We start from the raw sequence: 57427 nt of genomic DNA, 5'->3' as shown, positions 1-57427 counted from the left end.
CTTTCCATCGAACCGAGCCGGAAGCTGCGCGCGACCGGCGTCTCGCGCACCACCTGCGTCGCTTCGTCGACGAGGCGCAGGATGCGGTCGCAATACGGAATCAGCCGGCGCCCCGCGTCGTTCAGCACCAGCCGCTTGCCGTGCCGGTCGAACAGCGGCGCGTCGAGCGACTCCTCGAGCTGGCGCAGGCGCGCGGTGACGTTCGACTGCGTGCAGCCGAGCCGTTCGGCCGCGCGCAGCGCGCTGCCTTCCTGAACGACGGCCCGGAAGGTTTCGAGCAGAGGAATGTTCATATCACTATCTCTTGTTACCGATGCAGTTTATATCATTTTACTTCGCCAATAATCAGGAATAGCCTGACGGATATCCCGTACCGGCCCGCCCCCTTTCGAGGAAACTGCATGCCATCCGCCGCCTGCCCCGGCTTCGCCGCCGTTCACCACCGGCCCGAGGCGCCCCCGTGCGCACGCTGATTGCCGCGCTGGTGCGGCGCGGCCCGACGGTGCTCGCGGGCGGCGTCGGCCTCGGGCTGCTGGTGCCGCCGCTCGCGGACCTCGCGCGGCCGCTGATGCCCGTCACCGTGTTCCTGTTCGTGCTCGGCACGCTGCTGCGCGTCGAGCCGAGCGCCGTGCGCGCGGTCGCGCGGCGGCCGGCCGTGTCGCTGCTGCTGCCCGCCGCGACGATGATCCTGTGCCCGGTCGCACTCGGCATCGCCGCGCGGCTCGCCGGCATGCCGTACGACTGGGTCGTCGCGCTCGTGATCGCGTACTGCGCGCCGCCGTCGAGCGGCACGTCGACGATCGCGCGGATGCTGTCGCTCAACGCCAGCGTCGCGCTCGTCGCGACCCTCGCGTCGATGGTGTTCGTCCCGCTCACCGCGCCGCTGCTGACGGCCTGGTTCAGCCACGATGCGGCCGTGTCGATCTCGCCGTTGAATCTCGCGTTGCGGCTCGCGCTGCTGATCGGCAGCGCCGAGGGCGTTGCGCTGCTCGTGCGGCGGTTCGCGGGGTCCCGGCTCGACCGCTATGCGACGCCGATCGATGCGACCGTCGTCGCCGCGCTGCTGGTGTTCGCGCTCGGCACGATGGCCGGCATGCAGCAATCGATCATCGACGCGCCGCACCGCGCGTTGACCGCGATCGCACTCGCGTTCGCCGTCAACGCGGGCTTCCAGATCATCGCGTACGGGCTCACGCCCGGCGACGTCCGCACACGGCTCAATGTCGCGCTGATCGTCGCCAATCGCAACGTCGGCCTGATGTGGGCCGCGCTCGGGCTCGCCGCGACGCCCACCATGGCGCTCGTGTTCACGTGCGCGCAGTTGCCGATCTACACGCTCCCGCGCGTCGTCCAGCATCTGCTGCCGCGCCTCGAGGCACAGCGCCTGCGCCGGCGCGCACGTTGACCGGCACGCGACGCCCCCTTCTTCACCGATCAAGGATCCAGCATGAAGCGACTCATCGTGATCGGCGCACGCGCCACCGGCAGCAGCCTCGCGCTCGTGCGCGGCGCGCTCGCCCGCCAGGCGGCCGTGACCGTCATCACCGCGCCCGGTCACAGTCTGGACGGCGTCTTTCCGGACGGCGTCGAGACGATCCATCTCGAACCCGATGCCGCACTGCTCGCCGGCTGGCTGCGCGCGCGCTATCCGGACGAGATCGACACGTTGCGCGTGACGACTGCGCACGACACCTATGCGCGCACCGCCGCATCGGTCGCCTACGCGCTCGGCCTGCCCGGCCCCGATGCGCGCCACGTCGCGCACGCGGTGTCGAAGTCGAACCAGAAGGCACTGCTCGCCGCGCACGGCATCCCGGCCGCGCAATTCGTCACGGGCACGCTGGCCGCGCCGGCGGCACTCGCAGCCGCGGCCGCTCCGCTGCGTTTCCCGGTCGTCGTCAAGCCGTCGGAAGGCTCGGCGAGCGACGGCGTGCGGCGCTGCGAGGACATCGCCGACGTGCGCGCTCAACTCGACGCGCTCGCCGCCGCTCGAGTCGATGCACAGGCGCTTGCGACCGAGCGCATCGTGATCGAGGAATTCCTGGGCGGCAGCGAATACTGCGTCGAGTATTTCGACGGGCGCTATGTCGGCGCGATGCGCAAGCTGAAGCGGCATGGCGCCGGCTTTCTCGAACGCGGCTATACGTCCGAACTCGATCTCGACACGCCGACGCTGCGCGCGCTGATCGACGTCGGTACGCGCGCAACGGCGGCCGCCGGGCTGACATGGGGGCCGGTGCACCTCGACTGCATCGTGCACGACGGCGTGCCGCACGTGATCGAACTGAATCCGCGCATCGCCGGCAGCTTCATCTGCGACATCGTGCGCGACGGCTACGGCTTCGACGTGGCCGAAGCGTTGCTCGACAAGCTCGACGGGCGCCCGGTCGCGATTCCCGAGCGGTTCGAACCGCTCGCGTATGCGCGCGCCGAATTCCTGCTCGACAGCGACCCCGGCGCCTGGCGTTTCGCGCAGGCGGGCGAGATCCGCGACGGCACGGTCACGATCAGCTACGGGCCGCAGGTGTTGCCCGATCGCGAGCGGCGTGCGTTTCTTTATGTGCGGGTTGCGCTGCCGGTTGCGCACGATGTGCACGAGACGCCCGCGCATCCCGGCTCGTCGGCCCACCGGGCGTCTGTCGCACCACCGGCCGTTTCCGGCTGACGGAACGGTTGGGACAAGCGCCCGACTCGACAGGCGCCGTGCCGGCCTGCCCGGCTGACCGGCACGCGCGTTCAAACCGTCATCACACTGGAAACCGGGAGCGGCAAAGCGGAATCGGCCACCCGTCCACATCACGCCGCGCGGAAACGGGCGAATACCACGTGGCGGATTCGGCAAAGCTACACTGCCGACCGGTACCGCAGCCTTTTCACGGGCGGCGCATCGAGCGTCGGCTGATGCGTCGCATGCGAAGCGGCTGACCCGCACCGTTACAGATTGCGCCCCAACAACTGCCCCGGCCACCCGTCCACGTCGAAGGTCGACATTCGCTCATACCCGCAGGACTCGTAGAAGCGCACCAGCGCGCCGGTCCCGCCCCCATAACAATCCACCCGCAAGCGCTGCACCCCGGCAGCCCGGGCGCGCTCATCCGCAAAGGCCATGAGCCGCCGGCCGACACCACGCGCCCGCGCATCGCGCGACGCAACCAGCACCCTCACGTAGATTTCCGGCTCGGTCGCGGGCGGCACGTAGGGCATCGATTCGCCCAGGATCAAGGCGCCCAGGATGCGGCCGTCGGGCGATTCCGCCACCCACGCGTCGGGCAGCGCACAGGCTTCCGTCACGAGCGCAATCCGCTTCGGTTGCGTCGACCAGGGCTCGCGCCCCCATTGCCCGTCGTTGCCGATGTCGACGAACCACGCAATCACTTCATCGAAGATCTCCAGCACGGCCGGCGCATCCAGCGCGCTGGCACGTCGGATCACCCGCTCGTCCGTTCCTGTCACCGTCACGTTCAACACTCCTTCGCCGGCATCGACGACCGGCGCATGGTTGGATGTCACGCCGGGCTACCCGGGGAGGCGCGATGAGAGCCTGGCGATCAAGCCTGCTACGGTACTGAAATTCCACCCTGTTGATCAAGGCGTGACGGCCCACGATCCAACGTGACGGGTTGGCTTCGTCGCACGCCCCGGAGGTCGGCGTCAGGCGAGGTGTCGAGCGACGATGACGCGCATGGAGGTTGCCGACGGACTGCAACGCGTCGCGGCGTTGCAGACGGATCGATACCGAAAAAGCGTTTCGATTCCGTGGCGAGGGTGCCGAAAGATCATGCTGCGGCGCATTACACCTGGCCATCACGTGATGACGGCAGGCCGACGCGCCGCCTGCTACACACCGCGCCGCATCGAAACGAAAGGAAACGAAACGATTCCCGCGCGCATGTCGCCCTTCGCGCCAAAAATATACAATCGTCGCGACGCATCGAAGGCATGAAGCGCCGGCCGCCCACTCTCGCTCGCCACCATGAACGCACCCGCTGACCCCACTCCCTCCGCCCCGTCGGTACTCGGCGTCTATCGGCAACTGGCGGACCCGTCCGCCGGGCAATGGATCGTCAGCCGCTCCGAACGCGCGCACATGTACCGCATCCAGCATCATCGTCCCGACGGCAGCACGTCGGTCGATACGGTCGTCGACGCGGACAACCTCGATGCGAAGCTGCACAAGTGGATCCAGGAAGGTTTCGTCCGGCGCGAAACGGGCGACCATGCGGCCCCCGCGCATCGCGACCGGTTCATGCAGGACCTCCGACACGCGCACGCATCGCGGCCGGCGGCCACCGGCGATGCGGCGCACGTCGTGCAGGTGGGCGGCGTGCCGATGCCGCGCGGCCCGGGCGGGCCGCTCGTGCCGCCCCGGAACCCCGCCTACCTGTTCACCGCGCGCGCGACGGACGTGCTGGAAGACATCGTCGAGAACCGGCGCATCCTGTTGATCGGCCACACCGGCACCGGCAAGACGAGCCTGATCGAGCAGGCCGCCGCGCTGGGCGGCCACGGTGTGCTGCGCTCGAACATGAACGGGCAGACGACGGTCGGCGACTTCGTCGGGTTCTGGACCGTCAAGGGCGGCGAGACCCGCTGGGTCGACGGCGTGCTGCCGACCGCGATGCGCGAAGGGCTGTGGCTCATCGTCGACGAGATCGACTTCGCGGAACCGGCCATCCTCGCGGTGCTCACCGCCGTGCTCGAACCGGCCGGACGCCTGCTGCTCAAGGAGAAAGGCAACGAGATCGTCGTCCCGCATCCGTCGTTCCGGCTGTTCGCGACCGCCAACGCGGCGGGCGCGATGGGGCAGTTCCGCCACCTGTACCAGGGCGCCAACGTGATGAACGAGGCGTTTCTCGACCGCTGGCGCGTGTACCGCCTCGACTACCTGCCGCCGTCCGACGAGGCGCGCGTGCTGCAGCGCACGTTCGGCGCGGCCATGACCGAGGCGATGGCCGGCACGCTCGCGGCGATCGCGGCGGACTGCCGCGCCGCGTTCGTCCGCGAGGATCTGGCCAGCGCGTTCTCGACGCGGCGCCTGATCGACTGGGCCGACCTGATGCTGCGCACCGGCGATCCCGAAGCGGCCGCCGGCCCGACGATCTATGCGAAGGTCGGCGCGGAAGACGCCGACCTGATCCGCAGCATCATTCGCCACTACATCGACGTCGGGGCCTGACGCGATGGACCGGGACGACGATGCGCGCGCGCTCCACCTGACCCGGCTGGCCCGCACGCTCGCGCAACGACACGGCATCGAGGTACGGTTCGCGCGCCACGGCCCGCTCGCGCAGCGCGACCTGCTGGTGCTGCCCGACACGCTGCTCGCGGGCGACGTCGACGACGACGCGATCGTCGGCCTCGTCGATCTCCACGCGGCGCGTGTCCGCTTCGGCGCGATCGATGCCGTTGCCGAGCTGGCGTCGCCCGCGGTGCGCGCGATTGCGCAGGCGATCGACGACCGGCGCGCGGCCGGCCACCTCGTTGCGCGCTATCCCGGCGCGATGACGTTCCTGCGGCAAATGCGGGTGGCGTCGGCCGCCGATACGCTTCGACGTTGGCCACGGATGGCGTGGCGCGACAGGCTCGTATGGCGCATCGAGCGTGCGCTGTGGGACGAACCGCCAGCCACGATCGAGCGCATCCCGTCGCTCGACGCGACGCTCGCCGCGTCGGACGATCTCGTCGACGAAGCGCGTGCCGCGACTTCGACGGCCGACAGCATCCGTACCGCGCACCGGATCGTCGAGCGCGTCCGCGCGCTGGCCTCGGCCGGTGCGAACAACATGATGTTCACGGCCGATCCGGGCAGCACGATCGACAGCGACAGCGTCGCCGCCGAATTCGAATCGGACGGACCGGGCGCGCCGGACGATGCACGTGCGCCGGTTTCGGCCGAATCGGGCGCGGGCGCGATCGCCGACACGGAATCGTCCACGGCATCACCGACGCCGGGCGATGCGGCACCCGGCACGATCCGCCTGTCCGCGGACCATCGGCCGCTGCTGTCGGTCCCGCTGACTACCGCATTCGACACGGTGACGGACTTCACCGGCAAGGGCGACGCGGCGCGCTGGCACCGCCAGCGAAGCGCGGCCCGCGCGCAGACCGAGCCGCTCAAGCTGCGACTCGAACGCGCGTTGAAAGTGGACGAACAGACGCGCTGGAAGCGCGAACAGGAGCGCGGCGAACTCGACCGGATGGCGCTCGCCCGCCTCGTCACGTCGCCCGGCTACCGCACGCCGTTCCGTGTCCGGCGCGCCGCGCCCGGGCGCGACGCGGCCGTCAGCCTGCTGATCGATTGCAGCGGGTCGATGGCCGGCAGGAAGATCGAGCTCGCCCGGCTGTGCGCGGCGGCGCTGTGCGATGCGCTGATGCAGCTCGGCTTCGCGTGCGAGGCGCTCGGCTACAGCTCCGTCGAAGACGCCGCGATGCGCGCGCATTACCAGCGCTGGATCGACGCCGGCCGCGACACGTTCGGCTATAACCGCTTCGTCGAACGGCTCGACCTGCGCGTCTACAAGCGCTTCGATTCCGACAACCCGAGCGGCCTCGCGTGCATCGAATGCGGCCACGAGAATCCCGACGGCGAGGCGTTGATCTGGGCCGCCGAACGGCTGCTGGCGCAGCGTGCGCGGCGGCGGATCCTGATGGTGCTGTCGGACGGCTATCCGGCAACCGGCGACGGCAACCCGGCGATCCTGCGCACCGACCTGCGCGCACGCGTCGATGCGCTGCGCGAGCGGCGCGTCGAACTGATCGGCGTCGGGATTCTCGACGATTCGGTCGAAGCGTTCTATCCGGTCAGCAGCGTGGTGGAGCATCTGCACGAGCTGCCGGCCGCGGCGTTCAGTGTCCTGAGCGATACGCTGCTGGACCGGCGCTAACCTCCGCCACGGCCGCAGTCTCGTTCGCGCTTTCGTTCGCGTTTCCGCCGGCCCGCCGGATCGGCAGCCGAACGCAGAAGGTCGTGCCGCGCCCGGGTTCGCTCGTCACGTCGATGGTGCCGCGATGGCGCTCGACGATCCCGTGCGACACCGACAAGCCGAGCCCCGTGCCCTGCCCGACCGGCTTCGTCGTGAAGAACGGATCGAAGATCCGCCGGACGACATCGGGCGTCATGCCCGTGCCGGTATCGCTGATCGCGATCGACACCTGCTCGCCGTCGCTCGACGTGCGGATCGTGATCACGCCGCGCTCGGGAATCGCTTGCGCCGCGTTCACCAGCAAGTTCATGAAGACCTGGTTCAACTGCGACGGCAGGCATTCGACCTGCGGCACGTCGCCGTAGTCGCGCACGATCTCGGCCTTGTACTTGAGTTCGTTGTGGACGACGTTGAGCGTGCTTTCCAGCCCTGCACGAAGATCGACCACGCTCCACTCGTCGCTGGCCGGGCGCGAGAAATCGCGCAGGTCCTGCACGATGCGCCGCACGCGCAACGCGCCGTCGATCGACTCGTCGATCAGCGTCGCGATCTCGCCGCGCACGTAGTCGAGGTCGGCCGCGCGGCCCAGTGCCGTCAGCGCATCACGCGCGGCCGGGTCGAGCTGCGGCAGCGCGGCTTCATGCGCGGCGATCACGTCGAGCAGGCTGCGCACCCACGTCTTCAACGTATTGAGGTTCGCGCTGACGAACCCGATCGGATTGTTGATCTCGTGCGCGACACCGGCCGCGAGCTGACCGATCGACGCGAGCTTTTCCGACTGCAGCAGCTGCACGTGGGTTTCCTCGAGCGCATGCAACAGGCGCCGCTGCTCCTCCTTCTCCTGTTCGAGCCGCGCCTGCGCGGCCTTGCGTTCGTCGATCTCGGTCGCCATGTTCTCGCGTGTCCGTTGCAGCATCGCCGTCGTCTGTTCGTAGCGGTGCAGCGCGCGTTCCAGTTCGACGGTGCGCAAGCGCACGAGCCGCTCGAGCGTATCGGTCATCCCGCGCAGGAAGGTTGTGCGCGCATCGAATCGGCTGAGCAACAGCGTGACGACCAGGGTTCCCGTCGTAAACAGCGCGACGGTCGTCGCGAGCCACGGCGTGTCGACCCCGTTCGCGGCCCCGCATCGCGCGTCCGGCGCGAAATGCGCGGCCGCCATCGCCGTGTAGTGCATGCCGGTAATCGCGACGCCCATGACGACGGCCGCGCCGACGCGCTGGGCGGTCGCATGGCGCGCCTGCCGCGCGCGCAGCGCCTGCGCGATCCACAGCGCGGCGGTCGACGCGATCACCGCGATGCCGATCGACGCGGCGAACAGCACGGCATCGTAGCGAATGCCGGGCGCCATGCGCATCGCGGCCATCCCCGCGTAATGCATGCCGGCGATCCCGCCGCCCATCAGCACGCCGCCCGCGAGCAGCCGCCGCCAGCCCAGCCGCGCGCGCGTGACGACATACAGCGCGAAGTACGACACGAGCACGGCAATCGCCAGCGACGCGCCCGTATCCGGCAACGCGTAGCCGAGCGGAATCGGCAGTGAGAACGCGAGCATGCCGACGAAATGCATCGACCAGATGCCCGTCCCCATCGCCGCCGCGCCGCCGCCCAGCCACATGCGCCTGAGCTTCGGGTTGTCGAGCAGCGAAATGAAGGCGGCGAGGTCGAGTGTCGTATAGGAGGCCAGCGTCGCGATCGCGACCGACAGCAGGACGAGCGGAAGATTGTAGGTGCCGTGCATGATCGAGCGCTCGAATCGAGGTGAGTGCATTGCCGCGGCGCGCGTGCGCACCGCGGCCGTCAGGCCGCGCGTCCGGGCTCAGGCAGGCGCCGCGCCGGCATTCGGCACGCCCTGCGCCGGCTTCGCCGCCTGGCCGGCCAGCACGAGGATGTCGAACGCCGTCCCCTCGCGTGTCTCGAAGCGGCGCACGAGCTCGATCTGGTGTGCGGACATCACGCTGCCCTTGGTCATCAGCAGCACGCCTCGATGCGTGCGCAGATCGTCGGCGAGCTGCATCCCCTCGCGCAGCTGCGCGGACTTGATCTCCGCGACGGACGCCGCGATGCCGAGGCTTGCCGGGTCCCGCATCAGTTCGGCCAGGTTTTCGACGATGCGCGGGTCGTAACGCACGCCGGCCTGCGAACGCATTGCGTCGAGCGCCTGCTCGACCGAATGCGGCGCACCGATGTCGCCATTGCGCAGCCCCTCGAAATCGCGCGCGATCGCGACGATCCGCGAGCCGGGCGGGATCGAGTCGCCGGCCAGCCCGTCCGGCGTACCGCGCCCGTTGAAGCGCTCGTACTGGTGCAGCACGATCGACGCGACCTTGTGCAATTGCGCGACCGGCGTCAGCACCATCTGCGCGCGCAGCGGATGCTGCTGGAACAGGCCGTGCTCTTCCGCCGTCATCCGCGTGAGCGGCTTGTGCAGCAATTCGTCCGGCAGCGACAGCTTGCCGATGCCATGCAGCAGCCCCGCGAAGTAGACGTCCTGCGCATGCAGCTCGCTCATCCCGGAGGCCAGCGCGAGCCGTCGCGCAATCTCGCCGACCCGCATCGCGTGACCGCTGGCCGACCCGCAGCGCATCTCGATCATGCTCGCGCACACCTGGACCATCGCGGTGAAACTGCTTTTCAGGTCGCGCTGCGCGGCTTCGAGGAACATCACGGTCTGCCCGAGTTCCTCGGTGCGCGCGCGAACCTGCGTTTCGAGTTCCGTGTTGAAACGGCGCAGCGCTTCGTTCTGCGCTTCCGTCAGCGCGGCGAGCCGCGCCGCCTCGTGCCGCAAACGGCGCTGCTCCAACGCCTGTTCGATGGTCAGCAGCAGGTCGTGATCGTCCCACGGCTTGTTCAGGTAGCGATAGACGCCGCCCTCGTTGACGGCCTGCATGACCGACGCGATCTCCGCATAACCGGTCAGCAGGATACGCATCGTGTCCGGGTAGAGCGCCCGGGCACGGGCCAGGAACTCCGCGCCGCTCATGCCGGGCATCCGCATGTCGGACACGATCAGGTCGACTTCGGTCGACGCCAGTACCTCGAGGGCGGCCTCGCCGCTTTCCGCGGTCAGGATCTCGTAGCCGGCGGGCCGGAACACGCGCCGGAGCGCCGACAGCACGCTCGGCTCGTCGTCGACCAGCAGGATCGACGGCACGCCATCCGCGTCGTCGGATGTCGCTGCCGCCCCGGTCGTTTCAGGCGATACCGCATTCGGTCCGTTTGTTGCAGATGTCGTCATGATTGGCCTCGGATCATGTAGTTATATTCTCTCTGCATCATCGGCATGCGCCGCGCATTCGATATCCGGGAAAACGCTGATGCGCTCACCCGGATCACACCCCGCATGCGTCGTCACGACGCGCGGGCATGTGCGATCTACGCCGTCGCCGAACCCGGTTCGCGCACGTAGTAGATGTCCCACTCCGCTTCGTCGGCCTGCATGAAGCCGTGCCGCGCATAGAAGCGGTTCGAATCGCTGCCGCGCAGCGCGCCGACACGCACGGGCACGCGCTGCGCGTCCGCCTCGGCAAAGATCCGCTGCAGCACGGCCGCGCCGATGCCCTTTCCCTGGTGCGCGGGCACGATGTACAGATGGTCGAGCAACCAGTGGTCTTCCTGCGGCCGAACCACGAAGAAACCCGCGTTCACGCCATCGGCTTCGATGAAGCGGCATAACGCCGGGTCGAACGACGCGAGAAAGCGCTCGCGCGCACGCCGCGGATCGAAGCGGCCGATGCGCTCGAGGCTGTCGCGCATCGCGGCGATGCGAATGGCGACCAGTGTTTCGGCATCGGATTGGGCGGCGAGGGGAAAGGTCAGGCTCATGAGCAGGTCGTGCACACGTGGAGAAAACGCCAGGCATCGCGGCGCGGCGCGGCGCGGCGCGGCCGCCAAAGCCTGCTCGCGATTCCGGCCGCCAGCCGGCACCCACAGCGCGCGTCAGGGCGTCTCGATGCCTTCCGCACGCGTGGCAAGGAATCGCAAGTACCTGGCATCCTCGTCCTCGAACAGCTCCGGCCCGCCCGCCATGTATGCGCGCATCAGTTCGTCGGCCGCGCGGTCGAGATTGCCCAGTTCGAACTGGCACTGGCCGAGCCGCAGGTGCAGGAACGGGTTGCCGATCGCGTTGGGGAAGTGCATCGCCTGGCCGAGATTCTCGCACCCGGCCGCGTAGTCCGCTTGAAGGAAATTCGCGTCGCCGATCGCGGCCATCAACCACGTTCCGGCCTCCCAGTTGGTCTTCGGTTCGGGAAGCAGGTCGAATCCCGCCCGGAATTTCTCCAGTGCGCCTTCGTAGTCGCCGTCTTCCATCAACGCATCGCCCGCGTCGCTCAGCGCGCCGATGCGCTCATACAGCTCGTTGTCCAGTTCCGCCATGTCGAATCCCTGTTCCTGAGTTGAAATCGGCCCGGTGCGGCCGGTGGTTGCGATGCGATCGCGTGTGGTGTGGTGTGGCGTGCCGTGTTGCGGTCCTGCCCGTTCATCCGCCCGGCATTCGTCCAGCATACCCGAGCCGTATGACGCACGTGTCTCGACTTGCCGCGCACCTGTCCCGCATCTGCCGAACGATTCGCGTCGGCGTCGTGCGCATGAATCCGCTACGCTGACGGATGCCTCGTGCCACCGTGCCCCGCCCGCCGACGCGGCGATTCGCAGCATCGGTTTCTCATGCGGCACGGTGATCTCGTGCGTGTCGCCCCGGCCGCCAAAGGCGGGGATGGTTGTGCGGCGACGACCACCGTGGCAGGATGCCGGGTTCGTTTGCTCGGTGAAAGGGAGCTGGAAGCGATGTTGTCTTGCCGACTGAGGTGGTACGCACTCGCGACGTCAAACCTGCTGCGCAGGCATTGGCAGGCGCTGCTCCTGCTGGCCATGCTGTTGCTGCCGGCGATGCCGGTGTTTTCGCAGACGCGCATTCTGGGTGCGCCGGTACTCGCGGCGCTGGCACCGTCGCATGGCATCGAATGGCGGTTCGCGTGGGTGCACCTGCTCGAAGCCGTGGGCATCCTGTGGGTGCTGGCGCAGCGTCGTGCCATCACCGGGGGGCCGTTCGTCACCTTCCTCGCGTCCTTGCCCGTCTCCAGCGGCCGCCGTCGCGCCATCGACACGATCGTCGTGATCGTCGCGAGTACGCCGCTGCTGCTGCCCGTGCTTGCCGCCGCCATCGCGCTCGCCTTCCTGCCGCAAAAGGCGATCAACTACCTGTTCGTTCTCGACCTGTTCCTGATCACGCTCGGATGGCAATTGACCGCGCTGTCGCGCAACCTGCGCAATGCAATCGCGTTGATCGTTGCGAATGTCTTCCTGATCGGCGGCTTTCACGCCGAGGGGGCGTTACGTCCCGCGTGGCTGACCGTGGCATTGTTGCTCGCTGCTTTCACGATTACGCATACGGCCCCTGCACGGGCCGCCCGTTCGGAAATGCCGGGGGCGTTCTCGCGTCGCATCGCGGATACGATCCGCGTCCGTGTCCGGAACGGGCTGCCGCCCATCGCGAGGCTGCAGATCGGCATCCTGCGGGATCGCGCCGCGAGCACCGCCGGGCACTGCCTGATGATGGGTGCGGTCACCGCTTCGACATGCTTCCTGCTTGCGCTCTGGGGGTTCGACCAGCGCGCCGTTCCGCTGACGCTGATCGCGCAGGCCGTCATCGCGCTGATCGCGGAGACGACGTATCGCGATTTGCAGGCGGCGCACCTGCATGCATCGCACTTCATGCAGTCGTTGCCGCTGTCGACCTTCGAGAAGCGCCGGGCCGACTGTCTGACCGTTGCCGCGCTGGCGCTGCCGTTCGCCGCCGTCGCCCCGCTGTTGCTGGTGACGCACGGCGTGCTGTCATCGCAGATGGCGGCGGCGCTCGTGTGCTCGGGCGCACCGCTCGTCGCATTACACTATCTGCCGCAACGCTACGCGTCCCGACAATCCGTGTTGCTGGGCATCGCGCTGACCGTAGTCTGGGTCACGCTGGCCTGGCAAGTTTTCGTTTGATTACCCGATCCATGCTCCGCTTCGACAATCTCGGCAAGCGCTTCGACAAGCGCGTCATCTTCCAAGGGCTCAACTTCGCATCCGGCGCCGGGTGCGTGGCGCTGTGCGACGAAAACGGCAGCGGCAAATCGACGTTGCTCGGCATTCTCGCGGGCACGATCGATGCGGACGAAGGCGAAGTCTGGCTCGGCGGCCATTCCCTGCGCACCGCGCCGCTCGCGGCGAAATCCGCGCTGGCCTATGTACCCGACGATTGCCTGACGTATCCGTTCCAGACCGGACGCGCGTTTCTCGATCTCGTGGCGGCCGCCAAGAAAACCGTCGTCGACACCCGCACGCTCGAGCTGGCCGATCGATTCGGGCTCGCCCCGCATATGGACAAGCGCTTCGAGCAGATGTCGCTCGGCACGCGCAAGAAACTGTTCCTGACGGCGACGACACTCGGCGCGCCCACCGTCGTGATCGCCGACGAACCGGGCAACGGGCTCGACGCCGCATCGCGAGCGGTGCTCGTCGACCTGTTCAGGACGTTGGCGGCAGACCGTGCCGTCTTTTTTTCGAGTCACGACCTGGCGCTGGCGCGCGCATGCGACGCAAGGATCACCGGTTTCGCGGAACTGGGAGCGGCTGGATAGACGACATCGTCACACGCAGTCGTGTGGGAACCACCGGCGCGGCTGCGTGACATGCGGAACGGAGAGGAGAGGCGCCGGTACCGTTTGCGGCAAGCTGCGGTATCGGCGGCAGGCAAGGAGCTGGTGCCTGATTCGTGCGGATAGGCGTGATAGCACGTTCACACGGGACAGCGGTCGACCAGCACCATTCCGGCGGCCGGCCAGGCTTCGGCAATCGTCACGCCGATGATGGAGCCGCCGCCCGCTCCAACGCCATCATTGGCATCGTTCGTCGATCCGCGCACCGACGATCGATCGCGCTCTTTTCCCGGAAGTGCGAAACATCCGATCCCGTCTCGCACTTCCGTGATCTTCCTGATACGCATGGCGGGCGTGCCGGGCCCCGATCAACCCGCCGTTCGACTCCACGGCCGCTGACCGTTCGACCCGCGCACCCATACGCCCACGCCCGTGCGCCTCGTCAGGCCTTCAACGCACCGAAGACTTCGTCCAGCATCTTCTTGGCATCGCCGAACAGCATCCGGTTGTTGTCCTTGTAGAACAGCGGATTGTCGACGCCCGCATAACCTGACGCCATGCTGCGCTTCATCACGATCGACGTCTTCGCCTTCCACACCTCGAGCACCGGCATGCCGGCGATCGGGCTGGCCGGATCTTCCTGCGCGGCCGGGTTCACGATGTCGTTCGCGCCGATCACCATCGACACGTCGGCTTCCGGGAAATCGCCGTTGATCTCGTCCATCTCCATCACGATGTCGTAAGGCACCTTCGCCTCGGCGAGCAGCACGTTCATGTGCCCCGGCATGCGGCCGGCCACCGGATGGATCGCGAAACGCACGTCGACGCCCTTCTCGCGCAGCACCTTCGTGAGTTCATGCACCGTGTGCTGGGCTTGCGCCACCGCCATCCCGTAGCCGGGCACGATGATCACGCTCTTGGCATCGCGCAGCAGTTCGGCCGTCTCCAGCGCGCTCACCGCCACCACTTCGCCGGCCGGCTGCGCGCCGGCGCCTGCCGCCGCGGGCGCACCGCTGCCGGTGCCGAAGCCGCCCGCGATCACGCTGATGAAGTTGCGGTTCATCGCGCGGCACATGATGTACGACAGGATCGCACCCGACGAGCCCACCAGCGCGCCGATCACGATCAGCAGGTCGTTGCCGAGCATGAAGCCGGTGGCCGCCGCCGCCCAGCCCGAGTAGCTGTTGAGCATCGACACCACGACGGGCATGTCCGCGCCGCCGATCGCCATCACCATGTGCACGCCGAACAGCAGCGACACCACCGTCATCACGATGAGCGGCGTCATGCCGTCCTGGATCGTCTCCGCATGCAGGAACGCACGACCGTAATAGATCACGATCAGCAGCGCGGCGAGGTTGAGCCAGTGCCGTGCCGGCAGCAGCAGCGGCTTGCCGCCGATCTTGCCGGAGAGCTTGCCGAACGCGATGACCGAGCCCGCGAAGGTCACCGCGCCGATCAGGATGCCGACGTAGATCTCCACTTCGTGGATGGCCTTCTCCGCGCCGCTGAACTGCACCGACGTATCGATGTAGCTGGCGAAGCCCACCAGGCAGGCCGCGAGACCGACCAGGCTGTGCATCAGCGCAACCAGCTCGGGCATCTGCGTCATCTGCACCTTCTTCGCGGCGACGAGGCCGACGGCGCCGCCGACGACCAGCGCGGCCACGACATACGGAATGCCTTCGGCCGACACGCGCGGGCCGAGTACGGTGGCGAGCACGGCGATCAGCATGCCGATCATGCCGAGCAGGTTGCCGCGGCGCGCGGTCTCGGGGTTCGCCAGCCCGCCGAGGCTGAGGATGAAGAGGATGGCCGCGCCGATGTAGGAGACGGTAGTCAGGTTGGAAGTCATTGTTGTCGTCTCCTTACTTGCGGAACATCGCCAGCATGCGGCGCGTCACCGCAAAGCCGCCGAACATGTTGACGGCCGTGAGCGTCAGCGCACCCACCGCCAGGCCGAGGATCAGCCCCGACGGCCGGTCGCCGGCCGCGGCCTCGCCCAGCGGCGGCGCGACCTGCACCAGCGCGCCGATCGCGATGATCGACGAGATCGCGTTGGTGACGCTCATCAGCGGCGTATGCAGCGACGGCGTGACGTTCCAGATCACCATGTAGCCGACGAAGCAGGCCAGCACGAACACCGTGAAGTGCGCCAGGAACGTGGCCGGCGCGAACTGGCCGACCAGCAGGAACGCCAGTGCGCCGACGGCGAACACGATCGCGAGCGACTTCGCCGACATCGGCTCGCCGCTGCCGTGCCCGTGCCCCTTGGACGCGGTTGCCGCGACTGGCGGCGTGGCGGGTTTCGGTGCCGCGACCGGCTGCTGGATCGGCGGCGGCGGCCAGGTCACGTTGCCTTCCTTGATGACCGTGAGGCCGCGGATCGCGTCGTCATTGAAGTCGACGTTGATCGTGCCGTCCTTCGCCTTGCACAGCTCCTCGATCACGCGCAGCAGGTTGGTCGCATACAGCGTCGACGACTGTCGCGCCAGGCGCGACGCGAGATCCGTGTAGCCGACGATGGTCACGCCATGGCGGACCACCGCCTCGCCCGGCACCGTCAGCTCGCAGTTGCCGCCCTGCTCGCCGGCCATGTCGACGATCACGCTGCCCGGCTTCATCGACTGCACCATCTCGGCCGTGATGAGCTTCGGTGCCGGCTTGCCGGGAATCAGCGCGGTGGTGATGATGATGTCCGCATCCTTGGCCTGCTGCGCGTACATCGCGCGCTGCGCCTGCTGGAAGCCTTCGCTCATCACCTTCGCGTAACCGCCGCCGCCCGAGCCCTCTTCCTCGTAGTCGACCTTGACGAATTCGCCGCCGAGCGACTTGACCTGGTCGGCCACTTCCGCGCGCGTGTCGTTGGCGCGCACGATCGCGCCGAGGCCGGCGGCCGTGCCGATGGCCGCGAGGCCGGCGACGCCCGCGCCGGCGACGAACACCTTGGCCGGCGGCACCTTGCCCGCGGCCGTGATCTGCCCGTTGAAGTAACGGCCGAACGCATGGGCCGCCTCGATGACGGCGCGGTAGCCGCTCACGCCGGCCATCGACGTGAGCGCATCCATCTTCTGCGCGCGCGACAGCGTGCGCGGCAGGGAATCGATCGCCAGCACCGTGGCCCGCTTCGCGGCCAGCTGCTGCATCAGTTCAGGGTTCTGCGCCGGCCAGACGAAGCCGACCAGCGTGCTGCCTTCACGCAACAGCGCGACTTCCTCGCTGCTCGGCGGGCGCACCTTGAGGACGATATCGCTGCGGCCCCACAGATCGGCGGCCGTCGCCACGACTTCGGCCCCGGCCGTGCGGTAGTCGTCGTCGCTGAAGTTCGCGCCGGTGCCGGCACCGCTTTGCACGGCCACCGAGAACCCGAGCTTGATCAGCTTTTCGACCACGTCGGGAACCGTCGCTACGCGCCGTTCCTCGTTGGCCGTCTCCAGAGGGACCCCAATCAGTAATGTCATATCCTGAACTGTCAGTAGTGGCCGTCGCTAGGAGTTACGGCCTGCGTTTCAAGTCACCCAACTCAATCCGTGTACGACGCTGTTCCGCGGGCAGCTTCGCACTGCCGCGCAGAATTCACAAACTGTTCATCCTCTAAACAATCGGCTTGTCAGATCCGGGCGGTTCATGCTCCAGCCTGATTTTTCCGACGAATAGCCGGCGCATGATCCATTCGGATAAGAACTGCGAAGCATATCCCGTGCCAAAGTCTTTCCGAAATTTATATTTTGAATCGGCGCGCATTCAATCCATGAATCCCCTGTCTGGACACGACGGGCCTATAACCTGGCGTTTACCCGCTGGAACCGCTTCGCACGGCCTGTCGGCGCGTGAATCCGCTTGAAATTCGCTTTCAATTCGTTCGAAACATGAAAAACCGGTTATCGGCACAAACGCTTCGGAATCGGTTTCATCGCGAATTTCCCGCTTGTCGGCACAATGCGATTTGTCGCGTGCGAACGACATCATCCGCGTGGCCGATGACATTCGGTGCCGGCGAGTTTAAGGGAGAACGCAGCCTGTCAGGATCAAGCGCGACGACGATCACTCGCGCAGCGCGTCGACGTGGGCACGGATGCGGCGCGCGCCCTCTTCCGGCGTGCATGTCGACGTGTCGATGCGCAGCGCGTAAGGCCGCGAATAAGCCGGATGCCCGAACTGGGAGCGGGCCATGCCCTCGCCGCGATCCGGCCTCGCGCGTTCGCGCTGTTCGAGGATATCCAGCGGGCACGTCACGCCGATGACGAAGGTCTGACGCGGCGACAGCGCGGCAATGCATGCGTCGAGCGCGGCCGGATCCCGGAGTACGAGATCCAGCACGATCTCGAAATGGCTGGCCGCGATCCGCGCGAGCGTCGACTGCAGGTTGAGCTGGTGGAGTCTCAGCGCCTGATTCAGCTCCTCGTCCGATCGCATGTCACGTCGGCGCGACATCTCGACGAACGCGTCGAGCGAGACGTGAAACGTCGGCACGTCCGACCCTTGCTGGAGCGCCCTGGCCAGGCTGCTCTTCCCTGCACTGGTCGGGCCGTGCAATACGACGGCAACGGGTTTCATGGCGATGGTCGATGGGCGAGGTGCCCGGTTGCCGCGATGGATCAGGATGCTAGCCCAATTTTCGCCGCCCATCGACACGCCCGGTCGGCGCTTCGGCGAGCCCGCGCAACGCCGCCGCGTGCTCGGCGCCGTCCGCGATCTCGTCCAGCGCCCGGTTGTTGGTACGCGGCCCGAACACGCCGATCGACACCATCACGATCAGCATGCTGCCGCCGATCAGCACGAACACGGCCGACACCCCCGCGCGTTCGAGCAGCAGCGCGACGATGAAACTGCTCGCGATCCCCGTCAGGCGGCCGATCGAATGCACGAAGCCGAGCGCGCGCCCGCGGATCTCGGTCGGAAACACTTCCGACTGGTACGCGGTGCCGTTGCTCGCGAGCACCGTGTTGGACAGCGTGACGAGCAAGCCGAATGCGATCACGAACGGCGCCTGCGCCGACATCGCGAACGCGGTGCCGAACAGTGCGACGCCGAACGCCGACGCGACGATCAGCCATTTGCGCTCGATCCGGTCGGCGAGCAGGCCGGCGACGAACGGCGACACCGGATACGCGAACGCGATCACGAACGCATACCAGAGGCTCTTCGTGACGCTCGCGCCCTGCGCGGCGAGCAGCGTCGGCAGCCACTGGCTGAAGCCGAAGAAACCGATGCTCAGGAATGCATTGAACGCAATCAGCATCGTCGTGCGGCCGCGATGCCGCGCATCCCACATCGACGGCGCGCGCCGCACGGCCGTGGCCGTGGCCGTGGCCGCTGCGACCGGCGTCGGGACTGCGGGCAGCGGCCGGCCGGATTCCCGCTCGACGGCCTGCTCGAGCCGCCGCAGCACGGCTTCGGCCTCGGCCTCGCGCCCCGTGTGGGCGAGCCAGCGCGGCGACTCCGGCAACCGCGACTGCAGCCACCAGACGAAAACCGCGCCGCTGCCGCCGAGCAGCACGACCCAGCGCCATCCGGACATGCCGAGCGGATCGTGCGGCACCCATAACCACGACACCAGCGCCAGCACGGGCATCGCGAGATAGCCGACCGCGAAGCACAGCGCGAACGCGCGGCCGCGCACCGCCTTCGGCACCAGCTCGGTCAGGAACGCGCCGATCGTGATCAGCTCCGCGCCGATGCCGCAGCCCGCGATGAAACGGCACACGAGGATGCCGAGCGCATGCGTCTGCACGCACATCGCCAGGCTCGCCGCCGTGTAGAGCAGCAGCGCGCCGGTGAACAACGCGCGCCGCCCGAAGCGGTCCGCGAGACGCGACACGAACATCTCGCCGACGAACAGCCCGGCGAACGTCGCCGCACCGAGCGCGCCCTGGTCCGACATGCCGAGCACGCCGTGCGAGCCCGCGTGAAAGATGCCGTCGCGGATCAACCCGGGCGGCAGGTAGGTCATCTGGAACAGGTCGTAGACCTCGAAAAACCCGCCGACGCTCAGGAACAGCACGAGCGTCCAGATGCTGGCCGTCGCGGGCAGGCGGTCGATGCGGGCGGCGATCGACGCCGCATGGGAATGGGACATGGCGATTCCTCGATGATCCGCCCGCGCGGCCTGCGCGAAGCGGCGAAGCGGCAGACCCGGCGCCGGCGCGACATGCGCGCGGCGCCGGCGTTCATACGGTGGCGACCGGATTGACCGGCGACCCGACGAGCCCGCGCAGGTGCAGCGGCGGCGCGGTCAGCAGGAAGCGGTTGCGCCGGTGCGCGTGCAGCCAGTCGGCGAGCGGCGTCAGGTGCCACAGCTCGCCGAGGTGGATGCCGAGCTTGAACAGGCACAGCTCGTGCAGCGGCATCAGCGCGCCGGGCCGCTCGCGCGCCCGCGCATCGCGCGGTCGCTCCTCGACCGCGTGGTTGTCCGCCGCGAGCGCGGCGAGCCCCGACGCGTCGATCCATTCGAGCAGGCGCGGGTCGTTGCCGTCGAGCACGCAGCACACGTCCGGCGCGGCGGGTTCGCCGCGCGCGTCGGCGTCGAGCAGGCGATCGGCAAAGCCCGTATGCACACACACGATGTCGCCGCGCTCGACGATCACGTTGTCCGCGCGCAGCACCGCCATCCACTCCGCGTAGCCGATCTTGCGCCGCTCGTCGCCGAAGTGGCGCCGCAGGTCGACCAGCACGCCGCGCCCCTGCACGCCCGTCTGCGCCATCACCTCGATGCCGAGCGCACGCGCGCCGCCGCGCGGTGCCCCCGCTTCGGGCACCTGGATGTGCTCGTCCATCCGGTAGCCGTTGTAGAACATGCGGGCCCGCTCGCCGTCGCCCGCCGGATCGAACAGCGAGCCGACGTGCGACAGCGCATCCCACTGCGTCGAGAACTGCGAGTGCATGCAGAACGAATCGTCGCAGACCACATCGGTTGCGTTCGCAACCTGTTCATCCGCCCGATAGCCGAAGTAAGGTTTGTCGCCGAGCAGCGCCGGCATGATCGCCGGCGGCCGGCGCCGCGCGTTCAACCCGCCGCCGCGCGGCACGTCGAGCGGCAGGCTCAGCGAAAACACGCGGCCTTCGCGCACCTCCGCGACGCCGCGCAGCACCGCGTCGGCGGTCAGCCAGTTCAGGCGCCCTTTCTGATCGTCCGGGCCGAAATCCCCCCAGTTCGAGCCGGGCGGCCGATGGGTCCAGCGTAGCTTCATGGTTGTCTCCTCCATGCAATGTCCAGGGTGCGGCGGCCGTCCTTCGCGGCCGCGTCGCACGTCGTGCCTACCGCGTGCGGATCACGCCCAGCCCCGCGAGCCGCTCGTATTCGCGTTCGCCGAGCAGCGGCAGCAGGATCTCGCGATTGTTCTCGCCGAGCGCGGGCGCGGGCCGGCGGAACGTGCCGGGCGTGGCCGACAGGCGCGGCGTGATGTTGTGCATCGGCAGGCTGCCGACGTCGTCGTCCGGCAGCTCGACGAGCGCCTCGCGCTCGATCACATAGCGATCCTGAACGATCTGCGCGATATCCTGGATCGGCCCGACCGTCACGCCCGCTTCTTCGAAGAACGCGAGATTGGCATCGAGATCGCGCGCGGCGATGAATTCGCCGACGATCGCATCGAGCGCTTCCGCGTGCTGCACGCGCTGCACGTTGGTCGCGTAGCGCGGATCGTCGATCAGCTCCGCGCGGCCGATCGCGCGGAACAGCCGCTCGGCCATCGCCTGCGTCGAACTCGACAGGCACAGCCACTTGCCGTCGCGGGTCCGATACGCGTTGCGCGGCGCGGTGTTCGACGAGCGGCTGCCGGTGCGTTCCTTGATCTTGCCGGTCATCACGTAGTTCGCGGCGGCCGGGCCGAGGATCGACAGCAGCGGCTCGAACAGCGACACGTCGATCACCTGCCCCGCCGCGCCGTGCGCGTCGCGCGCATGCAGCGCGACCAGCACGGCGATCGCGCCGGACAGCCCGGCCGTCATGTCGCCGAGGAACATCGGCGGCAGCACCGGCTCGCGATCGGCGAAGCCGTTGATCGCCGCGAACCCCGCATATCCTTCCGCGAGCGTGCCGAAGCCCGGCTTGTGGCGGTACGGCCCGGTCTGCCCCCAGCCGGAGATCCGCGCGATCACCAGCTCGGGGCGGATCGCGAGCAGGTCGTCCGGGCCGAGCCCCATCTTCTCGGCGACGCCGGGCTTGAAGCTTTCGACGAACACGTCCGCGTCGCGCACCAGCCGGCGGACGATGTCGATGCCCTCGGGCGCGCGCAGGTCGACGCACACGCTGCGCTTGTTGCGCCCGTATACCTTCCAGTTCGTGCTGATCCCGCCCGCGCCGACCGCGCGCAGCGTATCGCCGCGCTCGCTCTCGACCTTCACGACGTCCGCGCCGAAATCGGCGAGCTGCACGCTCAGCATGTTGCCGGCCATCAGGCGCGACAGGTCGACGACGCGCACGCCCGCGAGCGGCCCCTGCGCGTCGGCGTCGAACGGTTTCGGATGAATCGGGCCGGTGGACGCGCGACGGTGCGCGCCGGCCGCGTGAGCGGCCTGCGGGTCGGGAACGAACATGCTTGTCTCCTGGTTGGTGTATGCGTCGTGCAAGGCGGACTTCGAGGCGCGCTCAGCCGCGCGCGGCGCTACTCGAGCAGCGCGCCGAGCTGGTCGGCCGCGCGAAATGCCGCGCCTGCGGCGGGCAGATCGCCGCCGAGCGCATGCGTCAGCTCGACGGCGGCCGCCTGCACGCGCGGCAGGTAGTCGGCCAGCACCTTCTTGTTGAAGCGATACCGCGGCACGCCGAGCGAGATCGCGCCGCTGAGCACGCGGCCGACGCCGAATGCCGGGCACGCGATCGCCGCGCTTTCCGGATCGCGCTCGGCGATCGATACCGCGTAGCCCTGTTCGGCCGTCTTCTCGTAGTCGCCGCCGCGCGTGCCGCTGAACGCAAGCAGCACACGCCCGGCCGCGCCGACATCGAGCGGGAAGCGGTCGCCCTCGCGCAGGTGCGTGCGCACCGAGCGCTGCGCCTGGATGCGGAACAGGCACACGCGCTGGTCGCCTTCACGCACGTAGAACGCGGCTGTCTCGCCGGTTTCCGCCGACAGTCTCGACAGGATCGGCATCACGTACTCGCGCAGCTGGAACGACTCGCGATACATCATCCCGAGCTGGAACACGGCGGGCCCCAGCACATAGCGCCCGTCCGGCAGGCGCTTGATGAAGCGGAACTGCTCGAGCGACTCGAACATCCGCAACAGCGTGCTCATGTTGAGCCCCGTCTCCTCGCTCACCTGCGCGAGCATCAGCCCGCCGGGCGCGTTGCCGAATGCCAGCAGCGCGGTCAGCGCGCGGTTGACCGCGGCCACGCCGCCCTCTGCCGGACTGCTTGTCTCCACCTTGTTCATGTCCACCTCGTGCGATGCCGGGCTGTTCGTGTCAGGTCGGTGCCACGTCACGATGGCCAGCATCGAAAAATGAAAGTCACTTTCATTATACGCAGATCATCAATGACAGCAACATGAATCCGCAGAGCTTCGCTCGGTCATCATTCTGCAATGATCCTTGATACTAGGCGTTAACGATAATCTTGACGAATGCGGTCATCCATCACAAAAATGAAAGTGACTTTCATTTTATGAGACCGTAGATGAATTCATCGTCACAACCCGTCTGGCGCTCGCTGCTGTACGTCCCCGCGCATGTCCCTCGTTTCGTCGCATCGGCCGCCGCGAGCGACGCCGATGCGCTGATCCTCGATCTCGAGGACAGCGTCCCGCCCGCATGCAAGGCAGCCGCCCGCGACGGGCTGGCCGACGCCGTGCCGGCGCTGCGCGCGCCGGGCCGCGACTTGCTGGTGCGCGCCAACGGCCCGCTCGACCAGCTCGTGCCCGACTTGCGCGCGGCCGTCCGGGCCGGCGTGGACGGCGTCGTGCTGCCGAAGGTGCGCGGCGGCTCGCACATCGAGGCGATCGACGAACTGCTGACCTCGCTCGAAGAAGAAGCCGGCGCGCCGCCCGGCCGCACGCGGATCGTCGCGATCGTCGAAACGCCGCGCGCGTTCCAGGCAATGGACCGGATCGCGCAGGCGTCGCCGCGCGTCGTCGCGATGATGCTGGGCGGCGGCGATTTCGCGCTGAACTGCGAAAGCGGCGCGAGCGCCGATGTGCTGCGCGTGCCGAAACAGTTGCTGATCATCGCCGCGCGCGCCGCCGGCATCCTGCCGCTCGGCCTCATCGGCGGCCTCGACGAACTGCGCGATCTCGACGCGTTCGAGCGCATCGCGCGCGCGTCCGCGGAGCTCGGCTATGCAGGCGCGACCTGCATCCACCCGCTGCAGGTCGGCGCGCTCAACCGTGCGTTTCGGCCCGACGACGCCGCGGTGCGCGACGCGCACGCGGTGCTGGCCGCCTACGACGACGCACGCGCGAACGGGCGCGGCGCGCTGCGCGTCGACGGCCGGATGGTCGACGCGCCCGGCGTCGCCCGCGCGAAGCGCGTGCTCGCACGTCACGCGGCGGTACAGGCGCGCGCCGACGGCGTGCCCCGGTAATGCGGGCGCCGCCCTTCATCGCCGCGCGTCCATGCGCGCGTCGCGCGGTGCGCGCACGCGCCCCGTCACGATGCCGTCCGTTCACCACCCGGCCCGGATAGCGTCGCCCCGCAGCACCGCCGCACCGCTCGACCGGCGCGGCGCCGAACTCAAACAAAGAACAAACCCTGGAAGGAGACAAACCATGGGCAAGCGGATGTCCGCACTGTGCGGACTGGGCCTCGTATCGGCCAGCGCCTGCGCGCAGAGCACGATCACGCTGTATGGCGTAGCCGACATCTATACGGAATTCCTCACCCATCAGGCCGCGCCCGGCGACAAGTCGTCCGCATCGCTCGTGCGGATGGCGTCGGGCGGCAAGAGCGGCTCGCGCTGGGGCCTGAAGGGCGTCGAGGAACTCGGCGGCGGCTGGCAGGCCGCGTTCCGGCTCGAAAGCGGCATCAACCTGAACAACGGTACCGGCACCGGCGCGGGCGGCTTCGACCGCTCCGCATGGGTCGGGCTGCAGCACGAGCGCTGGGGCGCGCTGCGGCTCGGCCACCAGTACACGACGCTGTTCGACGTCATGGAGCGCTATTCGCCGACGGGCGCGTACTCGACGCTGTACGAGCCGGCCGGCGCGATCGTCGGCGTCAACTTCCGCGAGAACAACGTCGCCAAGTACCTGGCGAAGATCGGCCCGCTGACGCTCGAAACACACTATTCGTTCGGCGGCACGCCCGGCGCGTTCCAGTCGAGCGCCGCCTATGGCGCCGGCTTCGACTATGCCGGCGGCGCATTCTCGCTCGCCGCCGCGTTCGACAACGTCAACACGCCGCAGCCGGGCGGCTTCGCGCATTTCCGCCGCTACGCCGCCGCCGCGATCGCGTCCGTCGGACGTGCGCAGCTGCTGGCCGGCGTCACGCACGGCCAGAGCGGCGTCGCCGCGCCGTCGGTCGTGACGCGCTACATGTTCTGGTGGGCCGGCGTGCGCTACGCGATCACCCCTTACCTGCAGGCGATCGGCGCGTTCTATTACGAGGACATCCGCGCGCAGAATGCGCCGAACGCGCAGACACCCACCCCGCACCCGGCCAACCCGCAGCAGGTCACGCTGCAGCTGAACTACTTCCTGTCGAAAGCCGTCACGCTGTACCTGGCGGGCGGCTACGCGCGCCGCGCCGCGCTCGATTTCGACAACTACAACTACAACTTCCTCCACTACACGCTGGCCGGCGACCGCGCCAGCAGCGCGGGCATGGCACTCGGCCTGCGCAAGCTGTTCTGACCTCGCCTCTCCCCAGCCTCAGGAACCTTCGGAGTCTTCGCACAATGAACCGCCGCCACTTCCTTTCCACGCTGACCGGCGCGGCGCTCGCGCTGCCGTTCGCTCACGCCCGCGCGGGCGCACTGCCGGCCGCCGGCGTCAGCCCCGGCCGCCCCGATCTCGCGCAGCAGCTCGCCGACTACGCGGCCGGGCTGCAGTATCGCGACCTCGACGCCGCGACGATCGAAACGATCAAGGCGCACCTGATCGACGCGCTCGGCTGCGCGATCGCCGCGCACGACGAACGTCCGGTGCGGATCGCGCGCGACGCGGCGCTCGCGTCGCCGGGCGGCGTGTCGACGATCGTCGGCACGAACCAGCGCACGAGCCCCGATCTCGCCGCGTTCGCGACCGGCACCGCATTGCGCTACTACGATTTCAACGACGCGTACGCCGGCAAGGAGACCGGCCATCCGAGCGACAACATGTCCGCGTGCCTCGCGGTCGCCGAAGCGCAGCATGCGAACGGCCGCGACCTGATCCTGTCGATCGCGATCGCCTACGAGATCGCGTGCCGGCTGATGGACGCCGCCGCGATCAGCCCGCGCGGCTGGGACCACACGTGCTACAGCCTGCCCGCCGTCGCGCTCGCCGCGGGCAAGCTGATGCGCATGCCCGCGCCGCAGCTGGTGCAGGCGGTGAACCTGTCGATCAACAGCCATCTCGCGCTGAACCAGACGCGCGTCCAGGAATTGTCGAACTGGAAGGCGCTCGCCGATGCGGACGCGGCGCGCAACGCGGTGTTCTCGACGCAGCTCGCGCGCGCCGGGTTGACCGGCCCCGCGCCGATCTTCGAAGGCATGGCGGGATTCTTTCCGCAGGTGTCCGGGCCGTTCGCCGTCGACACGCGCGAATTCGGCGGGCGCGGCGGCGCGTTCCGGATCGGCAAGTGCTTCGTGAAGTTCTATCCCGCGCAAGGGCTCACGCAAACCGCGATTCCGGCGGCGCTCGACGTCGCCGCGCAGGTCGGCGACCTGCGCCGGATCCGGCGCATCGAGATCGACACGACCGAAGTCGGTTATGTGACGGCCGGCCGCGACCGCGAAAAATGGGCGCCGTCGACGCACGAGACCGCCGATCACAGCCTGCCGTACATCGTCGCGCGCGCGATGCTCGACGGCGACATCACGACCGAGAGCTACCGGTCCGACGCGCTGCACGATCCGGCGCTGCGCGCATTGATCGAGCGGATCACGGTGCGCGAGGACCCGGCGCTGACCGCCCGCTATCCCGCGCACGCGCCGAACCGGGTGACGGCCGTGTGCGAAGACGGGTCGACCTGCACGAAGCAGGTGGACGACCTGCCCGGCTCGCCGACACGGCCGATGCGGCGCGACGACTACGAGGCGAAGTTCGCGAAGAACTGCCGGCGGCACTGGAGCCCGGCGCAGATCCGCGCGGCGCTCGATTACCTGTGGCGGCTCGACGAGCAGCCCGACGTCGCGACGCTGCCGCCGCTGCTCGTCGTCGGCTGACCTGCGTGAACGATCCCTAAGCTTCCGCCGCGACGCCGTGCCGTTCGAGCGCTTCCGCGACCTCGACGATGCGGCTGCGCAGCCAAGCGTGCGCGTTGCTGCCGTCATAGCGCCGGTGCCAGTACAGCGACCACGCGACGGGCTCCATCGCGAGCGGCAGGTCGCGGATCACGAGCCGCGCATCGTCGAGGCTCAGCGCATGCCGCTCCGACATGATCACCGCGTACGGCAGCGCATCCAGCATGTTCGGCACGACGAGCCAGTGCGGCACGTTGAGCGCGATGCGCCGCGTGCAGTTCATGTTCGCTAGCAGGTTGTCGACCAGGCTGTGGTCGACCGGGTTGATCGTCACGTTGAGGAAGTCGAGCGCGAGAAACCGTTCGAGCGTCAGCGGCGTGCCCGCTTCCGGATGGCTGCGGCTCATCACGCAGACCATCCGGTCATGAAACACGATTTGCGACGACAGCGTGCCCGAATGTTCGAGGCCGGCGCTGATCGCCAGGTCGAGCAGCCCCGATTCGAGTGCGTCGGCGGTCTTGGCGGCACTCATGTGCACGACGTCCATGCCGATATTCGGGCTGGTCAAGCGCATGCAGCGCAGCAGAGCCGGCAGCAAAAGCAATTCGGTGAGATCCGACATGCGCAACGTGAAATGGCGCTCGGACGTAAAAGGATTGAATTGATAATCCGATTCAAATAATTCCTCGATTTGTTGCATGATCTGTCGAATCGGCATCGCCAGCGCCTGTGCGCGCGGCGTCAACTCCATGCCGACCGCGGTGCGCGCCAGGATCTCGTCCTTGAACAGGAACCGCAGCCGCGCCAGCGCGTTGCTGACGGCCGGCTGCGTGAGGCCGACCTTCTGGCCGGCCCGTGTGACCTGTTTCTCCGTCAATAGCGCATCGAGTATGACCAGCAGGTTCAGATCGATCGAACGTAGATTCATGTTTGCGACCATCCACTAAACAGGTTAAACACCGCCTCCGATTGCGATCGCTAAATTCCGCAATCGGAGCAATCCCCTGATATTTAGTGCAATGCACAAGAATAGTCCAATCTTGACGTATCTATATTTTTAGGTATCGAGCGGTATTGGTTAATTTTTTAAATTAGTGGGTCCGTTTCGCATCGATTCTTCCGGATACCGTGCCAATCGGCCATTTGATTCGCGATTTTTGAAAAAAGGTCGCATTGCAAAAAAATGCGGGCGACCGCCGCCCCGGCGGCCGCCCGCAAGCTCAAACGGTCGCGACGGGGTTCGCCGGTGCGCCGACCAGGCCGCGGATATGCAGCGGCGGCGCGGTCAGCAGAAACCGGTTCCGGCCGTGTGCATGCAGCCAGTTCGCGAGCGGCGTCAGGTGCCACAGCTCGCCGAGGTGAATGCCGAGCTTGAACAGGCACAGTTCGTGAAGCGGCATCAGCGCGCCCGGTTGCGCGAGCGGTTGCGCATGCTGCGGACGTTCCTCGATCGCATGGTTGTCGGCCACGAGCGCGGCCAGCCCCGATTCGTCGATCCATTGCAGCAGCCGCGCATCGCTGCTGTCCAGCACGCACGCGCTCGCGACCGTCGCCGGCGATCCGCCGTCGTCATGCAGCAGCAGATCCGCAAAGCCGGTGTGAATGCAGACGATGTCGCCGCGCTCGACCTGCACGCGGTCCGCCTCCATCACCTGCATCAGTTGCGCGAAGCCGACCTTCGTGCGCGCGTCGCCGAAATGACGCCGCAGGTCGATCAGCACGCCGCGCCCCTGCACGCCCGTTTGCGCCATCACCTCGATGCCGAGCGCGTGCGCGCCGCCCGTCGCGTCGCCCTCTTGCGGCACCCGCAGATGCTCGCCCATCCGGAAGCCGTTGTAGAACACGATTTCAGGCACGCCGTCGTCGTCCGCGTCGAACACGCCGCCCACGTGCGACAGGCCGTCCCATTGCGTCGAGAACTGCGAGTGCATGCAGAACGAATCGTCGCAGACCACATCGGTTGCGTTCGCAACCTGTTCATCCGCGCGATAGCCGAAATACGGCTTGTCGCCGAGCAGCGCCGGCATGATCGCCGGCGGCCGCCGCCGCGCGTTCAGCCCGCCGCCGCGCGGCACGTCGAGCGGCAGGCTCAGCGAGAACGACAGCCCTTCCCGCACTTCGGCTGCGCCCTGCCGCACCTTGTCCGGCGTCAGCCAGTTCAGCCGTCCCTTCTGATCGTCGGGACCGAAGTCGCCCCAGTTCGAGCCGGGCGGCCGCTTTTTCCAGCGGGGTGCATTCAAGATCGGTGCCCTCCTTCAGTGCCCGACGTCAGCGCCGCGAGCGCATCGAGCGGCGCATCGTCGGCGAGCGACCGTACCGCGTCGCGCAGCGCGAGCGCGCGCTCCATGCCGAGCGCCGAACTCGCCGCCAGCACGAATTTCGCGGTGAGTTCCTGTTCGGTCAGCGGCCGCGAATTCGTGCCCTTGCTCGACTCGATCCACGCCTCGCGCACTTGCCCGTCGCGCAGCTCGACGCGCAGCACGGCCGGCAGGAAATGCGGGAAGCGCGCATCGCACCATGGATCGGCCACGCAACGCACCTTCGCGGCCAGCGCGCGCCGTGCGGGGTCCCGCGCAAGCGCATCGTCGAAATCGTCGAACCAGACGCCGAGACCGCCGCCGCCGAGCAGCGCCGCCGCGACCGTGTACGGCCCCGAGAACGCCGCCGCATAACCGTTCGGCGGATTCGCCTTCAACTCCGCCGGCTCGCCGATCGTGCGCAGCGTCGACGTCGCGACCCGCAGCTCGGCCGACACCACGTCGTCCGCCGTCACGCCTTGCGCCTTCAGTTGCAGCGCGGCGTCGATGCCCGGATGCGTGAAGTGGTTGCACGGATACGGCTTGAAGATGATCCGGCTCGTCTCCCATTCGTCGCCCAGGTCGCGCAGCACCGCGTCGACGTCGGCGAGGTCGCCGCACCACGCGTGGAAGAAGCCGAAGCGGCCTTCGAGCGCGGTCGGCGGCGCGGTGACGCCCGCGCCCGCCAGTTCCGCCGCGCTCACGCCCGCATGCGCCGCCCAGCCGCAGTGAATCCGCTTCACCGAGCCGCCGGTGCGGTTCGCTTCGAGCAGGCCCGCGCCCATGCTCGCGGCAATGCCGAGCGCCGCCGCGATCTGCGCGGCGTCGAGCCCGAGCAGCATCGCCGCGGCCGCCGCCGCGCCGACCGTGCCGCAGATCGACGTCGCGTGCTGGCCGCGCTCGAAAAACACCGAATTGCCGAGCCGCTCGTTGTAGGCGGCGACGCCCAGCCGGATGCACACCTCGGTGCCGACCGTGATCGCATCGAGCAGCGCCGCGCCCGACGCGCCGCTCGCCTGCGCGGCGGCGAGCGCGGCCGGAATCACCGACGCACTCGGATGCAGCACCGACAGCATGTGCGAATCGTCGAAATCCATCGCATGCGCGAGCGTGCCGTTGACGAGGGCGGCACTCGCGGCCGGCAGCCGGTCGGGCGCGCCGATCACGCTCGCCGGGCCGGTGCCCGCCCAGCGCCGCGCGACTTGCAGCACCGACTGCACGACCGGTTCGTCGTGCGCGATCAGACTGTTGCCGACCACGTCGAGCACGCGCGCGGCGGCCTCGACGCGCAGCCGGTATTCCAGCCCTCCGGCGCGCACCTCCGCCGCGAAGCGGCCGAGCGCGCCGACGATGCCGTCGGGCGGCGCGGGCCGGTCCGGTGCGACCGGATCGGCGGTGGCCGCCGGAGCGGAAAGCGTCTCGGGTGTGCTCATGCCAGTGCTCCACTGAGTCGAAGATTGTTCGCGAGCGCGAGCGTCACGCGCGCGTTGGCGATCAGCGGCGGCGCGACCACGCGGCCGTCCGGCAGCACGAAGACCGACGACGCCGAGGCCTTGCCCGCTGCCGCATCGACCGCCTCGAGCACCCGCTCGGCTGCGCGAATCTCGTCTTCCGACGGCGTGAACACCTCGTTGATCACCGCGAGCTGCGACGGATGAATCGCGAAGCGGCCGAGAAACCCCATCGACTTGGCGCGCAGCGTCGATTCCCTCAGCCCGTCGAGATCGGGCAGCGTGTGATAGACGGTCTGGATCGGCCCGGCGAGCCCCGCCGCGCGAGACACCACGACGCAGCGCGCGCGGCACACCTCGAGCGTGAAGTTGTCGACGCCGATCTGCAGGTCCGCGCGCAGGTCGCTCTCGCCGAGCCCGATGCGCTCCAGCCGCGGCGACGCGGTCGCGAGCTGGTAAGCCGTCTCGACACCGTACGCCGACTCGATCAGGATCTGGATGCCCGCATCGCTGCCGAGCGCGTCGAGCCAGCCGGCCACTTCCTGGATATGCTGCGGCAGGTCGCATTTCGGCAGGCGCAGCGCCTGAAGCGCCGGCTGCGCGATCGCGTCGACGTCGTCGCGACACCACGGGCTGCCGATCGGGTTGATCCGCACGTAGGTCGGCTTCGGCGGGCCTTCCGCGAGAATCGCGGCGGCCGCCTCGCGTGCCTCGGCCTTGTGGCTGGCCGGCACGGCATCCTCGAGGTCGAGCACGATGGCGTCGGCTTCGCTTGCATACGCCTTGTCCACCACCTGCGCCTTGTGCGCGGGCACGTAGAGGTAACTGCGGTAGGTTGCGCTGGTTTTCATACAATGCCCCGTTCGGTCAAATCGGCGATCTCGTGCCGCTCCAGCCCCAATGCGCCGAATACTTCGTCGTTGTGCGTGCCGCGCGCCGGTCCGCCCCAGCGGATTGCGCCGGGCGTGTCGGACAGCCGGAACGGCACGTTGTGCGTGCGGAACGCGCCGAGCTCCGCGTCGGGCACCGACACGACCGAGCCGAGCGCCGCGTACTGCGGATCGCGGAGCACGTCGGCGACGTCGTAGATCGGCGCGACCGCCGCCTGCGCGCGCTCGAACTCGGCGATCACGTCGTCGCGCGAGCGCTGCCCGATCCAGCCGCCGACCGCCGCATCCAGTTCGTCCGCATGCTTCGCGCGCTCGGCGCCGTTCGCGAACCAGGGTTCGTCGATCAGGTCCGCACGGCCGACGAGGCGCATCACGCGCTCCGCGATGCTGTGCGCCGACGTCGACAGCGCGACCCACTTGCCGTCCGACGTGCGGTACACCCCGCGCGGCGAATTGTTCGGCGAACGATTGCCGGTGCGCTCGGGCACCCGGCCCGTCTGGTCGTAGCTCGCGACCTGCGCGCCCATCGCGGCGAGCATCGTCTCGATGATCGCGAGATCGACGACCTGGCCGCGCCCGGTGTGCTCGCGCGCCTTCAGCGCCGTCATGATCGCGAACGCGGCGTTCAGCCCGGCGACGGTGTCGGCGAGCGGGAACGACGGCAGCAGCGGCGGCCCGTCGGCCTCGCCGGTGACCGACGCGAGCCCGCTCATCGCCTCGGCCAGCGTACCGAAGCCGGGGCGGCTCGCATACGGGCCGAACTGGCCGAAGCCCGTCACCCGCACGAGCACGAGCCGCGGGTTGATCGCGGACAGCACGTCGTAACCGAGCCCCCAGCGTTCGAGCGTGCCGGGCCGGAAATTCTCGACGACCACGTCCGCCTGCGCCGCCATTTCGCGGAAGATCCGCTGGCCGTCGGCCGTGCCGAGATTCAGCGTGACCGCCCGCTTGTTGCGCGCGAGCACCTTCCACCACAACGGCACGTCGTCGCGACGCGCGCCGTACTTGCGCGCCGGATCGCCGTCCGGATGCTCGACCTTGATCACGTCGGCGCCGTAGTCCGCCAGCATCGTCGCCGCGAGCGGGCCCGCGAACAACGTCGCGGCGTCGATCACGCGAATGCCGTCGAGCGGCGCCGGTTTGGACGCGTCCGACGCCGCACCGGCGTCGACGCTCCCCATTTCCACAGTGGCCATGCCGTTCTCCAGTCAGATGGATTGCACGGCGCGCCGCACACCGCCATCATCTGCATGACTAATCGTCTTGCAGCGATGCGGGCGCGGCGCGCGACCTGCCGCTCAGACGGCGTTGATCCGGTAGATCGGGAAATACGTCTGGATCTTCCCGTTCAGGTAGTCGGACGCGAGCTTCGGCACCTCGTCGAAATCGAAGATCTCGGTCGGCTCCTCGCCGATCCAGCCGCTCGTTTCCTGGAAATCGCGGATCGTGATGCTGTCGTCGTAGCGCCACGCGTGCGTGTGGATGTGCAGGCGGCGATTAATGCATTCCGTCGCGCGCAGGTTCCACAGGCGCATCCCGGTCTTCCAGCCGACCGTCGTGACGATACCGGTGCGGCCGACCACGCGCATCGTCGCGCGATACAGCGCGCCGCCGAGGTTGTCGAGGAAGATCGCGACGCCGCGGCCGCCGCTCAGCTCCGCGATCGTCTCCGCGAACACGCGCTCCGACTCGCGATAGCTCGCCTGGTACTCCGGATCGGTCTTGTAGCGCTCGTCGTCATACGCGAGGTTCGGGAACTTGCGGCGATCGACCGGCGTGATGCCGAGCTTCGCGAGCTCCTCGAGGCGCCGGTCATTGCTCGCCGTCATCGCGACGCGAAAACCCTCGCGCTTCGCGAGCTGAAGTTCGGCGAGCGTCGTGCCGCCGCCCCAGCCGAACACCAGGTAGTCGGCCGGATCGACGTCCGGCAGCTGCGAGCGCCAGCACGTCGACGCCACCTTCCAGTTGTCCCACGCGGTGAAGTAGCGGCCGTACGTCGCCCATTGCAGCAGCGAATGACGGCTGTCCGTCGGCACCGCCACGAGGTTGTCGGCGCGCATCTTGGTCCGCTGCGCCATCACGCCGATCGTGCCCGGCGCGTCGTACGCGTAGACAAGCTCGGCGAACCCGTATTCGTCGCGCTTGCCGAACGGCATCACCATGCAGATCTCGCCTTCCTTCAGCGTCTTCACGCCGCTGCCGCGCTCGACGATGCGCACCAGCGCACCGTTGCCGAGCACGATCTTGTCCTCGCGGCGCTGCCGGCAGATGTCGACCGGATTGCGCGACAGCGCGTGGTCGAGGTTCGCTTCCCACGATCCGTACAGCGGCTCGACCAGCACCTCGTCGGCTTCCAGATCGGAGAATTCGAAGGTCTCGCGACGCAGCTCACCCGCCACGGGCGCCTGCTTCCTGCTCGGTTCCGGTCCTGCGTAGAGAACCCATGCATCGGTCTTGATCATCGTCATGCCTCGGTAAATGACTCTGTTTGAATGGTGCACGCCGAACACGCCGCTTCGTTCAGCGCGAATACGCCTGCTTCAGTGCCGCCTCCACGTCGGCCGTCGCGGCGACCTGCCCGAGCTTCGGGAAGATCTGCGTCAGCGCGAAGGTCTGCGCGTCGGTGGACGACGTGCTGACCGCGTCGCTGACGACGACGACGTTGTAGTTGTTCTCGTATGCCTGGCGCGCCGTCGATTCGACGCCGATGTTGGTTGCGATCCCGGTCAGCACGATGTCCGTGATGCCGCGCCGGCGCAGCTGCACGTCGAGGTCGGTGCCGGTGAACGCGCCCCACTGGTGCTTCGTCACGACGATGTCGGACGGCCCGACGCCGAGCGCCGGCGCAAACGCGCTCCATTCAGGGTCGAGATTCGGCGGCGCCGACGGCGCATCCGTCCTGACCTTCAGCGCGACGCCGCCGTCCGGCTGGTAGCTCGTGTGCACGTAGATCACGGGAAGCTTCAACGCGCGGAACGCGGTCGCGAGCTCGACCGTCTTCGCCACGACCTGCGCGCCGGTGTAGGGCACGACCGGCAGCGACACGATGCCGTTCTGCAGATCGATGGCGACCAGGGCGACCGTGCGATTGAGCGTCGGAGTGGACATGTCAAAACCTCACTTCTGTTGGGGGATGGAAGAAGCGGCGGTATCCAGGTGCCGGCTCGACGCTGCGTTGAGCAGCAGCAGCACGCTGATGACCGCCAGGACGATGGCCAGCTCGCGCAGGCCGCGATCGCTCGCCGGATGGCCGAGCGCCAGCCCGACGAGCGCAAACGACAGGCTGCCGCCGACATACTGCGCAGTGCGGTACAGCCCCGAAGCCGTGCCGATCCGGTCATGCGGCGCGCTCTGGTAGAGCGCGGCCTGGTTGCCGAGATTGTTGAAGCCGTTCGGCACGCCGAACACGATCGATAGCAGTACGATCGACCAGACCGGCATCGCGCTCGTGAGCAGGCTCATCACGACGCTGCCGACGCACAGCATCGCGGAGCCGATGATCAGCACCGGCCGCGAGCCGTGACGGTGTGCGAGGCGGGTCGCGAGCATCGTCGCCACGGTGCCGATCCCGGCGACCGGCAGCATCACGAGGCCGGCATCGGCGGCGGACAGGTGCTTGGCCTCCTGCAGCCACATCGGCAGCGCATAGAAGATCGCGTAGAACACCGCGTAGGTGCCGACGCAACGCAGGTACGTACTCGTGAGCGCACGGTTGTCGCCGAGCATGCGGATGTCGATCAGCGGCGTCGCGGCCCGCCGCTCGTGCCCGACCAGCACCGGGCACAGCACCAGCGTCGCGACGAGCAGCAGCCAGTCGGGATCGTGCGTGACCGATTGCAGGAACAGCAGCAGGCTCGCGAGCGTCAGGACGAACAGCACGACGCCCGGCAGGTCCAGTTCCTTCAGCGTGCCCCGCAGCGTGCGGCGTTGCTGCGCGCCGCGCGGGACGACGTCGGCCGGAATCCACAACCATGCCAGCACGAACGCGAGCAGCACGATCGGCACGTTGATCCAGAAGATCGCACGCCAGCCGGCGAACTGCACGAGCGCGCCGCCGAGCGGCGGCCCGAACGCGACGGCCACCTGTGCCGCAACCGAGATCGCGCCGAGTCCGCCCGTCGGCGTCGCGCCGTTCGCGTGCCGCTGCGACCACGTGCGGATCATCGCCATGCCGGCCGGATACGCGGCCGACGTGCCGATGCCGAGCGCGACGCGCGACGCGATCAGCCACCCGAGCGACGGCGCGAACGGCGCGAGCGCGGACGCGATCAATACGATCGCGAGGCCGATGCAGAAGATCCGCTTCGCGCCGAACCGGTCGGCGAGCCGCCCCATCGTCGGCTGGCCGACGGCCGTCGCGAGATAAAGGCCCGACACGAGCCACATGGTGTCGATGCGTTCCTGCCCGTGCGGGTTGAACGCCTGCTGGATGCTGACGAGCGCGACCGCGATCATCGACGAGTTCAGCGCGTTGAGCAGCGTGCCGAGCACGATGGGGCCCACCAGCCTGGCCGGCAGGCGCGGGCCCGCCGCACGCGCATTGCCGCCCGCCGGCGTGACACCGGAAGGCGGGGCTGACACTTTGGCAGGTCGATCGCGGTTCGTTGTCATGGCATCGTCACAGGGTGGTTTCGCATCGCTCGATCAAATTCGAACGTGCGTTCACCTTACCGTTACGATTGCCGTGAATGAAATGGATTGTTGCGATGCACACATTCGTCGCTTGAATGCGGATCGCGAATCTGACGATCGAGCGCGTCCCCTGGGAGCCGGGAATGAAATCGTCAAACGCCCGGCATTCCTTGCTGGGCGGTCATACTCCCGGATCGCGATGAATTTTTTAGATGGAGTACGAAGCGATTTTCTCCGCGCACTCCCTGCGGATGACGATCGTTTTATGCGGCAGCGCAACGGGAATCCAGAGCGGTGGCTCTAGACCGGCACCACACTCGCGAGTGCGGGGGTAATCGACGTCGTTGCGCCCTGCGCCCGCAGGATGAGATCCTGACGCGTTCGAGATTGACGCGGCCGCATGGCCGATAGCCGTCACGACAGCTCGCCGGCGCCTCCGGAACGGTTCCGCGATGAAGCGCGTATCGACCGCGCCGAAGCACAGATAAGCCACGCCCTGGTGACCGTTATCGACGACGCGCTGAAGCAATCGCTCGATGCACGGCGACCCGCCCGATCGCGCCCGGATCGCAGCAGGCGCGACGCCGGACATGCCGGCGTCGCGCGATGCCGCGCTTGCTCCCTGTCATCGATTACACGCCTTGATTCTTCAAGCGGTTCGCGTGCGTGCGGATTACCGCAACCGGATCCTCCACATTCGCGCCGAGCACGCCGAGGATCTGGTTGATCGCATCGGTGTGATTCCAGTGATACGTGCCGAGCACCTGGCCAAACCGCGCGCTGCATTGCGACACGACGCCGTCGTTCGGACCGGCGCTGCGATTGATCATCACCGTGCCGCTGCCGAGGAGTGCCAGCGTCGACGGATCGAGCGCGTTCGCCGGATCGATGGCCCCGCTCACGCTCGTATCGACGGCCCCTGTCACGCCGGCCACCGTCGCTGTCGGCTGGATCGCCGTGCCGCCCCACGAATAAAGCAGGTGCGTATTGCCGCCGACCGTCTCCGTTGACGCGCCGGTTTGACACGAGCCCGGCGCACCGAGCCCTGCGCTCGGGAATTTCTGGTTGTATGCGGCGGCCTTTGCCGTCGTCAGCACCGACAACGCCTGAATCGCATTCTGGTTCGTATTGAAGTTGCTGCTCGTCAACGTGCCGAGCGCATTCGCGAATGCGCCGAGCACGGTCGACGACAGGCCGGTCGGGTCCGTCTGCAGCAGTTGCTGGACGAAGTCCGCGAATTGCGAGCCCCAGTGCGGCGTACTGATCGTCGTCACCGACGCGACCAGTTCCGGCGCAACGGACGCAACATAACGCGATGTCAGGCCGCCCTGGCTATGGCCGATCAGATTCACTTTCTGCGCGCCCGTCGCCGCGAGCACCTGCTTCACGAATGCAAGCAATTGCTCGCCACGCCCGTTCGGGCCATCGTCGCTCTGAAAGCCGGACAGATTGGCAACGTATACCGCCGCGCCGTGCGCCTGCAGGTCCTCCGGAATGCGATACCAGTACTCGACGACGCCACCGTACTTGTCGGTGCCGGTCAGCCCGTGCACGAGAATGATCGGGTACCGGGTCGCCGCATAGTCGTCAACGGCGGTCGTCGCGGCGGTAGCAGCCTGCGCGCCGGCCAGCGACAGAACGGTTCCGACACTCGCGGCCGGGGCCGCGTTCATTGCGATTGCCACCACGGTCGCCACTGCTTTCGCTCGTATCGATCTGCTCATCTTTCTCTCCATTTTTTACGTACATGTCAGTTGCTCGAGGATGAGGATGCGGAATTCGCTGATGCAGGACGCTTCCGGCACTGAAGCGTCGCCCGCGCGCGGGATGTCGGCCGTACCGATTCGACGGCTTGGCGCGACGGCTTGGCCCGACGTGCTCCGACGCCGGAAAACGAATAAAAACGAACACAAACGAACGTTTTCGCACCAGCACGCGAAGTGAATCACGTTCAACAACGCTGTGCAGGTTGTTAGACAGGGCCCTCCAGTCAGTTGACAACGGGTGCATCAACCACTAGATCGATCGATCTTCCTCGACGCCTTGTGATTCCAACCGTTACGTCTTTACACCGTCACGTCGCCCCGCCCTACGTGCCTTATCGCGTTGCCGTCATGGAGCAATGGTCATCAAAGATGCAAAGGAGACCAAACGATCATGTGGAAAAAACCGCATTGCACGAGTGGAACCGGTTTTCAGTACCGATAGCACGGTCGGTCTTGGGGCTTTGCAGGCCAGTCGGTTGGGCGCATACGCCCGACTGACGGGCGCATTCGGCAGGCGGTGTCTCGTCGAGCGAGGCGCACCCGATCGCGGCCTGCGTGCGGCGAATCAACGTGGAGAGGAAGCGCCGCGCTGACGTCTGCCTCGCGGTGTGCGTCGCGCGCTGCCGTACGGTGCCAGGCCCGGGGCGTCATTCAGCATCCACGTCGCGAAAGCCTGCAACGGCCCCTGGGCCAGTTCGATCGGTTCGGGCAGGACGAGGCAGAAGTTTTTCGTGACGGACCTGCCCGCCGGCCAGGGTGCGACCAGCCGCCCCTGCTCGAGCTCCGCGTCGACGTAAAGACGCGGCACCAGCGCGACACCCAGGCCTGCGAGCGCCGCTTCGATCAGCATCGAATGGAGATCGTAGCGCGCGCCAACCGCCGAATTGCCCAGCACGATGCCGGACTCCTGCGCATAGGCCTGCCACGCGTCCGGGTTCTGCCGCCGGTGAAGGCGTGGCAGTGCATCCAGCGACGGGTTCGCCCCGGCGCCCGCCAGCAACGCCGGACTGCACACGGGCACCAGCACTTCCTCCAGCAGCGGATGCAGATGCATCCCCGCCCATGCCGGATGCTCGAAATGAATGGCGGCATCGAAACCGCTCCCGGCCAGCAGGAACGGTTCCATGCGCTCGGCGATATGCACCGTGACGTTCGGATGCCGGTCCTGAAAGTGTTTCAGTCGGGGGATCAGCCAGCGCGTGGCGAAGGTCGGAATGGCGGCGATATCGATGCTCGCGCCTTCGACGGGTTGCCCCATCAGGTACAGGCTGTCCCGTTCCAGCCGGTCCAGAATCTCGCGAACCTGCACGGCGTATCGCGCACCGTTCGGTGCCAGCCGTACCCGGTTGCCGATCCGCTCGAACAGCGTGACACCCAGGAACGCTTCCAGCCGGGCGATCTGACGGCTGACGGCGCCCTCGGTTCGCGCGAGTTCATCAGCGGCTCGGGCAAAGCTGCCGTGTCGGGCCGCGGCTTCGAACGCCTGCAGCGCGGAATTGCTCGGGATCTTGCGGGGCATGCGTGGCTCGCCGGTCAGGGTGGGTTCGACGTCAGCTTGAGCAAATATCACTGAAGGCTGACTTTATTTCGTTTTATGGGCTGCAAATGCGAGCTTAGCATTACGTTACCGCACTGACCATCAAGCGCTCGCTGACGGAAGTGCACCCTGTTCAAAGGACGATCCGATGATCTACACCGTGGAATGCAGCTTCGCCGACGTCGACAGCGAAGCCGAATGGAACGACTTCTACAGCCTTGAAAAGCTGCCTGCCCTGATCTCGGTGACGGGGTTTCACACGTCGCAGCGGTTCAAGGCGATCGGCAGCGGTTGCCCCGTCTATCTGGCGATTCACACGATCGACGGTCTCGATGTCCTGACCGGCGACGAATATCGCCGGAAAGGCGGCGGCAATTTTGCGAAGTGGCAGCAGCACATCACCGACTGGCATCGCAATCTCTATGGCGCTATCGGATTGGCCCCGGCGGTGGAGGAAGGCGAACACCTCGCGCTGTGCGCCGGCGGCCCTGATCCGCTGATCCGGTTGGGCCTCGACCCGCTGGCCATGCAAGCCGTCGCGCTGGAGCAGTTTCCGGCACGACGCTGGCTCGCCGTCGTGCCGCGCAACAGCACGCTGCTTGTCGACGAACGCGCGGAAGGCGTTCACCTTTACGCGCCGATGACGGAGCAACTGACGAGCGCACGCGCCCTTTCAACTGCCCAGGAGTAAGCCCACGATGCCGAACGTCACTTTCTCGATCGATGCACAGCGGATGCCCGCTGACGAAAATCTTGCCGAGCTGTCGCGCGACTGCGTCGAGCTCTGTACGCATGTGCTCGGCGCGGAACTCAAGAACGTCCACGTCATTTTTCAGCCGGTTCTGCACGGGCACGGGCATCCTGTCTACGCGGACATTCGGTATCGCGCCGGGGCGCCCCGCACGTCGGCGGTCATGGACCGGTTCATGGAAGCGCTGGATCGTGCGATCGTTCAGCGCACCGGCCTCACCGCGCGCATTCGGTGTTTTGGTTACACCGCGTCGAACATTCACGCCCGCAACTAGCCCACCATTCACCGATCCGGAGAAGCACGATGGCCACGCTTACCTTTCCCGGCCAGCAAGTCGGGGATTTCACGATTACCGCCATCAGCGATGGCTACCTCACCGCGAGTCTCGACTTTCTGTCGAATATCGATCCGGCCGACGCGTCGAACATGCAACGTGACGCCGGGCAGAAAGAGCCAGAAGCCGTACACATCAATTGCTACGTCGTACGCGGCGCGGGCCGCACCGTGCTCATCGACGCCGGGGCGGGCGGGTTCAGGCAATGGGGCGGCCAACTCAGGACGAACCTGGCGCTGGCCGGTATCGAGCCCGCTGCGATCGACACCATCCTGCTGACCCACGCGCATCCCGATCATGTCGGGGGGCTCGTGAACGGTGCCGGAGAGATCGCGTTCCCGAATGCGGAACTGGTCGTGCATCGACGCGAGGTCGGGTTCTGGCAGGACGACGGGAATCTGAGTCGCGCCAGCGAACGCGCACGCGGAAATTTCCTGGTGGCGCGTCGGGTGTTCGATGCTTATGGCGACCGGCTTCGTCTTTTCGACGACGGACAAGTGCTCCCCGGCATCAACGCACTGCCGATACCGGGGCACACCGATGGACACACCGGATATGTGCTTGAATCCCGCGATCAGGGGCTTCTTGTGTGGGGAGACGTGGTTCATTTCCCGCATATCCAGATTCAGCGCCCGGAGGTGTCGATTGCCTTCGATCACGATGCGTCGTTGGCCGCTGCTACGCGGTCACGGCTTCTGGATCAGGTCAGTTCGGAGGGACTGTTGATCGCCGGCATGCATCTGGGGGAACGCGGGTTCGCACGCATCGAGCGAACGAATGGGGGATACCGTTTGCGTTATGAGCGCGAGGAATGAAGCAGACGGCATCCAGATACCGGCCACTCGTTGCGATCGCGCGGACATCCGCATCGCGACCGCTGCGCGTCCGACCTTCGCGCACGCCTGCTTCACATGTCACTCGCCGCCAGCGAGACCACACATGAAGCGTGCGAACGGGCATTGCCCCCGCCAAACGCCGAGCCGCGTTATTCACCCGCTTGAACCGAGTGGCGCTTTTTGAGGGTTATACGACCTTTGCGCCATACGCCTCGCGTTCCATACTGCACGTGGAAGATCGAGCCGGAAAAGGCACACAAACGCAATTGCGTTTGAAGCCTTCGGCCCGATCAATCACGACGTAAAAATGGAGCAGAAGATGAGGCTTAAAGACAAGTCAGCATTAATCACCGGTGGTACCAGCGGCATCGGCCTCGCAACCGCGAAGCTGTTCATTGCGGAAGGCGCCCGCGTAGCGGTGACGGGCCGCGATGCGACGGTGTTCGAGCGCGTGAAGGCCGAGCTTGGCGAGCATGCGCTCGTTCTCAAGGGCGACGTCCGTTCGCTCGACGATATGCGTGCGATTGCCGCCGAGGTCAAGGAGACGTTCGGCGGCCTGGATGTCGTATTCGCGAACGCGGGCTGGGCGTTCCCGTCCGCGGTCAACGACATCGACGACGCGCTCTATGGCGAGATCATGGACATCAACGTCAAGGGCGTGGTGTTCACGCTTCAGGCGGTGCTGCCGGACCTGCGGCCAGGCGCCTCGTTCATTCTCAATACATCGTTCGTCGCGCAGACCGGCAAGCATGGCATCTCGTTGACCGCGGCAGCGAAAGCCGCCGTACGATCGCTCGCCCGCAGCTGGTCCTACGAGTTTCTCGACCGCAAGATCCGCTTCAACGCGATCGCGCCCGGTGTGATCGACACGCCGCTGCTCACCAGGTGGGGCATGCCCGAAGAATGGGTTCGCGACCGCAAGGCCGAATTCGCCGAAACCATTCCGGTGGGCCGCATGGGCAACGCCACGGACATCGCGTACGCGGCGCTCTATCTCGCCAGCGACGAATCGTCGTATGTCGTCGGCACCGAACTGGTCGTCGATGGCGGCGCGTCGCAGCTTTAAGCCTGCGGCGCGCGATGCCTGAGCCCTGCAAATCACGCGGGCTCATCCCCATCCCGATCTCACGTCCGCCACGCCGTTCGTCGCGGCGGCCATTCAATCCGGCCCAATCTGGTTGCGCTCGCAGAGGGGCCGAAGTGCAAGGAGAAACGATCTTGACCGACCGTAGCGAAGACAATGCTTCCGGAACACCGCTCACGAGAGCGGGCCGTTCGCGCCGCGATGCCCTCAAGCTGGGGGGCGCCGCCACCCTCGGCGCCATCCTGGGCGGCAGCGCGTTGCTCGCGCACACCACCCCTGCTCTTGCGCAGGCCGGCAGCAAGGGCGAACTTGCTCCGAATGAACCGCTCAACATCCTGATCGTCAATTACGACGGCGGGACGTTGCTCGACTTCGCCGGCCCCAGCGAGATCTTCCATCGGCTGCCGAATACGAACGTCCGCTACGCGAGCCTCGATGGCGGCAACGTGACGCTCGAATTCGGCGTCGTGTACGGCAAGACCGAGCGGCTGGCCGACATCGAGAAGACGGACGTGATTCTGGTCCCCGGCGGGTCCGATTTGACGGCGCCGATGCGACCCGCGTACCAGGCGCAGATTCGGCGCCTGGCGGAAAGCGCCAGGCACGTTACGTCGGTCTGCAACGGATCGCTCGTGCTCGCTGCAACGGGCGTGCTCAAGGGCAAGCGAAGCGCGTGCCATTGGGCCTTCGTTAACAAGCTGGCCGAATATGGCGCGATTCCCGTTCCCGACCGCTTCGTGGAAGACGACAACGGCCGGTTCATGAGCGGCGGCGGCGTGACGGCGGGCATCGACTTCGCGCTTCGCGTGGCGGAGAAGCTGCGCGGCCGACAGGCGGCCGAATTCACGCAACTCGTGATCGAATACGATCCCGCGCCGCCGTTCCACTCCGGCCATCCGAGGGACGCGCGGCCGGAAGTCGTCGCGATGGTCGACAAGGAATTGCCCGGCGCCTCCAGGGGGCTCGCACGCATTCCAGGCGTTCGGTGAAACATGCGCCGGCAATGTGCACGGGCCGTTTGCAGGCCTCGATGATCACCGGCTCCGACATTGCCTTCCCGCCCTGCCAATTTTCGCAGTCCTATCAATTCGATCTATAACCGGAAATCACCCGATGCAACAGAATCGTACTTTCGCTACCGCACTTGCAGCAGCCTGCGTCACCTTTTTCGCGTTTGCAACGCCGGCATCTGCCGGTGGTTCGCAACATCCGCCCGAAGCGGCCATCAAAGCCGAGAATGCACGATGGGCGGATGCCTTCGCGCGAGGAGACTACGAATCAATCGGTCGCCTCTATACCCGCGACGGCACACTCTTGCCGCCCGGCGGCGACAAGGTAACGGGGGGCCGCGCGATCACCGAATACCTCACCAAAGGGTATGGCGGATCGAAGCCTGTCACCGTATCGTTCAGCAACTACGAGTTCTACGGCAACGACCGGGTCGTGACCGAGGTTTCGGATACGGAGATCCATGACCACGACGGAAAGCTCAAATACCGCGGCAAGCAGACGCTCATCTTTCTGAAGCAGGGCGGCGCGTGGAAGCTGCATCGCGACATGTGGAACGATTACGGTCCGCTGCCGACGAATGACCAATGAGCATCCGGCGAATCGGATCATGACCTGCCCGCAGCACGACTAGTCCGTTAGACGGACATTCATGCACAGTGCGCTGATCGGCCGGCAGCCGATCAGCGCACGCCGTTCGATCGGCTCTCGCGTCGAATCGCTTGCGGCGGGTGCCCATGCAGTTTGATGAAGGCCCTGCGCATCCGCTCCGGATCGGTGAACCCCACCGCCAGCGCAATCTGTTCGATCGGTTCGCTACCACTCTGCAGGCGCAGCCGCGCCGCCTCGACTCGCAGGCGCTCGACCGCCTTCGCAGGTGTTTCACCGGTTTCCCGGCGAAATGCGCGTCCGAACTGCCGCACACTCAATCGCGCTGCATCGGCGAGCCGTTCGACGGGCAACGCTTCGGCCAGGTGCTCCCGGGCAAAATTCAGCGCGATGCGGATCCGGTCCGATTCCGGCTCCATCTGCGACATCGCCGAGAATTGGGACTGGCCGCCCGGTCGGCGATACGGAACGACCAGATACCTGGAGACAGCACGCGCAATCTCCGCACCCATATCCCGTTCAATCATGCCGAGCGCCAGGTCGATTCCGGAGGCGATGCCCGCCGACGTCCAGATGCGGCCCTCCTCGATATAGATACTGTCGCCTTCGACCCGGGTACGCGGGAAGCGCGACTGCAACTGAGCCGCGTACAGCCAGTGCGTCGTGGCTCTCACGCCGTCCAGCAAGCCGGTTTCCGCCAGCAGAAACGCCCCCGTACACACGCTTGCCACCCGTGAGGCCCGGGCGCCGAGTTTCCTGGCAGCGGCGATGTTCTCCGGAGCCCGCATCGGCTCGATCTCCCCGCCCACGAAAATGACGGTGTCGAACGTACGCCGTCCGATCGGCCGCGTTTCGATCGAAACGCCCGTATTGCCGGGAACCGGGCCGCCGGACTGCGAGATGACCTGGAGGTCGTACGGCGTGTGGCCCGCCGCGGTGGCCACCTGATTGAAGGCCGACAGCGGCCCACCCAGATCGAGCACATCGTAGCCACGGCAGACGAAGAATCCGATTCGATGCATGACGAAGTCGTTAACTGAGAACCCGGAAAGTCTCATTTTATCCGGAACCCTCAAATAACGACATTCCACCTGAAACGAGGGAAAAACGTCCTTTACGCGCTGATCGATTGTCCGTACGCCCAATCGCCGACATCGACCCGGCCGGGACAGGAGCGCGGCCCACGTCACGCCGTATTCACGCTCCGCCACTACATCGGCGACACACGACGCACGCCAGCCAAATTTTGCTTTGATATACTTCGCCGCCCCATTCTTCACGTTCCCGCGGACTTATGACTGCCGCACAGTCGGACAACGCATCATCTGATTTCATGCCGGCCGACCTCAGGCAAAGCGTCGTCACGCAGACGTTGCCGCACTCACAGGTCAGCATCAGTCGGCTGAAGACATCTCGCAGAGATATTGGCCGAACCGCGCCATACGAACTTGAAGACGCCGATCTCGTCGTGTTGCAATTGCGCGCGTTCGGCGAACAGGAATTGTGGCTTGACGGACGTGTCGCTCGTTTCGTCCCCTATCAAGCAGGAACCGTCACGATCCATGACCTCGATCGCAGATGGGTTTCCGACCTGAAGGGAACGTTCGACTGCATCCATTTTCACCTCCCCCGCCGAACGCTGGAGGAGACAGTCGATGAACTCGGAGGCAGGCAGCGGCCACAGCTTTACCTGCCGCCGCATTTGAGCAAGGTGGACCCGATCATTCATCGCCTGGGCCAGGCCCTGCTCCCCGCTTTGGCGCAGCCCGGGCATGCCTCCCGGCTCTTCGTCGACCACGTCGCGCTCGCCTTTCAGACGCATGTCGCGCGCCAGTACGGCGGCGTGAGCGAGCGGCGGGAGAAGTCGACGGGCAAGCTCACGGCGTGGCAGGAGCGAATGGCGAAAGGATTTCTTCTCGAGCACCTGACCGGGAACGTCTCGATTGCCGATGTCGCAAAAGCGTGCGGCCTGTCTCGCGGCTACTTTGTCAAAGCCTTTCATCAGACGACCGGGTTGCCGCCCCATCGCTGGCTGATCAATCAGCGCATCGAGCGCGCAATCACGTACATGCGCACGTCATCCATGCCGCTGCACATGATCTCGGATATCTGCGGCTTCGCGGATCAGAGCCACTTCACCAGAACATTTACGCGCGTCACCGGCGTGTCACCGCGTCGTTGGCGCGCGGACAACATCTGAGGCCTCCGCGATACTCATCGCATCCCCGCCCGGGCATCCTGCCCGGCACGCACGCTGCCCGTTCGGGCAAAATCGGAAACCTTCAGCGAAACCGTATCGGCTTTCGCATTCGAGCGCATCTTCCGGGCGACTGCCAGGATCGAGGCCAGATGCTCGTAAAAGCATTCGAGCTGTCGCGCATCGGATGCCAGTCGCTCGAGGTCGCATGCCTTCTCGAGAATCAACCGGGAAACATGAAAGCGCTGAAGCCCGCGGCCGACCCGAGCCTGGAACACGACGCCATCGCTGCTATGCGGTACCCCCGCCCACACAAGCGAACTGCGGTCCATGAAGCCTCCGAACATTCTTAATCGTCACATCAATATGCCAGCCATCGACGACGCTGCATATTTGTATTTCAAAATTGTGGCGCGCGGCACATCGGCATGTTCGCGTCATCCGGATATTGCGCTGCAGCAAAAGTGCCCGTAGACTGGGTTCGCGCATCCGATGTAGTTGCCCTGCAGTCGCCCCATGACGGGAGAGCACGCCATGACGACTTTTTCATCAGCACTGAATCAGGCACCCCCTGCCCTCCACGTGTTCCAGCAGGACGGTGGCTGGCATTGGGGTATCACCGTCCCTCGTCCCACGGGGTCCGGCTTCAAACTGATCGCATTCAGTCACCACATCTTTTCCACTGAAGACACGGCCCAACACGACGGCGCTCGAGCGTTGGCGTCCATCGTCGCAAATGACGTGCATTGAACCTCGCGGATCTGGACCCCATCACGCTTCCCGATTCGGTGGTATCCGACATCCGCAAGCAAGGGAAAACGAAAACCACGGATGCCGCCATGCGGTTGCGAACCGAGGGCGCCGAAGAAGCCGCCATCGCGAACACCGCATGACCCGCGATGAACGCAGTGCGATTTTTTATCGCATTACGGCAGATAAGGCGTGATGTTCGACAGCGCACGGGAAACGTACTCATCCTTCTCCCCGACCGGCGCAACGTAATGAAGTGCGCTGCGCGCGGCTTCCTCGCCCTCGAGGCGCGCGATGATCCACGCGGCCAGGTATTGCGAAGCAAAACAGCCGCCTGCCGTTGCGACGTTACCTCGAGCGAAGAACGGCTGATTGAGGACTTCGACGCCTGCCTCGACTACCCACGGTTTGGTCGTGAGGTCCGTACAGGCCGGGACGTTGTCGAGGAAGCCGAGCTTGGCCAGAACCAGCGTGCCCGAACACTGGGCACCGATCAGTTGCCGGGCGGGATCGAGTTTCAACTGCTCCATCAGCGTCGCGTCGTTGACGACATCCCGGGTTCGAATGCCGCTCCCGACGATGACGGCATCCGCCGTGCATGCGTCGGCCAATGTCGACTGCGCCTGCACGGTCACCCCGTTCATCGACGTGACGAAATGCTCCGGGCATGAAAGCGTGACCCGCCAGTCGGGCTTCTTGATGCGATTGAGCACGCCCAGTGCGATGAGGGAATCGAGTTCGTTGAAGCCCTGAAAGGTCAGAATGGCGATGTGCATGGGGTGCCCGTGTCCGAAGTCCGTCGATGCATATTGCCAGATCGCCGACGCGAATGGCCTGGCGTTACGCCGGATTCATCCCGTCGATGCAACCTCCTTGAAGCTGCCGGCGGGCCCCGAACCGCCCGCCATGTTCAATGACCGGCGTGACTCGTCCCGACACGTCAAGGCTGCCGCTTGCCACGGCCACCGGCGGGTTTGCCGGCCGGCTTGCGCGATCCCGCAGCCGGCTTGCCCGCCGGTTTGCCGCGCGGTTTCTGCACGCTGAACGGGCTGCCGATCGTGTAATCCGGTTCGTTACCGGCCGGCTTTGCGTGCGCCGCCGCAGGCTTGTGCCTGCTTTCCCCACCTTGCGCTTGCGGGCGCGGCTTTTTACCGGGCACCTGTCTGGCAGCGGGCACCGCCTGCTGCACTTTCGGCTTCTTCGGCTTTTTGGGCTTCTTGATGATCTGACCCGTCGCGCTGGTTTCCGGCACGCGGTGTTCGGCCTCGAAACCCGGCTCTTCTTCACGGCGCAGCGTTTGCCGGATCAGCGCTTCGATCGCGGCCAGTTGCGGCGCTTCGTCGGCACATACCAGGGACACCGCGACACCGCTGGCGCCCGCGCGCCCGGTACGGCCGATCCGGTGCACATAGTCTTGCGCGACGATCGGCAGATCGACGTTGATCACCAGCGGCAGATCGTCGATATCGAGCCCGCGCGCCGCCACGTCGGTGGCGACCAGCATCTGGACTTCGCCCGTCTTGAAGCGCTCCAGCGCACGCAAGCGCGCGGGTTGCGGCTTGTCGCCGTGGATGGTGTCGACCGCATAACCCGCTTCGTCCAGCATGGCTGCCAGGTAATCCACGCCGTTGCGCGTCTTGACGAACACCAGCGCATGCTCCCACTTGTTCTCGGCCACGAGGTGCATGAAGAGGTCGGGCTTGTTCCGCTTGTCCACCGGCACCACCCACTGCTTGATCTTGCTGGCCGTGGCGTTGGGCGGGCTGACGCTGATGTTGACCGGGCCGCGCAGAATGCTCGCCGCCATCGTGCGGATCTCGTCGCTAAACGTGGCCGAGAACAGCAACGTCTGGCGCTGGGCGGGCAACGCGGCAAAAACGGCGTTCAGTTCGCGCGCGAAGCCGAGATCCAGCATGCGGTCGGCTTCGTCCAGCACCAGCGTTTGAACCTGATCGAACTGCACCGCGTTCTGGCGATTCAGATCCAGCAACCGGCCCGGCGTGGCCACGAGCACATCCACGCCCTTGCGCAACTTCATCATCTGCGGGTTGATGCTCACGCCGCCATACGCGGCCAGGAATCGCAGGTCGAGGCCCTTGCCGTAAGCGATGAAGCTTTGCAGCACCTGTTCGGCCAGTTCTCGCGTGGGCACCAGCACCAGGACGCGTGCGCGGTTGCTGGACACCGCCGGGCCGTGCTGCACCAGCCGCTGCAGCAGCGGCAGCGCGAAACCCGCCGTCTTGCCGGTGCCCGTCTGGGCTCCGGCCATCACGTCCTTGCCGCCGAGCACGGCAGGAATCGCCTTGGCCTGCACCGGCGTAGGAGCCTGGTAATTGAGGTCCTGCAGGTTACGCAGCAAGGGATCGATCAGGCCGAGCGAGGCAAAAGACATGGACGTATTCCGGGCTAAAACCGCAATTCTAGCGGTTGCCGGACCGATCAAGGCCCGCCGCGCCCGGCCGGACACCCGCGACGTGGAACGACACGGCAAACCGGAAGCCGCCACGGGCGTAAAGCAAAAAGCGCTTCCAGCCCCTTTTCCACTTCAAAAGCGCGCTCGCAGCCGCTCGGTCATTTGCCTTTCCATGACTTCATGGCCCACGGTCAGGCTGCGCCGTGACGGAAAGGCTGATGTATCGCCTCTCTCCGGGTCGGCGACGAACGCTGGCTCGCGACGCTCGATGCGGCCCCGTCACGAAAGCCGGGTGATAAGCTCGATGCCGGCGCACTGTCGTGCTTCGACTCGCATCGACACGCCCGGAACCCTGACCCCACGACCGCAACGAGCCACCCATGCCTCTCGCGCCCTCCGTCCTCTCCGCGTTCACGCCTACCGGCAAGCTGCGCGCGTCGATCAATCTCGGCAACCCGATCCTCGCGAACCGCGACCCGGAAACCGGCGAACCGTTCGGCGTGTCGATCGACCTCGCGCGCGCGTTCGCCGAACGCCTGTCGGCCGAGCTGGAACTCGTGGTGTTCGACACCGCGGCCAAATCGGTGCAGGCGCTGACCGACGAGCGTGCCGATTTCGGTTTCTTCGCGGTCGACCCGCTGCGCGGCGAAACGGTCGCGTTCACGGCGCCGTACGTGCTGATCGAGGGGTTCTATCTCGTGCGCGACGCGTCGCCGATCCGCACGAACGCGGACGTCGACCAGCCGCACAACCGCGTGACCGTCGGCAAGGGCAGCGCGTACGACCTGTTCCTCACACGCGAGCTGAAGGCCGCGCAGATCGTGCGTGCACCGTCGTCGCAAGCCGTCGTGCAGACCTTCGTCGACCAACAGCTGGAAGTCGCGGCGGGCGTGAAGCAGCAGCTCGAGGCCGATGCGGCGAAAACGCCCGGCCTGCGCCTGCTCGACGAACGGTTCATGGTGATCCGGCAGGCAATGGGCGTGCCGAAGAGTCGCGGCGAAGCCGCCGCCGCGGCGCTGAATGCGTTCGTCGAGGAAATGAAGGCGTCGGGCTTCGTCGCGGATGCGCTGCGACGGCATGGCATCACCGGCGCATCCGTCGCGCCGCCGGGTTGATCGAAAGCGGCTCGGCAGCAAGCCGCCGCGCGGCGCGTGACCGTCCGCCGTTGCCATTCAAAGGCAAAGGCGACGGCCCTCAGAACCGGTACGTCGCCCCCACCTGCGCAAATCGCCCGACATACGTATAGAGCGACGAATCGTAGCCGGTCGGCCCCGCCATCCATACCGGATCGAACGGCGGCTTGCGATTGAAGAGGTTGTCGATCCCCGCGTACAGCGTCCAGTGCTTGAATCCCGTGTAGCCGATCATCAGGTTGAACTGGCTGTACGACGCAACGCCATCCGCCATGCCGGGGTACGTGCCCGGCGCGAGAATGGCCTGCGCGTACGGGCCGACATAGAGCCAGCTCAGGGTCGCGTTCCACTGGTGATGGTTCCAGCTCAGGTCGGTGTTCCCTTTCCAGCGCGGCGAGCTGCCGCCGAACGGCTGGTGAAGTGCGCCGTTGTTGCCGGCGTAATCCCTTTCCACGCCGCCAACCGGCATCTTGAAGTGCCACATATACGCCCAATCGCCGGACAACGTGAAGGTACCGATTTTCGTCGCGACCGTCTGGCGGAACGTGGCCTCGAAGCCGTCGGTGTCCAGCGACGACAGATTGCGATACGGCAGCGTGACATAGGCGATGCTGCCGTTGGCATTGCGAACCACCTGCGACGGATCGTTCTGATTGACCACGACCTGCACGTCGTCCGTGCCGATCACGTTGTCGATGTGAATCTTGTACCAGTCGAAACCGATATCGGTCGTACGTGTCGGCGAAAACTGGAAGCCGACGTTATAGTTCTTCGTGCGCTCGGGCTGCAGGCCGCGATTGCCCGCGCGAATTTCCTCGACGATGTTGTACGAACCCGGATTGTTCGGATCTCGCGCGTCCACCACGCCCTGCGAGCCGAACGTCCGCGACGACGTGTTCTCGATCAGCGTCGGCGCACGGAAGCCGCGATTGTACGAACCGTACAACGTGAGTTCCCGCACCGGCTGAAAACGCAGCGCGAACCGCGGCGAAAACGCGCCGCCGAAGTCGCTGTAGTGATCGTAGCGGCCCGACTGGCTGAACGTCAGTGTCTTCAGCAGCGGAATGTCGAGCTGATAGTAGACGGCCGCGACATTGCGCTCGCCGTCGACGGACTGGATCGACGGCGACGTCAGCTGGCCGCTCGCCCAGCCCGCTCCCGTGCCGATGTACTGGCTCTGATGCATGAACTGCGCGCCGAGCCCGAGGCCCACGTTGCCCGTCGGCAGCCTGAACAGGTTCGGGCTCGACAGCGTCGCATCGAGCACGTCGAGCTTCGTGATCGCCTGGTTCGACGTGCTCTGGTAAAGGCCGTTCAGTCCGTTCGGCGTCGCGGACGGATTGGAGAAATCGAACGTGCCGTTCCGGATGATGTTCGTCAGCGCGCTGGCGCTCATCTGGTTCGAATAGTTCTGCGAGACCGTGTCCTGCGAATGCGCATACGACGCGCTCCAGTCCCAGTCGCCCGCGGACGGCACCGCGAACGTTCCCTTCACGCCCGTCGCGGCGCGCCAGTAATTCGAACTGACATGCACCGACTGCGACGCCGGAAACGCATAGCGCAACTGCGTCGGCACGCCGAACGGATTGTAGGGATTACCGGCCGGCACGACGTTCGATACCAGCGCAACGCTGCCCGTCGCCGGATCGTAGGTCTGCGTGCTGGTCGTCAGGCGGCCGACGCCCCGGTTCGCGACCGTCGTGTTGTTGCTCTCCCACAGATCGGCGAACGCCTGCATCGCGTCGTCGATCCTGAACTCGCCGTGCAGCTTCGCGCTCAGGCGCTCGGTCCACGGCGAGAGCGACGACGCGCCTGCCGTGTTGCGCTGGCAGATCGTGCCGCCTGCGCCGAACGATTGAGAATTCGCGTTGCCGGGTGCGACCTTGCCGCCATACGCACAGGGGTCGAGCGGCACGTTGCCGTTCGCCCTCGCCCAGTACGACGTCGACTGGTTGGACAGGCCGCCGGGATAGTTCGAGAAATTCTGGTTCTCCGTCATGTTCCGGTCGGAAGCGAGCACGCCGTTGTTCTTGTAGTAGCTGAGCGCCGCCGTCACGTTGAAGCGATCCGCGTTGATGTCGCCGAAGCCGCCCAGCAAGCCGAACCGGGTCGTGCCCGCGCCGCCGCCGCCGTTCGTCGCACCGCCGTAGCTGCCGGTCAGCTCCAGGCCCCGATAGTTCTTCTTCGTGATGATGTTCACGACGCCGGCGACGGCATCGGAGCCGTACTGCGACACCGCACCCGTCTTGACGATCTCGATCCGGTCGATGATGTTGAGCGGCAGCGTGTTCAGGTCGAAGAACTGATCGGTGCCGTTGGCCGCGTACGCATACGGCGCGGCGCGCTGGCCATCGATGAGTACCAGCGTGTATTTTTCGCTCAGCCCGCGCAACGCGATCCCCGATCCGCCGACCGCGAAGTTGGCCGTCGCGGTCGAGCCGTCCCCCCAGCTGCTCGATGAATTGGCCGTCACGCTGCGCAGATAGTCCGCGACCGTCGTATGGCCGCTGTTCACGATGTCCTTCGCCGTGATCGTCTGGACCTGGTTGAAGCCGACCTTGTCCGCGCTGCGGATCAACGACCCCGTCACTTCGAAACGCTTGACCGTCAGCGCGTCGTGCGCGCCCGATGCCGGCAACGCCGGCGCCGCGGGCACGGCCACTGTCGACGTCGTCGCGCCGGGTGCCGGCTGCGACTGCGCCCATGCGGGCGCTCCCGGTACCGTCGTGGACGCGCAGAACAACGCTGCGGCAATCCCCCTCACCACGCTTTGCTTCATCTTTTTTCCCGCCCACAATCGCCGGCCTGGCCGTGCGTATTCTTGAAACGGCATCTGTTTAGAGATCCGAATTCATGTTCGAAATGCAGATCGTTCCGGCTCGACGAGGTGTCTGCCACTTTTCGGGCACCGTGCCCGGTTTCTCGTCGGCCCGGGTCGCATGGACGCCGCACGGAAATCGCCCGCGGCGTCGGGTCGACGCTGTCTGGAAAGCACGCATGCGCGAGCGCGCCCCGCGCGATCGAGGCCGAGCGCCTGTCGGGCAAGACGACGGATGCCCGGCAACCGCCCGGACATCCGCCTGCTATTGATGGGAACCCGTTCGCGCGACGATCCGCGAGCGATGCGTATCCGGCGGCCGATCAGTCGATGGCCACCGCTACCGACTCACGCGACAGCACGTGGTACAGCGCGCCGGCGGCGAGGATGATGGCCGCGAGCGCCAGCATCAGCGTCTGGTAGCCATGCCGGAAATCGTCGACCTGCCGCATCAGGAAGATGGCGAACGCAATGCCGCTCGCGCCGCCCACGTTGTGCACGGTCCACGACGTGCCCATCGCCACGGCCGCCTTTTCGCGCGGCAGCGCACCCAGCGCCACCAGCGTCGAGGGCCCGAGTATCGCGCCCCAGCCGATGCCGAACAGCAGCAGCGGCACGACGAACCAGGCTGCGTCGGGCTGCCCCGCGACGATCGACAGCAGAATCGACGCGACGACGAACAGCGACAGGCCGGTCACGATCACCCGCGACGGGCCGAGCCGTTCGCTGCGGCCGCCGATCCAGGACGACGCGATGGAAAACGTGATGGTCGCCGGCAGCAGATACAGCCCGATGGTGATGTCGCTCTTGTGGAGCTGGGTCGAAAAGAAGATCGGCAGGGTGAGCAGCACGATGCAGTAGAAGAACGCGAGAAAGAACGTCGCGAGCAGCGCGGACAGGAACCTCGGTTCGCGGAAAAAATGAAACTCGACGATCGGGTCGCGCGTGCGCAACTCATGCCAGACGAACAGTGCCAGCGCGACGAGCGACACCGGCAGCAACCAGAGATTGAGCCGGCCGCCGTCGACGGACAGATAGCTGACGAGCGTGGTCAGGCCGACGACCAGCAGCAGGCACCCCGTCACGTCGATGCGCTTGCGCGCCTGCGCCTTGAACTCCGGTATCGCCCAGGCGCAGAGCGCCAGGCTGATCGCGATGAACGGAATGTTGATCAGGAACGCGTCGTGCCAGTCGAGCGCGCCGGCGAACAGGCCGCCGATGATCGGGCCGAGCGCCAGCCCGACGCCGTTGGCGCCGAACAGGATCCCCAGCGCCTTGCCCTGTTCGTTCTCGTCGAACGTATAGCTGACGATCGCGCCCGATACCGTATACAGGATCGCGCAGCCGATGCCCTGCAGGAAGCGGAACCCGACCAGCAGCCAGAAATGATGCGCGATACCGGCCAGCAACGAAGCCGCGCCGAAGATCACGAGGCCGACGATCAGCAGCTTCTTGCGGCCCAGGTTGTCGGCCAGCGTCGCAACCGGCACCATGAACGCGGACAGCGCGACCATGAAGATGGACGTGATCCACTGCGTCGTCTGGATCGGGATCGAAAAATCACGGCCGATCGCCGGAAGAATCGTGTTGACGACCGTGAGATCGATACATCCCAGGAAGCTCGCGATACAGATGCCGGTCAGCCCGACGTATTTCCGAACCTTGCTCGATGAATTAGTCATGCGCCAGTGCCTCGGTTTCCTCGTCTGCGTGCGACTGCGATTTTTTCTTGAACTTGACCGCCAGCCAGTTGGCGCGGGCATCGCTTCCGTTCTGCACGAAAATCTCGCGGGTCTTGCTCATCGCGGCGGTCATCTGCTTCGGGTAGATGATGAAATCGATGCCGTCCCGCGCCCACATCGGCATGATGATCGGGCATTCCTCGAGAATGTAGAAGAGCGAGCGATAGAACGCGTCCTCGTGTTCGCGGGTGCCCTGCACGAGCCCGTTCCGCTCCGCGAACACGCCGATGGTGTCGTTGATCGCGTAACGGTATTCGGGATTCGAGTAGTACTCGTTCGTGATCAGATGGTAGTACTGCGAATAGTCGTCGCGGCGCAGCAGGTCGTCCCATCGCAGGATCTCGCGCCGCATCGACAGTTTCGCGAGGGTTCCCTCGTGGTCCCGCAGCCACGCGTCGCCGCGGTCGCGGCTTTTCTGATAGTTGCTGCGCGCGGAGCCGGTCGCATAGTTGTGGCGCTGCAGCGTATCGGCCACGCCGATCACGCATTGCCCGAACCCCGCCACGTTGATCTTGTCGACGGTCGCCGCCAGCTTTTCGCCTTCGTGATATTCCTTGCCGACGCTGATCAGCAGCAGTGCCGTCTTGCCGACGTACTCGTGCGCCTGAAATTTTCCTTGTGCCTGCAATGAAACCTTGTACATGGTCAGCTCCAGTAAACTAAGGGTTCGGTAACGGATTTGATGCCGACGAAGGCACTCAACGTGACCCGGTCGGCGCCCCGGACAGGGCGAACCGCGTGGATGAAACGCGGATTCAGGAAGATCAGGTCGCCCACCTCCGGCTTGATCACCAGGTCGGGCGCGCCCACCTGCTCGCGGCCGATCCCGTAGTGGCGGTCGCCCTTGAGCGCTTCGTATTCGCGCGCATCGGGTGCGACGCGCCAGAGTTCCAGCTCGCCGCCGTGCGGCGGCACCTGCAGATAGATGTTGGCCGACAGCTGATACTGCAGCGCCCATCCGGTGCCCACCGGCAGCGTCCATTCCAGGTTGTCGATGTGCGGCTCGAGATCCACGCCGGGCGTCAGGTAGCGGCACACGCCGACGAAGCACTTGCTCCCGTCCACACTCAGCAGCCGTGCCCCTTCGGGCCACGCGTCGTCGAGCAGCGTGCGGAACCGGTCGACCGGCGACGCCAGCTCGCCGAACAACGTACGAACGCGCTCGATGTTGGCGCGCGCATGCCGGTGATACGCCTGCCGCACCTCTTCGGATCGCACCTCCGCGTACGCGATGCCGAGCCGCGTAAATTCGGCTGCGTGACCCAGCGCGCCCCGGTCGGGATGGGCGAACAGCTGCTCCTCCGCTCGCCGGACGACCGCCGGCGGCGTGAACGCACGAATGCGTATCGCGAGCGCATTGCCTCTGCACAAATCGAGAATGTGATCGGCGCACAGCGACGTTTCGTCGACGTCGATCACTGCATGGTCAACCTCTGCCGGTCGGTTCATGGCGTGATGGAATGAAGAATTGAAGGAAGTAAGAGAGCCGCGCGCATCAGAGCAGGTAGCGGGCGCGCAGGTAATAGAAGCCGCCGTTGATGCCGATCGGCGACGACACGATGTCGTACTGCGTGCCCAGGAACTGGTTCTCGGACGGCAGCTTGCTCGGGTACACGTTGAACAGGTTGTTCGCGCCCACCGCGATTTCGAACTTGCGTGTCATCGCATAGCGCAGCTCGACGTCGGTGACGTAGCGCGCCGCGTTCGTGAAATGCGCGAAGCGCGTCGTCGAAAATGCATTCGGGCCGCTCCAGTAGCTCTCTTCGCCGGAGGTCTTGCCGTAACGCGTTTCGTGCAGGCTGAGCGCCCATTTGTCACGGTGCCAGGTACCGCCGACGATGATCTTGTTCTTCGGCGTCGACGACGTGATGTAGCCGACCTGCTGCGCGTTCAACAGCGTGTTGCCGTTGGTGTCGCGGCCCACGCTCGTCACGCTCGTCGTGTTGAAGTTGATGCCGAGATCCCAGTCGACGCTCCCCCACCTCGCGAAGTTGCTGTGATACGTGGCCAGGATGTCGAGGCCGCGCGTGCGGGTATTCACGCCGTTCGTGAAATAGTTCGCCGTCACCGACGGCAAGCCCGCCGGCAACGTGATGCCGGCCTGCGTCAGCGCATCGATCGCGGCTTGTCCGCTATAGGTGCCGCCCTGCACGATCCGGTCGCGGATGTTGATCTGGTACGCGTCGATCGTCACGTTCAGGTTCGGCAGCGGGTTGAGCACGAGCCCGATATCGAAGTTGGTCGACTTCTCGGGCTTGAGCGGCGTCGCGCCGAGGTTGCGTGCGGCCTGCGAGTTCGGGGCC

General features: G+C 66.6%; 53 protein-coding genes (2 of these 53 running past the window's edge). 19 read left to right on the top strand and 34 right to left on the bottom strand.

Features of this window, described 5'->3' with window-relative positions; all coding sequences use genetic code 11:
- Positions 1-293, bottom strand: partial view of a LysR family transcriptional regulator gene (locus E9536_RS23980; RefSeq protein WP_059675392.1) — the 5' portion only. It extends 583 nt beyond the left edge of the window; only the first 293 of its 876 coding nucleotides appear in the window; its start codon is at positions 291-293; its stop codon lies off the left edge, out of view.
- 167 nt (positions 294-460) lie between these two features.
- Here E9536_RS23980 and E9536_RS23975 point away from each other — a divergent pair, with 167 nt between their 5' ends.
- The gene (locus E9536_RS23975) at positions 461-1405 is read left to right on the top strand and encodes a hypothetical protein (RefSeq protein ID WP_136470943.1); all 945 of its coding nucleotides are present in this window, start codon (positions 461-463) and stop codon (positions 1403-1405) included.
- A 42-nt stretch (positions 1406-1447) separates the two neighbouring features.
- Positions 1448-2665 carry an ATP-grasp domain-containing protein gene (locus E9536_RS23970; protein ID WP_247873501.1) on the top strand — a complete coding sequence of 406 codons (1218 nt, stop codon included), beginning with the start codon at positions 1448-1450 and terminating at the stop codon, positions 2663-2665.
- Positions 2666-2934: 269 nt separating this feature from the next.
- On the opposite strand, the gene E9536_RS23965 is transcribed toward E9536_RS23970, so the two are convergent.
- Positions 2935-3510: a GNAT family N-acetyltransferase gene (locus E9536_RS23965; protein WP_247873500.1), complete on the bottom strand. Its 576-nt coding sequence runs from the start codon at positions 3508-3510 to the stop codon at positions 2935-2937.
- A 172-nt stretch (positions 3511-3682) separates the two neighbouring features.
- Between E9536_RS23965 and E9536_RS23960 the strand changes: the two genes are divergently transcribed.
- From E9536_RS23960 to E9536_RS23950, 3 genes are read left to right on the top strand one after another with little or no spacing between them, the layout of a single operon-like run.
- Positions 3683-3943, top strand: coding sequence for a hypothetical protein (locus E9536_RS23960; RefSeq protein ID WP_136470942.1), 261 nt, complete (start codon positions 3683-3685; stop codon positions 3941-3943).
- Between the two features lie 30 nt (positions 3944-3973).
- A complete protein-coding gene (locus tag E9536_RS23955) occupies positions 3974-5176 on the top strand; it encodes an AAA family ATPase (RefSeq protein ID WP_136470941.1) in 1203 nt (400 codons plus the stop codon).
- A 4-nt stretch (positions 5177-5180) separates the two neighbouring features.
- Entirely contained in the window at positions 5181-6884 is a 1704-nt protein-coding gene (locus tag E9536_RS23950) for a cobalamin biosynthesis protein CobT (RefSeq protein ID WP_136470939.1), read from the top strand.
- Here E9536_RS23950 and E9536_RS23945 read toward each other — a convergent pair.
- From E9536_RS23945 to E9536_RS23930, 4 genes are all read right to left on the bottom strand, one after another.
- Positions 6847-8661: a histidine kinase gene (locus tag E9536_RS23945; protein WP_136470937.1), complete on the bottom strand. Its 1815-nt coding sequence runs from the start codon at positions 8659-8661 to the stop codon at positions 6847-6849. The genes E9536_RS23950 and E9536_RS23945 overlap by 38 nt on opposite strands.
- A 78-nt stretch (positions 8662-8739) precedes the next feature.
- Entirely contained in the window at positions 8740-10158 is a 1419-nt protein-coding gene (locus E9536_RS23940; RefSeq protein WP_027792744.1) for an HD domain-containing phosphohydrolase, read from the bottom strand.
- A gap of 137 nt (positions 10159-10295) precedes the next feature.
- Positions 10296-10745 carry a GNAT family N-acetyltransferase gene (locus tag E9536_RS23935; protein ID WP_136470935.1) on the bottom strand — a complete coding sequence of 150 codons (450 nt, stop codon included), beginning with the start codon at positions 10743-10745 and terminating at the stop codon, positions 10296-10298.
- Positions 10746-10859: 114 nt separating this feature from the next.
- Positions 10860-11297 carry a hypothetical protein gene (locus E9536_RS23930; protein WP_027792746.1) on the bottom strand — a complete coding sequence of 146 codons (438 nt, stop codon included), beginning with the start codon at positions 11295-11297 and terminating at the stop codon, positions 10860-10862.
- Between the two features lie 291 nt (positions 11298-11588).
- Here E9536_RS23930 and E9536_RS23925 point away from each other — a divergent pair, with 291 nt between their 5' ends.
- Positions 11589-12908, top strand: a complete 1320-nt coding sequence (locus tag E9536_RS23925; RefSeq protein ID WP_136470933.1) for a hypothetical protein — start codon at positions 11589-11591, stop codon at positions 12906-12908.
- 11 nt (positions 12909-12919) lie between these two features.
- The gene (locus tag E9536_RS23920) at positions 12920-13543 is read left to right on the top strand and encodes an ABC transporter ATP-binding protein (RefSeq protein ID WP_060174407.1); all 624 of its coding nucleotides are present in this window, start codon (positions 12920-12922) and stop codon (positions 13541-13543) included.
- Between the two features lie 158 nt (positions 13544-13701).
- Here the strand turns inward: E9536_RS23920 and E9536_RS23915 are convergent, their stop codons facing one another.
- From E9536_RS23915 to E9536_RS23880, 8 genes are all read right to left on the bottom strand, one after another.
- Entirely contained in the window at positions 13702-13908 is a 207-nt protein-coding gene (locus E9536_RS23915) for a hypothetical protein (RefSeq protein ID WP_136470931.1), read from the bottom strand.
- 95 nt (positions 13909-14003) lie between these two features.
- Positions 14004-15416: a Re/Si-specific NAD(P)(+) transhydrogenase subunit beta gene (gene pntB, locus E9536_RS23910; protein WP_060084629.1), complete on the bottom strand. Its 1413-nt coding sequence runs from the start codon at positions 15414-15416 to the stop codon at positions 14004-14006.
- Between the two features lie 13 nt (positions 15417-15429).
- On the bottom strand, positions 15430-17022 hold the full coding sequence (locus E9536_RS23905) for a Re/Si-specific NAD(P)(+) transhydrogenase subunit alpha (protein WP_060196927.1): 1593 nt from the start codon (positions 17020-17022) through the stop codon (positions 15430-15432).
- A gap of 583 nt (positions 17023-17605) precedes the next feature.
- Complete coding sequence (locus E9536_RS23900; protein ID WP_081066317.1) at positions 17606-18190, bottom strand: AAA family ATPase; 585 nt, start codon at positions 18188-18190, stop codon at positions 17606-17608.
- Complete coding sequence (locus tag E9536_RS23895) at positions 18168-19640, bottom strand: MFS transporter (RefSeq protein ID WP_136470929.1); 1473 nt, start codon at positions 19638-19640, stop codon at positions 18168-18170. Before E9536_RS23895 ends, E9536_RS23900 begins: the two co-directional genes overlap by 23 nt.
- 91 nt (positions 19641-19731) lie before the next feature.
- A complete protein-coding gene (locus E9536_RS23890; RefSeq protein ID WP_136470927.1) occupies positions 19732-20751 on the bottom strand; it encodes a cyclase family protein in 1020 nt (339 codons plus the stop codon).
- A 67-nt stretch (positions 20752-20818) separates the two neighbouring features.
- Positions 20819-22099: a CoA transferase gene (locus E9536_RS23885; protein WP_136470925.1), complete on the bottom strand. Its 1281-nt coding sequence runs from the start codon at positions 22097-22099 to the stop codon at positions 20819-20821.
- A gap of 68 nt (positions 22100-22167) precedes the next feature.
- Entirely contained in the window at positions 22168-22932 is a 765-nt protein-coding gene (locus E9536_RS23880) for an IclR family transcriptional regulator (protein WP_034196227.1), read from the bottom strand.
- Positions 22933-23174: 242 nt separating this feature from the next.
- On the opposite strand from E9536_RS23880, the gene E9536_RS23875 reads away from it, so the two are divergent.
- From E9536_RS23875 to E9536_RS23865, 3 genes are all read left to right on the top strand, one after another.
- On the top strand, positions 23175-24077 hold the full coding sequence (locus tag E9536_RS23875; RefSeq protein ID WP_136470923.1) for a CoA ester lyase: 903 nt from the start codon (positions 23175-23177) through the stop codon (positions 24075-24077).
- 184 nt (positions 24078-24261) lie between these two features.
- Positions 24262-25344 (top strand): porin, encoded by a 1083-nt coding sequence (locus E9536_RS23870; RefSeq protein ID WP_136470921.1) that lies wholly within the window; start codon positions 24262-24264, stop codon positions 25342-25344.
- 44 nt (positions 25345-25388) lie between these two features.
- Complete coding sequence (locus E9536_RS23865; RefSeq protein WP_136470919.1) at positions 25389-26858, top strand: MmgE/PrpD family protein; 1470 nt, start codon at positions 25389-25391, stop codon at positions 26856-26858.
- A 16-nt stretch (positions 26859-26874) separates the two neighbouring features.
- Here the strand turns inward: E9536_RS23865 and E9536_RS23860 are convergent, their stop codons facing one another.
- From E9536_RS23860 to E9536_RS23815, 11 genes are all read right to left on the bottom strand, one after another.
- Positions 26875-27804 (bottom strand): LysR family transcriptional regulator, encoded by a 930-nt coding sequence (locus E9536_RS23860; RefSeq protein ID WP_059699660.1) that lies wholly within the window; start codon positions 27802-27804, stop codon positions 26875-26877.
- A gap of 292 nt (positions 27805-28096) precedes the next feature.
- On the bottom strand, positions 28097-29116 hold the full coding sequence (locus E9536_RS23855) for a cyclase family protein (RefSeq protein WP_060196938.1): 1020 nt from the start codon (positions 29114-29116) through the stop codon (positions 28097-28099).
- Entirely contained in the window at positions 29113-30606 is a 1494-nt protein-coding gene (locus E9536_RS23850; protein WP_059699432.1) for an MmgE/PrpD family protein, read from the bottom strand. Before E9536_RS23850 ends, E9536_RS23855 begins: the two co-directional genes overlap by 4 nt.
- Entirely contained in the window at positions 30603-31475 is an 873-nt protein-coding gene (locus tag E9536_RS23845; protein ID WP_060084620.1) for a CoA ester lyase, read from the bottom strand. Before E9536_RS23845 ends, E9536_RS23850 begins: the two co-directional genes overlap by 4 nt.
- A complete protein-coding gene (locus E9536_RS23840) occupies positions 31472-32695 on the bottom strand; it encodes a CoA transferase (RefSeq protein ID WP_240439899.1) in 1224 nt (407 codons plus the stop codon). Before E9536_RS23840 ends, E9536_RS23845 begins: the two co-directional genes overlap by 4 nt.
- 117 nt (positions 32696-32812) lie before the next feature.
- Positions 32813-33976, bottom strand: coding sequence for a zinc-binding alcohol dehydrogenase family protein (locus E9536_RS23835; RefSeq protein ID WP_027792762.1), 1164 nt, complete (start codon positions 33974-33976; stop codon positions 32813-32815).
- Positions 33977-34034: 58 nt separating this feature from the next.
- Complete coding sequence (locus E9536_RS23830) at positions 34035-34622, bottom strand: hydrolase (RefSeq protein ID WP_027792763.1); 588 nt, start codon at positions 34620-34622, stop codon at positions 34035-34037.
- Between the two features lie 9 nt (positions 34623-34631).
- Positions 34632-36125 (bottom strand): MFS transporter, encoded by a 1494-nt coding sequence (locus E9536_RS23825; protein ID WP_124535299.1) that lies wholly within the window; start codon positions 36123-36125, stop codon positions 34632-34634.
- 229 nt (positions 36126-36354) lie between these two features.
- Positions 36355-36738 carry a hypothetical protein gene (locus E9536_RS41555; RefSeq protein ID WP_168799567.1) on the bottom strand — a complete coding sequence of 128 codons (384 nt, stop codon included), beginning with the start codon at positions 36736-36738 and terminating at the stop codon, positions 36355-36357.
- A gap of 40 nt (positions 36739-36778) precedes the next feature.
- Positions 36779-37870: a triacylglycerol lipase gene (locus E9536_RS23820; RefSeq protein WP_060084689.1), complete on the bottom strand. Its 1092-nt coding sequence runs from the start codon at positions 37868-37870 to the stop codon at positions 36779-36781.
- A 607-nt stretch (positions 37871-38477) separates the two neighbouring features.
- The gene (locus E9536_RS23815) at positions 38478-39431 is read right to left on the bottom strand and encodes a LysR substrate-binding domain-containing protein (RefSeq protein ID WP_060372577.1); all 954 of its coding nucleotides are present in this window, start codon (positions 39429-39431) and stop codon (positions 38478-38480) included.
- Positions 39432-39597: 166 nt separating this feature from the next.
- On the opposite strand from E9536_RS23815, the gene E9536_RS23810 reads away from it, so the two are divergent.
- The 6 genes from E9536_RS23810 (at position 39598) to E9536_RS23785 (ending at position 44053) form a co-directional block, all read left to right on the top strand.
- A complete protein-coding gene (locus E9536_RS23810; RefSeq protein WP_060372576.1) occupies positions 39598-40140 on the top strand; it encodes a hypothetical protein in 543 nt (180 codons plus the stop codon).
- A 7-nt stretch (positions 40141-40147) separates the two neighbouring features.
- Positions 40148-40474, top strand: a complete 327-nt coding sequence (locus tag E9536_RS23805; RefSeq protein ID WP_060372575.1) for a hypothetical protein — start codon at positions 40148-40150, stop codon at positions 40472-40474.
- A gap of 29 nt (positions 40475-40503) precedes the next feature.
- On the top strand, positions 40504-41349 hold the full coding sequence (locus tag E9536_RS23800; RefSeq protein WP_136470917.1) for an MBL fold metallo-hydrolase: 846 nt from the start codon (positions 40504-40506) through the stop codon (positions 41347-41349).
- A gap of 340 nt (positions 41350-41689) precedes the next feature.
- Positions 41690-42436 (top strand): SDR family oxidoreductase, encoded by a 747-nt coding sequence (locus E9536_RS23795; protein ID WP_136471010.1) that lies wholly within the window; start codon positions 41690-41692, stop codon positions 42434-42436.
- A gap of 152 nt (positions 42437-42588) precedes the next feature.
- Positions 42589-43443 (top strand): DJ-1/PfpI family protein, encoded by an 855-nt coding sequence (locus tag E9536_RS23790; protein WP_027792771.1) that lies wholly within the window; start codon positions 42589-42591, stop codon positions 43441-43443.
- Between the two features lie 124 nt (positions 43444-43567).
- Positions 43568-44053, top strand: coding sequence for a nuclear transport factor 2 family protein (locus E9536_RS23785; RefSeq protein WP_027792772.1), 486 nt, complete (start codon positions 43568-43570; stop codon positions 44051-44053).
- A 92-nt stretch (positions 44054-44145) separates the two neighbouring features.
- Here E9536_RS23785 and E9536_RS23780 read toward each other — a convergent pair whose 3' ends face one another.
- Positions 44146-45093 (bottom strand): GlxA family transcriptional regulator, encoded by a 948-nt coding sequence (locus E9536_RS23780; RefSeq protein ID WP_060372640.1) that lies wholly within the window; start codon positions 45091-45093, stop codon positions 44146-44148.
- A 272-nt stretch (positions 45094-45365) separates the two neighbouring features.
- Between E9536_RS23780 and E9536_RS23775 the strand changes: the two genes are divergently transcribed.
- The gene (locus E9536_RS23775) at positions 45366-46271 is read left to right on the top strand and encodes an AraC family transcriptional regulator (RefSeq protein ID WP_060174424.1); all 906 of its coding nucleotides are present in this window, start codon (positions 45366-45368) and stop codon (positions 46269-46271) included.
- A 14-nt stretch (positions 46272-46285) separates the two neighbouring features.
- Here the strand turns inward: E9536_RS23775 and E9536_RS23770 are convergent, their stop codons facing one another.
- Positions 46286-46600, bottom strand: coding sequence for a hypothetical protein (locus E9536_RS23770; RefSeq protein ID WP_136470915.1), 315 nt, complete (start codon positions 46598-46600; stop codon positions 46286-46288).
- 414 nt (positions 46601-47014) lie between these two features.
- Here E9536_RS23770 and E9536_RS41550 point away from each other — a divergent pair, with 414 nt between their 5' ends.
- Positions 47015-47161 (top strand): hypothetical protein, encoded by a 147-nt coding sequence (locus E9536_RS41550; RefSeq protein WP_168799566.1) that lies wholly within the window; start codon positions 47015-47017, stop codon positions 47159-47161.
- Between the two features lie 33 nt (positions 47162-47194).
- On the opposite strand, the gene E9536_RS23760 is transcribed toward E9536_RS41550, so the two are convergent.
- The gene (locus tag E9536_RS23760; RefSeq protein ID WP_060358054.1) at positions 47195-47794 is read right to left on the bottom strand and encodes a DJ-1/PfpI family protein; all 600 of its coding nucleotides are present in this window, start codon (positions 47792-47794) and stop codon (positions 47195-47197) included.
- Positions 47795-47958: 164 nt separating this feature from the next.
- Positions 47959-49410, bottom strand: coding sequence for a DEAD/DEAH box helicase (locus tag E9536_RS23755; protein WP_060174426.1), 1452 nt, complete (start codon positions 49408-49410; stop codon positions 47959-47961).
- Positions 49411-49811: 401 nt separating this feature from the next.
- Here E9536_RS23755 and E9536_RS23750 point away from each other — a divergent pair, with 401 nt between their 5' ends.
- Entirely contained in the window at positions 49812-50546 is a 735-nt protein-coding gene (locus tag E9536_RS23750) for an ABC transporter substrate-binding protein (RefSeq protein WP_027792779.1), read from the top strand.
- 79 nt (positions 50547-50625) lie between these two features.
- On the opposite strand, the gene E9536_RS23745 is transcribed toward E9536_RS23750, so the two are convergent.
- The 5 genes from E9536_RS23745 to E9536_RS23725 form a co-directional block, all read right to left on the bottom strand.
- Positions 50626-53343 (bottom strand): TonB-dependent receptor, encoded by a 2718-nt coding sequence (locus E9536_RS23745; RefSeq protein ID WP_136470913.1) that lies wholly within the window; start codon positions 53341-53343, stop codon positions 50626-50628.
- Between the two features lie 362 nt (positions 53344-53705).
- Entirely contained in the window at positions 53706-55064 is a 1359-nt protein-coding gene (locus E9536_RS23740; protein ID WP_168799565.1) for an MFS transporter, read from the bottom strand.
- Positions 55057-55767 carry a hypothetical protein gene (locus tag E9536_RS23735; protein ID WP_048027334.1) on the bottom strand — a complete coding sequence of 237 codons (711 nt, stop codon included), beginning with the start codon at positions 55765-55767 and terminating at the stop codon, positions 55057-55059. The genes E9536_RS23740 and E9536_RS23735 overlap by 8 nt, the downstream gene beginning before the upstream one ends.
- 2 nt (positions 55768-55769) lie before the next feature.
- Positions 55770-56573: a 2OG-Fe(II) oxygenase gene (locus E9536_RS23730; RefSeq protein ID WP_136470909.1), complete on the bottom strand. Its 804-nt coding sequence runs from the start codon at positions 56571-56573 to the stop codon at positions 55770-55772.
- A 46-nt stretch (positions 56574-56619) separates the two neighbouring features.
- Positions 56620-57427, bottom strand: the final stretch of a protein-coding gene (locus E9536_RS23725) for a TonB-dependent receptor (protein WP_247873499.1). 1577 nt of this gene lie beyond the right edge of the window; the window shows 808 of its 2385 coding nt (coding positions 1578-2385); its start codon lies off the right edge, out of view; the stop codon is at positions 56620-56622.

It is taken from the genome of Burkholderia sp. LS-044, assembly GCF_004803625.1.
Taxonomy (GTDB): Bacteria; Pseudomonadota; Gammaproteobacteria; order Burkholderiales; family Burkholderiaceae; genus Burkholderia; species Burkholderia cepacia.
Note: the sequence above shows the minus strand (reverse complement) of the source record. Positions and strands in the feature narration are given on the sequence as shown.

Bases quoted from the DNA above. Each gene is read 5' to 3' on its own strand.
- E9536_RS23825 (WP_124535299.1), bottom strand. From the start codon at position 36,125: ATGACAACGAACCGCGATCGACCTGCCAAAGTGTCAGCCCCGCCTTCC.
- E9536_RS23770 (WP_136470915.1), bottom strand. From the start codon at position 46,600: ATGGACCGCAGTTCGCTTGTGTGGGCGGGGGTACCGCATAGCAGCGAT.
- E9536_RS23840 (WP_240439899.1), bottom strand. From the start codon at position 32,695: ATGGGGAGCGTCGACGCCGGTGCGGCGTCGGACGCGTCCAAACCGGCG.
- E9536_RS23890 (WP_136470927.1), bottom strand. From the start codon at position 20,751: ATGAAGCTACGCTGGACCCATCGGCCGCCCGGCTCGAACTGGGGGGAT.
- E9536_RS23955 (WP_136470941.1), top strand. From the start codon at position 3,974: ATGAACGCACCCGCTGACCCCACTCCCTCCGCCCCGTCGGTACTCGGC.
- E9536_RS23820 (WP_060084689.1), bottom strand. From the start codon at position 37,870: ATGAGCAGATCGATACGAGCGAAAGCAGTGGCGACCGTGGTGGCAATC.
- E9536_RS23830 (WP_027792763.1), bottom strand. From the start codon at position 34,622: ATGTCCACTCCGACGCTCAATCGCACGGTCGCCCTGGTCGCCATCGAT.
- E9536_RS23945 (WP_136470937.1), bottom strand. From the start codon at position 8,661: ATGCACGGCACCTACAATCTTCCGCTCGTCCTGCTGTCGGTCGCGATC.
- E9536_RS23940 (WP_027792744.1), bottom strand. From the start codon at position 10,158: ATGACGACATCTGCAACAAACGGACCGAATGCGGTATCGCCTGAAACG.
- E9536_RS23915 (WP_136470931.1), bottom strand. From the start codon at position 13,908: ATGCGTATCAGGAAGATCACGGAAGTGCGAGACGGGATCGGATGTTTC.
- E9536_RS23740 (WP_168799565.1), bottom strand. From the start codon at position 55,064: ATGACTAATTCATCGAGCAAGGTTCGGAAATACGTCGGGCTGACCGGC.
- E9536_RS23950 (WP_136470939.1), top strand. From the start codon at position 5,181: ATGGACCGGGACGACGATGCGCGCGCGCTCCACCTGACCCGGCTGGCC.
- E9536_RS41555 (WP_168799567.1), bottom strand. From the start codon at position 36,738: ATGTCCGGCGTCGCGCCTGCTGCGATCCGGGCGCGATCGGGCGGGTCG.
- E9536_RS23780 (WP_060372640.1), bottom strand. From the start codon at position 45,093: ATGCATCGAATCGGATTCTTCGTCTGCCGTGGCTACGATGTGCTCGAT.
- E9536_RS23750 (WP_027792779.1), top strand. From the start codon at position 49,812: ATGCCTCTCGCGCCCTCCGTCCTCTCCGCGTTCACGCCTACCGGCAAG.
- E9536_RS23785 (WP_027792772.1), top strand. From the start codon at position 43,568: ATGCAACAGAATCGTACTTTCGCTACCGCACTTGCAGCAGCCTGCGTC.
- E9536_RS23920 (WP_060174407.1), top strand. From the start codon at position 12,920: ATGCTCCGCTTCGACAATCTCGGCAAGCGCTTCGACAAGCGCGTCATC.
- E9536_RS23905 (WP_060196927.1), bottom strand. From the start codon at position 17,022: ATGACATTACTGATTGGGGTCCCTCTGGAGACGGCCAACGAGGAACGG.
- E9536_RS23755 (WP_060174426.1), bottom strand. From the start codon at position 49,410: ATGTCTTTTGCCTCGCTCGGCCTGATCGATCCCTTGCTGCGTAACCTG.
- E9536_RS23795 (WP_136471010.1), top strand. From the start codon at position 41,690: ATGAGGCTTAAAGACAAGTCAGCATTAATCACCGGTGGTACCAGCGGC.
- E9536_RS23850 (WP_059699432.1), bottom strand. From the start codon at position 30,606: ATGAGCACACCCGAGACGCTTTCCGCTCCGGCGGCCACCGCCGATCCG.
- pntB (WP_060084629.1), bottom strand. From the start codon at position 15,416: ATGACTTCCAACCTGACTACCGTCTCCTACATCGGCGCGGCCATCCTC.
- E9536_RS23845 (WP_060084620.1), bottom strand. From the start codon at position 31,475: ATGAAAACCAGCGCAACCTACCGCAGTTACCTCTACGTGCCCGCGCAC.
- E9536_RS23810 (WP_060372576.1), top strand. From the start codon at position 39,598: ATGATCTACACCGTGGAATGCAGCTTCGCCGACGTCGACAGCGAAGCC.
- E9536_RS23925 (WP_136470933.1), top strand. From the start codon at position 11,589: ATGCGGCACGGTGATCTCGTGCGTGTCGCCCCGGCCGCCAAAGGCGGG.
- E9536_RS23960 (WP_136470942.1), top strand. From the start codon at position 3,683: ATGGAGGTTGCCGACGGACTGCAACGCGTCGCGGCGTTGCAGACGGAT.
- E9536_RS23775 (WP_060174424.1), top strand. From the start codon at position 45,366: ATGACTGCCGCACAGTCGGACAACGCATCATCTGATTTCATGCCGGCC.
- E9536_RS23745 (WP_136470913.1), bottom strand. From the start codon at position 53,343: ATGAAGCAAAGCGTGGTGAGGGGGATTGCCGCAGCGTTGTTCTGCGCG.
- E9536_RS23870 (WP_136470921.1), top strand. From the start codon at position 24,262: ATGGGCAAGCGGATGTCCGCACTGTGCGGACTGGGCCTCGTATCGGCC.
- E9536_RS23735 (WP_048027334.1), bottom strand. From the start codon at position 55,767: ATGTACAAGGTTTCATTGCAGGCACAAGGAAAATTTCAGGCGCACGAG.
- E9536_RS23970 (WP_247873501.1), top strand. From the start codon at position 1,448: ATGAAGCGACTCATCGTGATCGGCGCACGCGCCACCGGCAGCAGCCTC.
- E9536_RS23880 (WP_034196227.1), bottom strand. From the start codon at position 22,932: ATGAACAAGGTGGAGACAAGCAGTCCGGCAGAGGGCGGCGTGGCCGCG.
- E9536_RS23860 (WP_059699660.1), bottom strand. From the start codon at position 27,804: ATGAATCTACGTTCGATCGATCTGAACCTGCTGGTCATACTCGATGCG.
- E9536_RS23835 (WP_027792762.1), bottom strand. From the start codon at position 33,976: ATGATCAAGACCGATGCATGGGTTCTCTACGCAGGACCGGAACCGAGC.
- E9536_RS23895 (WP_136470929.1), bottom strand. From the start codon at position 19,640: ATGTCCCATTCCCATGCGGCGTCGATCGCCGCCCGCATCGACCGCCTG.
- E9536_RS23875 (WP_136470923.1), top strand. From the start codon at position 23,175: ATGAATTCATCGTCACAACCCGTCTGGCGCTCGCTGCTGTACGTCCCC.
- E9536_RS23930 (WP_027792746.1), bottom strand. From the start codon at position 11,297: ATGGCGGAACTGGACAACGAGCTGTATGAGCGCATCGGCGCGCTGAGC.
- E9536_RS23815 (WP_060372577.1), bottom strand. From the start codon at position 39,431: ATGCCCCGCAAGATCCCGAGCAATTCCGCGCTGCAGGCGTTCGAAGCC.
- E9536_RS23865 (WP_136470919.1), top strand. From the start codon at position 25,389: ATGAACCGCCGCCACTTCCTTTCCACGCTGACCGGCGCGGCGCTCGCG.
- E9536_RS23900 (WP_081066317.1), bottom strand. From the start codon at position 18,190: ATGGGCGGCGAAAATTGGGCTAGCATCCTGATCCATCGCGGCAACCGG.
- E9536_RS23935 (WP_136470935.1), bottom strand. From the start codon at position 10,745: ATGAGCCTGACCTTTCCCCTCGCCGCCCAATCCGATGCCGAAACACTG.
- E9536_RS23800 (WP_136470917.1), top strand. From the start codon at position 40,504: ATGGCCACGCTTACCTTTCCCGGCCAGCAAGTCGGGGATTTCACGATT.
- E9536_RS23805 (WP_060372575.1), top strand. From the start codon at position 40,148: ATGCCGAACGTCACTTTCTCGATCGATGCACAGCGGATGCCCGCTGAC.
- E9536_RS23885 (WP_136470925.1), bottom strand. From the start codon at position 22,099: ATGTTCGTTCCCGACCCGCAGGCCGCTCACGCGGCCGGCGCGCACCGT.
- E9536_RS23760 (WP_060358054.1), bottom strand. From the start codon at position 47,794: ATGCACATCGCCATTCTGACCTTTCAGGGCTTCAACGAACTCGATTCC.
- E9536_RS23730 (WP_136470909.1), bottom strand. From the start codon at position 56,573: ATGAACCGACCGGCAGAGGTTGACCATGCAGTGATCGACGTCGACGAA.